Annotated in this window: 62 protein-coding genes and 1 pseudogene (1 of these 63 only partly in view); 36 read left to right on the top strand and 27 right to left on the bottom strand. The window is 42.6% G+C overall.

Features of this window, described 5'->3' with window-relative positions; all coding sequences use genetic code 11:
* Both UH38_RS15285 and UH38_RS15280 read left to right on the top strand, forming a co-directional pair.
* Positions 1-763, top strand: partial view of a serine/threonine-protein kinase gene (locus UH38_RS15285; protein ID WP_045055538.1) — the 3' portion only. 119 nt of this gene lie to the left of the window's left edge; only the last 763 of its 882 coding nucleotides appear in the window; its start codon lies off the left edge, out of view; the stop codon is at positions 761-763.
* A 40-nt stretch (positions 764-803) separates the two neighbouring features.
* Positions 804-1,535: a hypothetical protein gene (locus UH38_RS15280; RefSeq protein ID WP_045055537.1), complete on the top strand. Its 732-nt coding sequence runs from the start codon at positions 804-806 to the stop codon at positions 1,533-1,535.
* A gap of 64 nt (positions 1,536-1,599) precedes the next feature.
* Here UH38_RS15280 and UH38_RS15275 read toward each other — a convergent pair whose 3' ends face one another.
* The gene (locus UH38_RS15275) at positions 1,600-2,583 is read right to left on the bottom strand and encodes a YegS/Rv2252/BmrU family lipid kinase (protein WP_045055536.1); all 984 of its coding nucleotides are present in this window, start codon (positions 2,581-2,583) and stop codon (positions 1,600-1,602) included.
* Between the two features lie 195 nt (positions 2,584-2,778).
* Here UH38_RS15275 and UH38_RS15270 point away from each other — a divergent pair, with 195 nt between their 5' ends.
* Positions 2,779-3,036 carry a chlororespiratory reduction protein 7 gene (locus tag UH38_RS15270; RefSeq protein ID WP_045055535.1) on the top strand — a complete coding sequence of 86 codons (258 nt, stop codon included), beginning with the start codon at positions 2,779-2,781 and terminating at the stop codon, positions 3,034-3,036.
* A gap of 9 nt (positions 3,037-3,045) precedes the next feature.
* Here UH38_RS15270 and UH38_RS15265 read toward each other — a convergent pair whose 3' ends face one another.
* Positions 3,046-3,603, bottom strand: coding sequence for a DUF2854 domain-containing protein (locus UH38_RS15265; RefSeq protein WP_045055534.1), 558 nt, complete (start codon positions 3,601-3,603; stop codon positions 3,046-3,048).
* Positions 3,604-3,818: 215 nt separating this feature from the next.
* On the opposite strand from UH38_RS15265, the gene UH38_RS28210 reads away from it, so the two are divergent.
* The 8 genes and pseudogenes from UH38_RS28210 (at position 3,819) to psaI (ending at position 10,412) form a co-directional block, all read left to right on the top strand.
* Positions 3,819-4,013 (top strand): PEP-CTERM sorting domain-containing protein, encoded by a 195-nt coding sequence (locus UH38_RS28210; RefSeq protein ID WP_082065400.1) that lies wholly within the window; start codon positions 3,819-3,821, stop codon positions 4,011-4,013.
* An 84-nt stretch (positions 4,014-4,097) separates the two neighbouring features.
* A complete protein-coding gene (locus UH38_RS15260; protein WP_045055533.1) occupies positions 4,098-5,105 on the top strand; it encodes a YihY/virulence factor BrkB family protein in 1,008 nt (335 codons plus the stop codon).
* 197 nt (positions 5,106-5,302) lie between these two features.
* Positions 5,303-6,187 carry an ion channel gene (locus UH38_RS15255; protein WP_045055532.1) on the top strand — a complete coding sequence of 295 codons (885 nt, stop codon included), beginning with the start codon at positions 5,303-5,305 and terminating at the stop codon, positions 6,185-6,187.
* Positions 6,184-7,122: a putative 2-dehydropantoate 2-reductase gene (locus UH38_RS15250; protein ID WP_045055531.1), complete on the top strand. Its 939-nt coding sequence runs from the start codon at positions 6,184-6,186 to the stop codon at positions 7,120-7,122. Before UH38_RS15255 ends, UH38_RS15250 begins: the two co-directional genes overlap by 4 nt.
* Before the next feature lie 9 nt (positions 7,123-7,131).
* Positions 7,132-8,418, top strand: coding sequence for a histidine--tRNA ligase (hisS, locus tag UH38_RS15245; RefSeq protein WP_045055530.1), 1,287 nt, complete (start codon positions 7,132-7,134; stop codon positions 8,416-8,418).
* Between the two features lie 257 nt (positions 8,419-8,675).
* The gene (locus tag UH38_RS15240) at positions 8,676-9,809 is read left to right on the top strand and encodes a vWA domain-containing protein (RefSeq protein ID WP_045055529.1); all 1,134 of its coding nucleotides are present in this window, start codon (positions 8,676-8,678) and stop codon (positions 9,807-9,809) included.
* An 81-nt stretch (positions 9,810-9,890) separates the two neighbouring features.
* Positions 9,891-10,091 (top strand): annotated as a pseudogene (locus tag UH38_RS15235) (flagellar motor protein); the annotation flags it as partial.
* Positions 10,092-10,289: 198 nt separating this feature from the next.
* Positions 10,290-10,412, top strand: a complete 123-nt coding sequence (gene psaI, locus UH38_RS15230; protein WP_045055527.1) for a photosystem I reaction center subunit VIII — start codon at positions 10,290-10,292, stop codon at positions 10,410-10,412.
* A gap of 84 nt (positions 10,413-10,496) precedes the next feature.
* On the opposite strand, the gene UH38_RS25450 is transcribed toward psaI, so the two are convergent.
* The 6 genes from UH38_RS25450 to UH38_RS15205 form a co-directional block, all read right to left on the bottom strand.
* A complete protein-coding gene (locus UH38_RS25450; protein ID WP_072044930.1) occupies positions 10,497-10,616 on the bottom strand; it encodes a photosystem II reaction center protein J in 120 nt (39 codons plus the stop codon).
* A gap of 56 nt (positions 10,617-10,672) precedes the next feature.
* Complete coding sequence (locus UH38_RS15225) at positions 10,673-10,795, bottom strand: photosystem II reaction center protein L (protein WP_045055526.1); 123 nt, start codon at positions 10,793-10,795, stop codon at positions 10,673-10,675.
* A gap of 9 nt (positions 10,796-10,804) precedes the next feature.
* The gene (gene psbF / locus UH38_RS15220) at positions 10,805-10,939 is read right to left on the bottom strand and encodes a cytochrome b559 subunit beta (protein ID WP_045055525.1); all 135 of its coding nucleotides are present in this window, start codon (positions 10,937-10,939) and stop codon (positions 10,805-10,807) included.
* 9 nt (positions 10,940-10,948) lie between these two features.
* Positions 10,949-11,197, bottom strand: a complete 249-nt coding sequence (psbE, locus tag UH38_RS15215) for a cytochrome b559 subunit alpha (protein WP_045055524.1) — start codon at positions 11,195-11,197, stop codon at positions 10,949-10,951.
* Positions 11,198-11,391: 194 nt separating this feature from the next.
* Positions 11,392-12,396: a photosynthesis system II assembly factor Ycf48 gene (locus tag UH38_RS15210; protein WP_045055523.1), complete on the bottom strand. Its 1,005-nt coding sequence runs from the start codon at positions 12,394-12,396 to the stop codon at positions 11,392-11,394.
* Positions 12,397-12,514: 118 nt separating this feature from the next.
* On the bottom strand, positions 12,515-12,850 hold the full coding sequence (locus UH38_RS15205; RefSeq protein WP_045055522.1) for a rubredoxin: 336 nt from the start codon (positions 12,848-12,850) through the stop codon (positions 12,515-12,517).
* A 291-nt stretch (positions 12,851-13,141) separates the two neighbouring features.
* Between UH38_RS15205 and ndhC the strand changes: the two genes are divergently transcribed.
* The 3 genes from ndhC to UH38_RS15190 are packed head-to-tail and all read left to right on the top strand — an operon-like array spanning position 13,142 to position 14,755.
* Positions 13,142-13,504, top strand: coding sequence for a photosynthetic/respiratory NAD(P)H-quinone oxidoreductase subunit C (gene ndhC, locus UH38_RS15200; protein ID WP_045055521.1), 363 nt, complete (start codon positions 13,142-13,144; stop codon positions 13,502-13,504).
* A complete protein-coding gene (locus UH38_RS15195) occupies positions 13,495-14,220 on the top strand; it encodes an NADH dehydrogenase subunit K (RefSeq protein WP_045055520.1) in 726 nt (241 codons plus the stop codon). Before ndhC ends, UH38_RS15195 begins: the two co-directional genes overlap by 10 nt.
* A gap of 52 nt (positions 14,221-14,272) precedes the next feature.
* Positions 14,273-14,755 carry an NAD(P)H-quinone oxidoreductase subunit J gene (locus UH38_RS15190; RefSeq protein WP_407640455.1) on the top strand — a complete coding sequence of 161 codons (483 nt, stop codon included), beginning with the start codon at positions 14,273-14,275 and terminating at the stop codon, positions 14,753-14,755.
* On the opposite strand, the gene UH38_RS15185 is transcribed toward UH38_RS15190, so the two are convergent.
* Positions 14,738-15,232, bottom strand: a complete 495-nt coding sequence (locus UH38_RS15185) for a GNAT family N-acetyltransferase (RefSeq protein WP_235355282.1) — start codon at positions 15,230-15,232, stop codon at positions 14,738-14,740. The two genes, UH38_RS15190 and UH38_RS15185, sit on opposite strands and share 18 nt — an antisense overlap.
* Positions 15,233-15,353: 121 nt before the next feature.
* Positions 15,354-15,953 (bottom strand): tRNA-(ms[2]io[6]A)-hydroxylase, encoded by a 600-nt coding sequence (gene miaE / locus UH38_RS15180; RefSeq protein ID WP_045055518.1) that lies wholly within the window; start codon positions 15,951-15,953, stop codon positions 15,354-15,356.
* 157 nt (positions 15,954-16,110) lie between these two features.
* Between miaE and UH38_RS15175 the strand changes: the two genes are divergently transcribed.
* On the top strand, positions 16,111-16,851 hold the full coding sequence (locus UH38_RS15175; RefSeq protein ID WP_045055517.1) for a metallophosphoesterase family protein: 741 nt from the start codon (positions 16,111-16,113) through the stop codon (positions 16,849-16,851).
* A 102-nt stretch (positions 16,852-16,953) separates the two neighbouring features.
* Here the strand turns inward: UH38_RS15175 and UH38_RS15170 are convergent, their stop codons facing one another.
* Positions 16,954-17,796 (bottom strand): M48 family metallopeptidase, encoded by an 843-nt coding sequence (locus UH38_RS15170; RefSeq protein ID WP_045055516.1) that lies wholly within the window; start codon positions 17,794-17,796, stop codon positions 16,954-16,956.
* Between the two features lie 265 nt (positions 17,797-18,061).
* On the opposite strand from UH38_RS15170, the gene UH38_RS15165 reads away from it, so the two are divergent.
* Positions 18,062-18,604, top strand: coding sequence for a DUF4330 domain-containing protein (locus tag UH38_RS15165; RefSeq protein WP_045055515.1), 543 nt, complete (start codon positions 18,062-18,064; stop codon positions 18,602-18,604).
* 89 nt (positions 18,605-18,693) lie between these two features.
* Here UH38_RS15165 and UH38_RS15160 read toward each other — a convergent pair whose 3' ends face one another.
* Complete coding sequence (locus UH38_RS15160; protein WP_045055514.1) at positions 18,694-19,587, bottom strand: alpha/beta fold hydrolase; 894 nt, start codon at positions 19,585-19,587, stop codon at positions 18,694-18,696.
* A 150-nt stretch (positions 19,588-19,737) separates the two neighbouring features.
* On the opposite strand from UH38_RS15160, the gene UH38_RS15155 reads away from it, so the two are divergent.
* Entirely contained in the window at positions 19,738-20,508 is a 771-nt protein-coding gene (locus UH38_RS15155; RefSeq protein WP_144405697.1) for a hypothetical protein, read from the top strand.
* Here UH38_RS15155 and UH38_RS15150 read toward each other — a convergent pair.
* The gene (locus tag UH38_RS15150; RefSeq protein ID WP_045055512.1) at positions 20,505-21,029 is read right to left on the bottom strand and encodes a hypothetical protein; all 525 of its coding nucleotides are present in this window, start codon (positions 21,027-21,029) and stop codon (positions 20,505-20,507) included. The two genes, UH38_RS15155 and UH38_RS15150, sit on opposite strands and share 4 nt — an antisense overlap.
* A 55-nt stretch (positions 21,030-21,084) precedes the next feature.
* On the opposite strand from UH38_RS15150, the gene UH38_RS15145 reads away from it, so the two are divergent.
* The 3 genes from UH38_RS15145 to UH38_RS26810 all read left to right on the top strand — a co-directional run bounded on the left by UH38_RS15145 (position 21,085) and on the right by UH38_RS26810 (position 23,965).
* Positions 21,085-21,774: a polysaccharide deacetylase family protein gene (locus UH38_RS15145; protein ID WP_045055580.1), complete on the top strand. Its 690-nt coding sequence runs from the start codon at positions 21,085-21,087 to the stop codon at positions 21,772-21,774.
* An 818-nt stretch (positions 21,775-22,592) separates the two neighbouring features.
* A complete protein-coding gene (rpoD, locus tag UH38_RS15135; RefSeq protein ID WP_045055510.1) occupies positions 22,593-23,756 on the top strand; it encodes an RNA polymerase sigma factor RpoD in 1,164 nt (387 codons plus the stop codon).
* Positions 23,757-23,800: 44 nt separating this feature from the next.
* Positions 23,801-23,965, top strand: a complete 165-nt coding sequence (locus tag UH38_RS26810; protein WP_160295973.1) for a hypothetical protein — start codon at positions 23,801-23,803, stop codon at positions 23,963-23,965.
* Here UH38_RS26810 and UH38_RS15130 read toward each other — a convergent pair.
* Positions 23,958-24,137, bottom strand: coding sequence for a chlorophyll a/b-binding protein (locus UH38_RS15130; protein WP_045055509.1), 180 nt, complete (start codon positions 24,135-24,137; stop codon positions 23,958-23,960). The genes UH38_RS26810 and UH38_RS15130 overlap by 8 nt on opposite strands.
* 560 nt (positions 24,138-24,697) lie before the next feature.
* Here UH38_RS15130 and UH38_RS15125 point away from each other — a divergent pair.
* Positions 24,698-26,230 (top strand): UbiD family decarboxylase, encoded by a 1,533-nt coding sequence (locus tag UH38_RS15125; protein ID WP_045055508.1) that lies wholly within the window; start codon positions 24,698-24,700, stop codon positions 26,228-26,230.
* A gap of 122 nt (positions 26,231-26,352) precedes the next feature.
* Complete coding sequence (locus UH38_RS15120; RefSeq protein ID WP_045055507.1) at positions 26,353-26,853, top strand: PNPOx family protein; 501 nt, start codon at positions 26,353-26,355, stop codon at positions 26,851-26,853.
* A gap of 275 nt (positions 26,854-27,128) precedes the next feature.
* Here the strand turns inward: UH38_RS15120 and UH38_RS25445 are convergent, their stop codons facing one another.
* The 6 genes from UH38_RS25445 to UH38_RS15095 form a co-directional block, all read right to left on the bottom strand.
* Positions 27,129-27,413: a peptidase gene (locus UH38_RS25445; protein ID WP_072044929.1), complete on the bottom strand. Its 285-nt coding sequence runs from the start codon at positions 27,411-27,413 to the stop codon at positions 27,129-27,131.
* Between the two features lie 83 nt (positions 27,414-27,496).
* Positions 27,497-27,694, bottom strand: coding sequence for a hypothetical protein (locus UH38_RS15115; RefSeq protein WP_045055506.1), 198 nt, complete (start codon positions 27,692-27,694; stop codon positions 27,497-27,499).
* A 50-nt stretch (positions 27,695-27,744) separates the two neighbouring features.
* On the bottom strand, positions 27,745-28,317 hold the full coding sequence (locus UH38_RS15110) for a PadR family transcriptional regulator (protein WP_045055505.1): 573 nt from the start codon (positions 28,315-28,317) through the stop codon (positions 27,745-27,747).
* A gap of 334 nt (positions 28,318-28,651) precedes the next feature.
* A complete protein-coding gene (locus UH38_RS15105; protein ID WP_144405696.1) occupies positions 28,652-30,241 on the bottom strand; it encodes a tannase/feruloyl esterase family alpha/beta hydrolase in 1,590 nt (529 codons plus the stop codon).
* A gap of 300 nt (positions 30,242-30,541) precedes the next feature.
* Positions 30,542-31,828, bottom strand: a complete 1,287-nt coding sequence (locus UH38_RS15100; protein WP_045055504.1) for an ABC transporter ATP-binding protein — start codon at positions 31,826-31,828, stop codon at positions 30,542-30,544.
* A 162-nt stretch (positions 31,829-31,990) separates the two neighbouring features.
* On the bottom strand, positions 31,991-34,462 hold the full coding sequence (locus tag UH38_RS15095) for a DNA gyrase/topoisomerase IV subunit A (protein WP_045055503.1): 2,472 nt from the start codon (positions 34,460-34,462) through the stop codon (positions 31,991-31,993).
* A gap of 208 nt (positions 34,463-34,670) precedes the next feature.
* Here UH38_RS15095 and UH38_RS15090 point away from each other — a divergent pair, with 208 nt between their 5' ends.
* On the top strand, positions 34,671-35,069 hold the full coding sequence (locus UH38_RS15090; RefSeq protein ID WP_045055502.1) for a response regulator: 399 nt from the start codon (positions 34,671-34,673) through the stop codon (positions 35,067-35,069).
* Positions 35,070-35,167: 98 nt separating this feature from the next.
* Here UH38_RS15090 and hemL read toward each other — a convergent pair whose 3' ends face one another.
* The gene (gene hemL, locus UH38_RS15085) at positions 35,168-36,466 is read right to left on the bottom strand and encodes a glutamate-1-semialdehyde 2,1-aminomutase (RefSeq protein ID WP_045055501.1); all 1,299 of its coding nucleotides are present in this window, start codon (positions 36,464-36,466) and stop codon (positions 35,168-35,170) included.
* A 73-nt stretch (positions 36,467-36,539) separates the two neighbouring features.
* Here hemL and UH38_RS26340 point away from each other — a divergent pair, with 73 nt between their 5' ends.
* Together UH38_RS26340 and hisIE are read left to right on the top strand one after the other, a co-directional pair.
* Positions 36,540-36,686 carry a hypothetical protein gene (locus UH38_RS26340; protein ID WP_200892452.1) on the top strand — a complete coding sequence of 49 codons (147 nt, stop codon included), beginning with the start codon at positions 36,540-36,542 and terminating at the stop codon, positions 36,684-36,686.
* A gap of 149 nt (positions 36,687-36,835) precedes the next feature.
* Entirely contained in the window at positions 36,836-37,483 is a 648-nt protein-coding gene (gene hisIE / locus UH38_RS15080; RefSeq protein ID WP_045055578.1) for a bifunctional phosphoribosyl-AMP cyclohydrolase/phosphoribosyl-ATP diphosphatase HisIE, read from the top strand.
* Between the two features lie 149 nt (positions 37,484-37,632).
* On the opposite strand, the gene UH38_RS15075 is transcribed toward hisIE, so the two are convergent.
* Together UH38_RS15075 and UH38_RS15070 are read right to left on the bottom strand one after the other, a co-directional pair.
* Positions 37,633-39,399 (bottom strand): iron uptake porin, encoded by a 1,767-nt coding sequence (locus UH38_RS15075; RefSeq protein WP_045055500.1) that lies wholly within the window; start codon positions 39,397-39,399, stop codon positions 37,633-37,635.
* Between the two features lie 340 nt (positions 39,400-39,739).
* On the bottom strand, positions 39,740-41,002 hold the full coding sequence (locus UH38_RS15070) for an MFS transporter (RefSeq protein WP_045055499.1): 1,263 nt from the start codon (positions 41,000-41,002) through the stop codon (positions 39,740-39,742).
* A gap of 218 nt (positions 41,003-41,220) precedes the next feature.
* Here UH38_RS15070 and UH38_RS24885 point away from each other — a divergent pair, with 218 nt between their 5' ends.
* Positions 41,221-41,568 (top strand): hypothetical protein, encoded by a 348-nt coding sequence (locus UH38_RS24885; RefSeq protein ID WP_052672399.1) that lies wholly within the window; start codon positions 41,221-41,223, stop codon positions 41,566-41,568.
* Here UH38_RS24885 and UH38_RS15060 read toward each other — a convergent pair.
* Complete coding sequence (locus tag UH38_RS15060) at positions 41,565-42,395, bottom strand: DUF4351 domain-containing protein (RefSeq protein WP_045055498.1); 831 nt, start codon at positions 42,393-42,395, stop codon at positions 41,565-41,567. The two genes, UH38_RS24885 and UH38_RS15060, sit on opposite strands and share 4 nt — an antisense overlap.
* A gap of 55 nt (positions 42,396-42,450) precedes the next feature.
* On the opposite strand from UH38_RS15060, the gene UH38_RS15055 reads away from it, so the two are divergent.
* The 3 genes from UH38_RS15055 to UH38_RS15045 all read left to right on the top strand — a co-directional run bounded on the left by UH38_RS15055 (position 42,451) and on the right by UH38_RS15045 (position 45,663).
* The gene (locus tag UH38_RS15055) at positions 42,451-43,200 is read left to right on the top strand and encodes a sucrose-phosphate phosphatase (RefSeq protein ID WP_045055497.1); all 750 of its coding nucleotides are present in this window, start codon (positions 42,451-42,453) and stop codon (positions 43,198-43,200) included.
* Complete coding sequence (gene ruvA, locus UH38_RS15050; protein WP_045055496.1) at positions 43,197-43,823, top strand: Holliday junction branch migration protein RuvA; 627 nt, start codon at positions 43,197-43,199, stop codon at positions 43,821-43,823. Before UH38_RS15055 ends, ruvA begins: the two co-directional genes overlap by 4 nt.
* 187 nt (positions 43,824-44,010) lie before the next feature.
* Positions 44,011-45,663 (top strand): alpha-amylase family glycosyl hydrolase, encoded by a 1,653-nt coding sequence (locus UH38_RS15045; protein ID WP_045055495.1) that lies wholly within the window; start codon positions 44,011-44,013, stop codon positions 45,661-45,663.
* Positions 45,664-45,825: 162 nt separating this feature from the next.
* Here UH38_RS15045 and UH38_RS15040 read toward each other — a convergent pair whose 3' ends face one another.
* Positions 45,826-47,103: a cation:proton antiporter gene (locus UH38_RS15040; protein WP_045055494.1), complete on the bottom strand. Its 1,278-nt coding sequence runs from the start codon at positions 47,101-47,103 to the stop codon at positions 45,826-45,828.
* A 76-nt stretch (positions 47,104-47,179) separates the two neighbouring features.
* Between UH38_RS15040 and UH38_RS15035 the strand changes: the two genes are divergently transcribed.
* The 7 genes from UH38_RS15035 (at position 47,180) to UH38_RS15010 (ending at position 55,923) form a co-directional block, all read left to right on the top strand.
* Positions 47,180-47,437, top strand: coding sequence for a hypothetical protein (locus tag UH38_RS15035; RefSeq protein ID WP_045055493.1), 258 nt, complete (start codon positions 47,180-47,182; stop codon positions 47,435-47,437).
* Complete coding sequence (locus UH38_RS27915) at positions 47,424-47,552, top strand: hypothetical protein (RefSeq protein ID WP_268748893.1); 129 nt, start codon at positions 47,424-47,426, stop codon at positions 47,550-47,552. Before UH38_RS15035 ends, UH38_RS27915 begins: the two co-directional genes overlap by 14 nt.
* A 256-nt stretch (positions 47,553-47,808) precedes the next feature.
* A complete protein-coding gene (locus tag UH38_RS15030; RefSeq protein ID WP_045055492.1) occupies positions 47,809-50,616 on the top strand; it encodes a sensor histidine kinase in 2,808 nt (935 codons plus the stop codon).
* 142 nt (positions 50,617-50,758) lie between these two features.
* A complete protein-coding gene (locus tag UH38_RS15025) occupies positions 50,759-52,507 on the top strand; it encodes a DUF3352 domain-containing protein (RefSeq protein WP_045055491.1) in 1,749 nt (582 codons plus the stop codon).
* Between the two features lie 88 nt (positions 52,508-52,595).
* Positions 52,596-54,044: an ATPase domain-containing protein gene (locus UH38_RS15020; RefSeq protein ID WP_045055490.1), complete on the top strand. Its 1,449-nt coding sequence runs from the start codon at positions 52,596-52,598 to the stop codon at positions 54,042-54,044.
* A complete protein-coding gene (locus UH38_RS15015; protein WP_045055489.1) occupies positions 54,044-54,409 on the top strand; it encodes a response regulator transcription factor in 366 nt (121 codons plus the stop codon). Before UH38_RS15020 ends, UH38_RS15015 begins: the two co-directional genes overlap by 1 nt.
* A complete protein-coding gene (locus tag UH38_RS15010; protein ID WP_045055488.1) occupies positions 54,406-55,923 on the top strand; it encodes a hybrid sensor histidine kinase/response regulator in 1,518 nt (505 codons plus the stop codon). The genes UH38_RS15015 and UH38_RS15010 overlap by 4 nt, the downstream gene beginning before the upstream one ends.
* A gap of 38 nt (positions 55,924-55,961) precedes the next feature.
* Here the strand turns inward: UH38_RS15010 and UH38_RS26335 are convergent, their stop codons facing one another.
* Entirely contained in the window at positions 55,962-56,141 is a 180-nt protein-coding gene (locus UH38_RS26335) for a hypothetical protein (RefSeq protein ID WP_144405694.1), read from the bottom strand.
* A partial coding sequence (gene miaA, locus UH38_RS15005) for a tRNA (adenosine(37)-N6)-dimethylallyltransferase MiaA (protein ID WP_045055487.1) occupies positions 56,108-56,775 on the bottom strand: 668 nt, incomplete at its 5' end. The genes UH38_RS26335 and miaA, both read right to left, overlap by 34 nt.

Here is a 56,775-nt window from a genome sequence, read left to right as displayed (position 1 = left end):
AGTTTTTGCTTTAAAAGAGCTTGACAAAAAACGTTTTCCTACTCACAAATTCTTGCGAGAAATGGTGTTTTTGACTAGCTTGCAGCATCCCAATGTTGTAACTTTTCAAGGATTAGAACATACGCCAACTGGTAGATACATAGTGATGGATTATTGCGAAGGAGGAGACTTACGTAGTTTGATGAAGTCTGAGGGGCAATTAAGTTTAGCTCAAAGTTTGAGGTTAGTTGCTGACGTGCTAGCAGGTTTGGATCATGTTCACAGCCGCAAAATTATTCATCGCGATATTAAGCCAGAAAATATTTTGCTCAGTCACACAGAAGGAGGTTTAATCGCTCGGATTTCTGATTTTGGCTTGTCTCGCCTCTGTAACGAGCTTTGTGCTGATAAACAAGATGATTGTAATGGATCGCCTGCTTACATGGCTCCAGAGCGCTTCTACGGGCAGTATTCTCATGCTTCTGACCTTTATGCTGTAGGAGTTATGCTGTTTGAATTGGTGACTGGCGATCGCCCTTTTTCTGGTTTACCGCAAGAGCTAATGTCAGCGCATCTCAATCAAGCTGTGACAATTCCCGATACGGTTCCCTTTTTGCTGCGCTCGACTATTACGACAGCTTTGCAGAAGTTACCACTGCGTCGGTTTCGCTCTACTAGCGAAATGTTGAAATCAATACAAATAGCGATGGAAGTAGTGAATTTAGCTGAGGGTGATAAATTTCAGCCTCAAAGTGTAGATGAATTGGGCGCTTTATTTCATTAATTGTTTAACAGTTGAAAATTAAATATATTAATTTAAAAATATGAATTTAAGTACAAAATTAACATTTTCAACTTGTTACTATATTCGTAAAATTTTGCTACAACAAGCAGAAGATATTAAATGGATAATAGCTCAAAAAGCAGGCTTTTGTGTTAGTTCTTTAGACTTTTTAAAAGACTTATTAGAAAGCGTATATTTGGAGGATGTTTTAGAACAGCTTTTAGAAACATTGTACATAGGTAGTGAAAAATCTGCTCAAGTAGAGCGAATAGAGAAATTGTGTTTATCTCATCAAAAATTACTTGCTAAGAACTTATCTGGTGCTGAGGAGTTGCTGGAAATCCAAAGACAAATATATTGGGTGTTAGGTTTTAAGCGGATAACAGTAAAAATTGAAGACTTAGTAACTGCGCTAAATCAACTCAGTAAATATAGTAGCAACTATATGGGAGGGACACTGACGACTAATAATTGGCAATCGAATCGTCCTAATTTTGAGTGGTTGAATCATTTTCAAGTCAATCGCGGAGCTAAAATTACATTTTCTGGTAGTACAGCAGAAGTAGAAGACTTTTCCCAACTACGATCGCTGCACGAGTGGGTGAATGCTTTTATCGCTCAAAATAGCAAAGTTATTCGAGATTTTGCCACCACAATTGAGCAAAATAAAATAGGTGCAGTCCAAGAAGGATTGCTAATTAGTCAAATTGGCTCTTATCCATCTTGGTTGACTGTTGATGTTAAGCCACTACATAGTTGGTTGAATCAGTAGCAAGGGTAAATGGAATTGGCGATCGCAATGGCGAAACCTGCGATCAAGCGGGTTGACAATACATTTACTCATCAAAACCATTTACAGGTTTAGATTCAATTGTTAAATCTGGCAATCCTTCTAGCTTTTCCACCACATCAGAAGAAGCAACTTCCTTGGGGACAAATATAGTTAAGCCTCTAGGCACGCACTCAACATCAATCGGTGTAAACCCGATAATTTCGCCATCAAGTACGACCTTTTGGGGTGGATCGGTTCTGATAATAACTCTTTTTGCTCGTAAGTAACCGACATCCTCACGCTCGGTAGCGCTTTCATTTAAGGCAGTTTGCAGTAAATGATAGGAAGCGGCGATCGCACCAGCACGAGTTGAGGGCGCAACTACTGTCACATCCAACAATCCATCATCAAATACTACACCCGCCGGACCTTGGGCTAACACGGATGTTGGCGGCGCGGCATTAGCAACTGTCACCGCTGCGGCTGTGGTTTTAATAACTTTATCTTCAGTTTCAATTTCAGCTTCAAAAGATTCTAATTCTCGCAGTTGTTGAATTCCTGCCATTACATACGCCAACACCCCAAAGCGATTCTTGGCGCGGCGATCTGCTCTATCTACCGTCTCTGCCTCAAAACCAATTCCAGCTAACAATACCATTGGGCGATCGTTGCATCTAGCGGCATCAACTACCCGCGTTACACCACCTAAAATTGTCTCGCAAGCAGCTTCAATCGTATCGGGAAGTTCTAATGCAGCCGCAAAAGCATTTGCCGTACCGCGCGAAATTATCCCCAAAGGAATATCTGTACCCACCAGAGCGCCAGCCGCCGCCGATAAAGTCCCATCTCCACCAGAAGCAATAATGCTAGTCGCTCCTTGGGCGATCGCTTCTTTGGCAATAACATCAGCATCTAATTCTTCTGTTGTAAACCGGATATCCAAGTCCATACTCGGTTCTAACAGCGCTCGAATCGTTGCTAAATCCTGCTTTGGGTCGCTTTGACCAGCCGATGGATTAAATATGAGGCAGGTTCCAGTTCTTTTCATGGCAGTAAACTTGCGTTGTCAATCTCCAAGGATGGTTATTGTCAGTCAGTATAATCGAATTAATTCTTCGCTGGGCATTTACACAGGTTTGGCAGCTATAAGTCGGCTCTTATAGCAAGAAGCATTTCATTTTCTCATCAGATTAGCAAAAGCAAAATTAGCTCTTACCCTATCTATAGTTACAAACATCGCCTTATGCCCGATCCAATGATGTATCAACAGGACGATTTTGTTGTCCTAGAACCGAACCACGATGAACAATTTCTAACTGCTGCCGAACTATTGGCAAAACTAAAATTGGTTTTATCCCAAAATCAACAGCAGTTACCCCAGGAATTACATCAATTTGACTCAATTGACGCTCAAGCTAAGTATCTGATGGATACCAGTTGCGAGTTAGTTCTTGAACCTGGGCAGTATTTACAGTGGTATGCAGTGCGCTTGGAAAAGTGAATTTAAAGGCTAAGTTTGGCGATCGCTAGTTGCGATCAACTTTAATTCCACCTCTTCGGCTTGAGGTTGGTCGATTTCTACTTGGACTCCAGGACCAAAAAAGTTGGTCATTTTCTCCTGTTTTTGCTGCCATACTTCTAGGGGAATTAGCGGCGAATAAAATTCCAAAATTAACGAATAAGCGCCGTTATGGGAAGTTTCTCTAATTCCTTGGATTACAGGACGTTCTTCATCAGTAGGGCTTAAACCTAGATGCGATAAAGTTGTATCGAGATGTGCTTCTTGCCCGTAACGATAGCGGGTGATATCTTTGCGGACTTGATTTTGAGTTGCGGTAGCTTGCTCATCTCGCAGTTTAACTATATCTGGTGTAGTTGGTTGAGTATAAGGTACTGGCTTTAGTTCAGCAGCTTTGAGGGCTAATCCGCCTAGCAGCAACGGAATCCCATAAAAAAAGCCGATTAAATTTAGTGTTGGGTTCCCAGAAAAATAAGCAACGAAGCCAACAATTGTTAAGACACCACCAACGGTTAAACCGAGCGATCCTAAAGAAGTTTTACGTAGCATGAGCTTGCGGTGGTATTTGTGTAGATATATTCATAAAATTAACCTTCTATCTCCATCAAGACAAGATGTTGGGAATTTTATAGGTATTGGAGATGAGGGGAACAAGGAGGTAAGGTATAGAGGCATTACCTGTCCATTTCTGTTAAATCTATGCCTTTTGGGCGATCGCTAAAGCATAAGTTTCGTTAGCTCTAAAATAAAATTTGCTCGATTAATTGGGCAATATTAAAGTTGCCAAGTGGTGTTGTAGGAGAGACGAGGACGACTACACGTTGGTTCTAGATACATTTATCGATTGCGTCGATACTAAACCGATTCCCGAACCAAATAGTATTGCTGGTACAGCGCTTGTGGGGATTGGGTTGCTGGTAGTGCGACGACATGGCAAACGCAAACGAAGTAGAGTGTAATTCTGTCTGTAGAAGGCTCCCAGAGCGCGATCGCCATCTATATACTTCATTTAAAGTGCAGCATATATTAAGGAAATTGGTGACGTGAAAATCAAAACAATCTTTGCTCTGCTCAAAGAGACATTTTCCGAATGGAACAAAGATAAAGCCTCGGTTCTAGCAGCAGCACTGGCTTATTACACGGTTTTCTCCTTGTCACCGTTATTGGTTATTACGATTGCCATTGCTGGGGCGGTATTGGGCGAAGAAGCAGTTAGAGGCGAAATTGTTGGGCAAATTCAAGGCTTGGTAGGCAAAGAAGGAGCCGAATTTATCCAAGCGGCAATTGAAAATGCGAGTAGACCTCAAGCAGGAGGAGGTTTTGCTTCGCTTGTTAGTATTGGTGTATTGCTATTTGGGGCATCAGGGTTATTTGCTCAATTGCAAGATGCTTTAAATACAATATGGGAAGTGCAGCCAGATCCCAAACAAGGAGTAGCAAGTTTTATTCGCACTCGCTTTTTATCCTTTTCGATGGTGTTGGGGATTGGGTTTTTGCTCTTGGTGTCTTTGGTAATTAGCGCTGGTTTAGCCGCAGTAGTAAATTACCTCGCTAATGTGCTACCAGCGATCGCCTCTCTATTACAAATAGCCAATTTTATCTTGGGCTTTGTAATTACGACGGTACTTTTTGGACTGATTTACAAGTTCTTGCCCGATGTCAAAATTGCTTGGAGCGATGTATTAATTGGTGCGGCAATTACTTCCTTACTATTTTCGCTGGGTAGATATTTATTAGGACTGTATCTGGGTAATAGTAGTTTTGGCTCTACTTATGGCGCAGCAGGTTCGCTCGTGGTAATTTTAGCTTGGGTTTATTATGCTGCCCAAATTTTGTTTTTTGGAGCGGAATTTACTCAAGTTTACGCCAGAAGATACGGCTCCCAAATCGTGCCAGATAAAAATGCTATCCCGATTACAGCCGAAGCGCGTGCCGAACAAGGAATGAAAAGCAATAGCGAGCGATCGCCAGCACGTCAAAAGTCATCTTCGCCTAACTTTGTCAGTAAATTACTCCGCCGCTTTACTAGAAACAAGCGCAGACCGAAATAATTCGTAATTCGTAATTCGCGCATTACGAACAAATTAATAATTAATGCATTTAGGTACGGAGTCCCTTAATTTATTGATAGAGAAACAAAATGCATAGCAATATTATTTCAGTCCCCTGACTTTAGCGCCTGGGGTTATAAATGCATGAATTATGGATTGCCGCAAGGCGGATTTGACCTTAAAAGGAGCTAGAGAAGATGAAAAAAAAGCGTCGTTCCCCCCTAAAGGTGTCTTTGATTAGACGCGACGGACGGTTAATGATAGAGGGGTTAGGCGCGTGGTACAACTATTTAAGCGATCCTTACCATTTGCTGCTAACAATTCCTTGGTCGGGCTTTTTAGCGCTAATTTGTTTGGGTTACATCCTGGCTAATGCTTTATTTGCCCTAGCTTATATCTTAGGAGGCGACGGGATTGAAAATGCTCGTCCTGGCAACTTCTTAGATGCCTTTTTTTTCAGCGTTCAGACTATGGCATCTATCGGTTATGGAGCAATGTATCCGAGTTCGACTTATGCCCATATTTTAGTCACGCTTGAATCTTTGGTAGGCTTGTTTGGCGTGACAATGGCAACAGGTTTGATGTTTGCCCGTTTCTCTCGCCCTACAGCTAAGGTAATTTTTAGCCGCGTGGCGATCGTTACTACCTTTCAAGGCGTACCGACTTTAATGTTTCGTACAGCTAATAAGCGGCGCAATTTAATTTTGGAAGCATCTTTAAGAGTCAGTTTGGCTAGAGATGAAATTACTACTGAAGGGGACTTTCTCCGCCGCATATACGACCTCAAACTGATTCGCAGCCAAAATCCAAGTTTTTCCCTTACGTGGACGGCAATGCACCCTATAGACTCAAGTAGCCCTCTCTACGGCGTTAGCAAAGAGGCGTTAGCAGAGGATGAAACTACCATCATCATTACTCTGACTGGATTGGACGAAACTGTAGGACAAAATATTTACGCTCATCACACTTTTGCCGCTCAAGATATTCTCTGGGATATGCGTTTTGTTGATATCTTAGCTTGGACACCAAATGGCGATCGCTATGTCGATTACAGTCACTTCCACGAAGTCAAACCTTTATGAGTTATGCCATTTTAGGGACTGGCGCTTTGGGTGGTTACTACGGTGCTTGTCTGCAACGTTCTGGTTTAGATGTGCATTTTTTGCTGCGTAGCGATTGCGATCGCGTGAGAACACATGGTTTAGTTATTGAGTCTCCCGATGATGACTTTACTTTGCCTCAAGTCAATGCCTACAACGATACTGCGAAAATGCCTCAGTGCGATGTGGTTGTTGTGGCGCTGAAGACGACGCAAAATCATTTACTACCTAAGCTTTTACCGCCTGTAGTTAAAGATGATGGCGTTGTCTTAGTTTTGCAAAATGGGTTAGGGATTGAGGCAGAAGTTGCTCGAATTGTCGGCAACAATAGGGTAATGGGTGGATTGTGCTTTCTTTGTGCTAATAAGGTAGGCGCGGGGCATATTCTGCATTTAGACTACAAGGAAATTACGCTAGGAGAATATACACCGAATTATCTTGCTGGTGGGATTTCAGCGCGGATGCGACAAATTGCTGCTGACTTTGAAGGCGCAGGGATTCCCATTAAGTTAGCTGAAGATTTGCTATTAGCGCGGTGGAAGAAGTTAGTCTGGAATATCCCTTACAACGGGCTTTCAGTAATTTTAGATGCAACAACTAACGAGTTGATGGCAGATAATAGCGCCTGCAATTTAGTAGAAGATTTGATGCGGGAGGTAGTGTTGGGGGCGCAAAGTCAAGAGCGTCACATTGCCGATAAATTCCTCGTGCAAATGCTCGACCATACTGTTAAAATGAAGCCCTACCGCACCAGTATGAAGCTTGACTACGACCAAAAGCGCCCGCTTGAACTAGAGGCAATTTTTGGCAATCCATTGCAAGTAGCTCGCAATGCAGGTGTAGATTTACCCAAAATTGCTACACTTTACCAACAGCTAAAGTTCCTTGACGCTAAAAATCGTCAAGCCAACTTCTAAATCAAGAATATGGAATCAATACAAGCATTACGCGGTACGCGAGATATTTTGCCAGGGGAAATAGAATATTGGCAGAAAGTAGAAGCAATTGGGCGAGATATTCTCAGTAAAGCTAATTATCAAGAAATTCGCACGCCCATTTTCGAGCAGACGGAGTTATTTAAACGTGGAATTGGCGAAGCGACAGATGTTGTAGGCAAGGAGATGTATTCTTTTGATAGCCGCAGCAAAGATTATTCGATTACTTTACGCCCAGAAGGTACAGCCGGAGTAGTAAGAGCTTTTATTCAAAATAATCTATATGCTCAAGGGGGAGTACAGCGCCTTTGGTACACTGGGGGAATGTTTCGCTACGAACGTCCCCAAGCAGGAAGACAAAGGCAATTTCATCAGATTGGGGTAGAGGTGTTAGGTAGTGCCGATCCTAGAGCAGATGTTGAGGTAATTGCGATCGCAACAGACATTTTGCAAATATTGGGACTAAAAAACCTCAACTTAGATATCAATTCTGTAGGTAATGTTGAAGATCGCCAGCACTACCGTCAAGCTCTGGTAGATTACTTTACACCATACAAAGATGAGTTAGATCCTGATTCTCAAGATCGTTTGACTCGCAATCCTTTACGTATTCTCGATAGTAAGGTTGAACGTACCCAAAAAATTGCTCTAGATGCGCCTAGTATTTTGAAATATTTGGGTGCGTACTCTCAACAGCACTTTGACAAAGTACAGCAGTTATTAACGGATTTAGGTATTAGCTATCGAGTAAATCCGCGTCTGGTAAGAGGTTTAGACTACTACACGCACACAGCTTTTGAGATTGTATCTGATGACTTGGGGGCGCAAGCAACTGTTTGCGGTGGCGGTCGGTATGATGGATTAGTAGCGCAGTTGGGTGGTGCTGAGACTCCCGCTGTCGGATGGGCGATTGGGTTAGAAAGATTAATTATTTTGCTGCAACAATTGCAAGTATCTACGCCGCCAATATTAGATTTTTATCTAGTTTCTAAAGGGGATGAGGCGGAAGCCCAAGCGCTGATACTCGCGCAAAAGCTACGTCAGTCTGGGTTTAGCGTGGAATTGGATTTAAGTGGTAGTGGGTTTAAAAAGCAATTTGCTAGGGCGGATCGTAGTGGTGCGATCGCTTGTCTAATTATCGGCGATGAGGAAGCTGCAAGTCAAAGCGTTAAGCTCAAGTGGATGGCATCAAAAGAACAAAGCGCCATAATTCAAGCAGAATTACTGACTAACACCGACGACTTACGCCGCCAAATCAATGCTGTGAAAACAGCTTGATACCATAAAAATTTTACTATTACCACAGTAATGAAGATTTCATTTGTGAATTTTTAATTATTAATTAAGTGATATTACTGATGACCTTAGTTAGCACAACTAGGCTAATTTAGTACAAACAAATCCAGTTTTATAGTTTGAGATTTTAAGTTAAAACTACACTTTTTTAGCTTACAAGCCCTTGATTACATTTAAGGGTACTTACTGTTAATGGATTTAGTAATCGGTAATAAACTTAAAACTATTTAAAATTCCTTGTGAAGTTTCAAACAGTTACTCCAGGACAATCGCTTACTTCTCAGCAAAAAGCTGGCTTAGAACTAATTACTCGTTTGCATAGCGGACGCGATGTTGTATTAGCAATTGATTTGACAGAAAGTGTAGGAATTAACAACGAAGGGCGCATACGCTTACGTCAGATTGTTGAAGATAGTATCAAGCCAGGAGATTCAGTTTATGTTGTTCCTTTTGCTTCTAAAGTAGTTTCACTAGAAGGAGTATCAAATTCAAATCCATTAGGAAATCCAATCGAATTTACTAATAGTAGCAAAGATAATATTGATAAAGTATTACAAAAAATTCCTCCAACTGCCGATTTAAAACTACAAAACACCGACATTCAGCAAGCAGAGTTAACTATTTATCAAGGTATTGCTCAACTCAACCAAAACCGCTTTCAGCAAAACCAACCAATAAAGCCACAATCAGTTGTTTGGATTACTGATGCTCCGCTCTTAGCTAATTCAGGGGAGCAGTGGATTGAAACACCAGCAAATAGTCCTTTTCGACTCCAAAATTCTCCTGAAAGTAAAGAGCGTCAAAGTTGGCTTAAGTCTTTACCGATAAATAAAAGGGAATTAACAATTGAAAATGCTCAATTAAAAAGCTACAAGCTTGCTGTTGTTGACATAGCTCCTAATGTCCAAGAATTTTGCACAATAGCGCCTAATAGTAAGGAGTTATGTCAAGTAAATTCTTATTTATCTGGACAATTGTGGCTACCTACTGCAATCTTCACTTTAGGTTTGGCAATCTTACCATTTTTACTATTGTATTTGATGAATCTGTGTAAAAAGTGGCGGGTTATAGTTTCTTCTGATGTTAATGACGAAGAAAAAGAATGTCGTCCTTTATTGCATGGAAAATGTTTTGCAATTGGCGACTCAGATGCCAAATGTATTGATGAAATTAATTGTCCTGGGTCAGAAGTTAGAGCTTATTTGGAACGCCAAGGTAATCAACTATATTTAGTGCCTACTAATTTAGCAACAATTCACTGGAAGGGTAAAGAGATTAATAAGCGGACTCGCTTGATTGGCAATCCAATTCAACTCAATTGTCCTGACGAGAAAAATAATGACTTTTATATAAAAATCAAAATAAAAAAATAAGATTAACACAAGGGTAAATTATGTACAGTCAATCATCAACAGAACGACAGTATCAAGGTATTAATCGCACTATTTGTATAGGCATTAGCAGTTGTAAGATTGCTACGCGAAATCCAAACTAAAAAAGGGCAGATGAAAGGGCTAAAATTTCGTTCTTATTCTGCTGCACAATTAATATTACCCAATGGGGATTTTGCATCAGTTAATCGCGATCCAGATGCAACGAGGAGAAGAATTGAAATTCGCTTTACTCGTCCTGGGAAGCCAATAACGGTAAAATAAGTTTTAAAAATTCTCATGTAGCCCTAAATTACTTTTACAATATTAAATTTACTGCTTCTACTTTTAGATAGATTAATATTTGAGAATAGGAAGATTAGTTGCTGCTTTGTTAAAAATCTTGATAAATTGCTCAATTGATGGCAATTTGCAGTAAAGTCAATGTCAACAATTGCTTTGTTAGCAAAGGAAACTTAACTCATGTTATTTTCAGCTTCCTACTTACCATCGTTGCTAGTTCCCTTGACTGGCTTAGTTTTTCCTGCTGTAGCTGTAGTGTTTTTCTTCCTATATATTGAACGCGAAGATCCATCAGGAATTTAACTCAATTTAGACGCGAAACCGCTTGTCTTTTTAAGACAAGCGGTTTTTTAGTTCAAGTTATTGCACAATGGCAAGAAAATCTACTTACAAAGACGAACCTAAATGAGTGTAAGAACCGTAGAAAAATGTACCTACTACAACAATTACACCTAAGCCAGCAACGGTGGCTATTACCCACAACGGAATTCTTCCACTTGCGTTCACAGTTATTAATCCTCCCTTCACAACAGCAAATTTAAATTAACAAATTCTTGTCTTGGTTAGTTAAAGAAATAACTAGAAAACAAGATTCCTAGCACGAAAACAAGCAACAAACCTAAAAACAGCGAAGTGCGGTTCAACTCAACAGGTTGATTATTAGGATTGCGTAATCTCTCTGGCATGAATTTCTCCTATCGTTGAATAAATTGCATCGCCGCGATCGCACCCAAGAAAAATACTGTTGGTACAGCAAGAGTGTGAACTGCAAGCCAGCGGACTGTAAAAATTGGATATTGAATTGGCTGATTGACGTTATTACTGGTCATGATTTCAAATTATTTTCCGATAAATTGGTCAATTTGTTTCTTAGCTGCGTAGCGATCGCTCACAATTGGCAATTCTTGACGATCTTGCGGATAATACTCATTTGGTCTGGGCGTACCAAAAGCATCATAAGCTAGACCAGTTTGCACGAATAACCATCCGGCAATAAACAATGCGGGAATAGTGATACTGTGAATTACCCAGTAACGTACGCTAGTAATAATGTCCGAAAACGGACGCTCTCCGGTGGTTCCTGACATTTAGATTCCTCTTTTTCAACAAATATTTACCAGCTTCTAATTAAATGATAAAGCAAACCAACTCAATTAAAAGCTAATGGCTCTCAAGCTTGACATAAGGTTATTATCCTATGAAACTTACATCAAAATTTACAATTCTTGCCATCCTGCTAATTATTAGGGATCGATACCTGTAGCTAAGATGGCAGTAAATTTTAAGCTGCTTGGGTGTTAGGTTGATATTTCAGCAATACTCCCCGCTGACCGATAATAAATCCGCGATCGGGATTGGCAAACACAATTTTGTATAAATTCGACGGTACGTTTTCTATTTCTCGGTCTTTTTGCCAAGTTTTACCGCCATCAAAACTACAAAGTAGATTACCGCTACCGCCAGCTACCCAGATTTCCTCTGGCGTGCGGTAAGCCATGTCAATTAGTCCCCAGCTAGTAGAAAGTTCGGGATACTGCGCTTCATCCCATTCCTCTAAACTATTTGGCTGTGTAAATTGGACTTGACCGCCGCGTGCAAGCATCCACAAGCGCCCATCTTTACCAAAACCCATGTTCTGCACGCGCCGAGAACTATTGCGGTTGTGACCTTGCCAAGCTTCCTGTCCAGGTTCCCAAGTAGAGTAGAAATTACCCTTAGCCGAAACTGCCAAATATTTACCATCTGGAGAACGCGCAATATTTCGCAATACTCCTACAGCTTCTTGCACCATTGCTTTCCAATTTTTGCCGCCGTCTTGGGTGCGATAGATAGCGCCTACATCAGTAGTCATCTCGGCTGAATTGGGACCTAAAGCCGTAATTGTGTTAGGCTTTCCAGGTAACTTAGCACTGAGAGGAATTTGCTCCCAAGACTTACCACCATCGTCAGTATGCAGCAAAATTGAAGGTTCGCCAGTAATCCAGCCTTCTTGTCCGTTAAAACTTACAGACGAAAACAGATACTTTTGGTCGTCCAACTCTAAAGCTAAAGGCTGCCAAGAACTACCGCCATCCTTAGTTTCTAAGATCGTTGATTTGCTCCCTACTAGCCAACCGTGTTGTCCGTCATCGGTAAAATTGATGTCTTGGAAATTAGCTTCAGAAGGCAGATTAATAACTTGCCAAGGATTTTTATCCAAGGAAGCTACGGTACTACAACCAAAACAAAGTACGACAACCGCGAAGAGAACGACAACTCGTTGCCAAAGTTTGAAAAGTGAATGCATTATTGTGTGTCAAATTTACTGAAGAAAAAGCGATCGCCATTTACGGTAACTAATAATTCCAGCCCAACATTACCGCAGGTATAAAGAGTTCTAGCTCTACTTACCACGTAAAAGATAGCTATTGCAACCCGTACAAGCTGAGGAAAAATATAAAGCCGATTGCTAACCCACCAAAGATCAATAAATTCTTTTGCGTCGGCGTTAATTTATTGACTCCTAAGCCATAGCCAAGATTTTCTTGAAAGCCCGATGCTTTGCCTTGCGGACCAATATTCTCAAATTGAGAAGTTCTGACCCCACAAACTGGACACCGCCAAGAAGACGGTAATTGGGCAAACGGCGTTCCTGGGGCAACAGGGTGCTTGCTATCGCCCCGTTCTGGTTCGTAAATGTAGCCACAGGCACGACATTCATAGCGGTCTAGCTCTTCGGTTTCAACGGCTGGTTCGCTCATGACAGTAAAGTAGGTTGGATGGCAATCTTAAAATATCTGTTACAAATTATGACACACGCGATCGCTTTCCCCAATATCTATTAAGTGAAAGAAACCAAGTAGACAAGGAGGACAAGTAAGCTAATTTTCCCATCTCTCCCCCTCTCCTTATCTCCAATCTCTCCTATCGAAACTATCTATAGATACCAAAGTCTAATCAAATCAAGCTAAATAAAACTGTGGTGACAAGCAAATCGATATACTGTAAAAGTAAGTAACAAAAGTATTTACAAGTAAGAGCGGTAGTTATAAGTGTTTGTCCTCAGTGGTTATGAATATTTACTAGGCTTCATCATAGTTTGTAGCCTAGTCCCTGCCTTAGCGCTTTCAGCTTCTAAACTTCTCCGCCCTAGTGGTCGTAGCCCAGAACGACGCACTACCTATGAATCTGGGATGGAACCCATTGGCGGCGCTTGGATTCAGTTCAACATCCGTTACTATATGTTTGCACTGGTTTTCGTCATCTTCGACGTGGAAACAGTGTTCCTTTATCCTTGGGCTGTCGCCTTCCATCGCCTCGGACTACTGGCATTTGTTGAAGCCCTGATTTTTATTGCAATTCTTGTTATTGCCCTAGTCTACGCATGGCGTAAAGGAGCTTTGGAATGGTCGTAAATTCTAACCTAAACTCACAAGAGCGAATTATCAACCCCATTGAGCGACCTACAGTTACTCAAGATCTCTCAGAAAACGTCATCCTTACAACTGTTGATGACCTCTACAACTGGTCTAAACTTTCTAGTTTGTGGCCCTTGCTATTTGGTACGGCTTGTTGCTTTATCGAATTTGCGGCTTTAATCGGTTCTAGGTTTGATTTTGACCGATTTGGGCTAATTCCTCGTTCTAGCCCCCGCCAAGCCGATCTAATCATTACTGCTGGCACAATTACGATGAAGATGGCTCCCCAATTGGTGCGTCTTTACGAACAAATGCCAGATCCCAAATATGTAATTGCGATGGGAGCTTGCACGATTACTGGGGGGATGTTTAGCGTCGATTCGCCTACGGCTGTTAGAGGCGTAGACAAGCTAATTCCTGTAGACGTATATTTGCCTGGTTGCCCGCCTCGTCCTGAAGCAATTATTGACGCGATTATCAAATTGCGGAAAAAAATTAGCAATGATTCAATTCAAGAGCGCGGTCAAATTGCTCAAACTCATCGCTACTACAGCACTACGCACAACATGAAAGCAGCAGAGTCAGTTTTGACTGGAAAATACTTGCAGTCAGAAACTCGTACCTCTGCCCCCAAAGAGTTGAGCGAAGCAATGGGAATGCCTATCGCCCCAGCATTGCAAGCAACCGAAAAGGAGCCGATTAAGCGTGACTGAAGCATCTTCACCCGAACAAAAACCAGAGTCAACACCGACCGCAGAATCGCAGATAGTTGAAGCTGGTAAGGTTTCTAAGTGGTTGACAGACAATGGCTTTGCAAACGAAGCGATCGCCCCAGATCGCAGGGGTACAGAAATCATCAAAGTCGATCGCCAAGTTTTGTTACCTATAGCTACAGCTTTGTATGCTTATGGCTTTAACTACCTTCAATTCCAATGTGGTTACGATTTAGGACCAGGGCAAGATTTGGTCAGCGTCTATCACTTAATTAAAGTCAGCGATAACGCCGATCGCCCAGAAGAAGTAAGAGTAAAAGTATTCTTACCGCGAGAAGATCCTAGAGTGCCATCGGTGTATTGGATTTGGAAAACTGCCGACTTTCAAGAGCGAGAATCGTTTGATATGTACGGCATCATCTATGAAGGACACCCAAATTTGAAGCGAATCTTGATGCCTGAAGATTGGGTAGGTTGGCCCTTGAGAAAAGATTATATCTCGCCTGACTTCTACGAATTACAAGATGCTTTTTAGATAAACGCGATCGCATCTTGCCGTTTCTACTCCTGTTGCTGGTTGATAACCGCTAGTTTCATAGAGTTTGACTGCCTCAGCCAAAACGCTAGCGGTTTCAATCCAAATTTGCTGATATCCTTGCAGGGCGATCGCGCTTTCAAGTTGTTGCAGTAAATACTTGCCCAATCCCATGCCTCTTACTGCTGGCAAAAGGTACATTTTCCGAATCTCTACAGCATTCCTGCCGCGTTTAATTGGGTAATAAGCGCCCGTACCAACAATGCGATTTTGCTGCTCAATGACCCAAAATTCACCCCCAGCAGTCAAATAATATTTTTCTACTTCTAATACATCTTCATCTGCACCAGTAGGTTCCCAAGCCAAACCGTATTCTGCAAGTACAGTAGAAATTACGCTGGCGGATTCAGTGCGATCGCGCTTTTGCCAATCCCGAATTACAAAATCTTGATATTTAGCCTTAATTGCGGGTAACATTTCGGCAATAATTCTCTTGTTCTATTGATTGGCGGTTTTTAGACGTGGCGGTGGTGGCGATTTTTAGATGTAGCACTGCTACGTCTCTACATTATTTTCCTGAATGGGGTGGCGTTTGCTGCTAACTATGTATCCTTGGTTCGGGATGTAATGCTGACAATAAATCGCTTTCGACAATTGCTAATTCTTCTCGACGTTGACTGACAACTTTACTGTCAAAATAGGTTTCGGCTAGCAGCCAATATATACCGTAGTGACGTGCCTCAGATACCATTAAGCCGCGATAAAATTGGGCTAATTCTGGCAGAGAACAATATTCGGCTAATAATCCTAACCGCTCGTGACTGCGTGCTTCAATTAAACCAGAAACTAGCAAAGAATCTAATAAGCGATTTGGCTCTTGGTGGCGAATTTGAGCTTTTAAGCCTGCGCCGTAGGGAGGTGAAGAGAGAAACCCTAGAGGAATACCCAGGCGTTCGAGCCATTGATTTACCTGCTCGAAGTGTTCGAGTTCTTCACGGGCGATCGCTGTTAGTTTGCGGACTAATGCAGTGTTAGAGGGGTAACGAAACATTAAATTTAAGGCAACACCTGCGGCTTTGCGCTCGCAATGGGAATGATCTAGCAAGATAACGTCCATATTTGCGATCGCCTGCTCTACCCAATCTTGTCTTGTCGGTTGTTTTAATACATCAATTCTTGCTGTGGAGGAACTAAGCATATTTATGGGTTTTTGGCAATTAAAAATTTTGTATCAAATTATTAAGTCAGAACTACAATTGAAAGTAGAGATGCTTGAGCTATTTAAAGACAAAGCCTAAATAGGCTGTAGTAGAAGAGGTATTTCAGTAATTTTAAACAATAAGGATTTATTGGTAATGAGGGATAGGAGCCATCGTCGCATTGTGATTGGGGATGTTCACGGTCACTATAACGGCTTAATGGGATTATTAGAAGCGATCGCCCCTGGCGGCGATGATGAAGTTTATTTTATCGGCGATCTGATCGACCGAGGACCGCAAAGCTGTCAAGTGGTAGATTTTGTCCAAAAAAATGCGTACCCCTGTATTTTAGGCAATCACGAGCAGATGCTACTAGATGTAATTGGTGGCGGCGCAATGGCAGCCCACGTTCAGCAATCTTGGTTGTATAGCGGTGGCTACGCTACAATTTCTAGTTATCCAGATTCCACCATTCCTCAAGAACATTTGGAATGGATGCAAAATTTACCTACTTACTTAGATTTAGGAGACTATTGGCTAGTCCATGCAGGCATAGATCCGCGCATACCTTTTGCAGAGCAAACTTCCGATCAACTTTGCTGGGTGCGCGATGAATTTCACAGCATGGAAAAGCCTTATTTCAGCGATAAAGTGATAATTATCGGTCATACCATCACTTTTACCTTACCAGGCGTAACCCCTGGCAAGCTTGCTCAAGGACAAGGGTGGATTGATATAGATACAGGAGCGTATCATCCTAAAAGCGGCTGGTTGACAGGCTTGGATCTGACAAATAACCAAGTGTATCAATTCAACATTCAGCAGCAAAAGGCGCGAATTGTAAATCTAGAATCAGCAGTTACAGCTATTGAACCTACTAAAATTAAACGTCGTTAATTATTTATTCAGTTAAGCTCAAAAGCATATAAAAAACGATACGTCAGCCCATGAAAAAGGTTAAAGGGCGATCGCCCTTTAACCTACTGCCATACCAAAAATTTAGCTAAGAGGGCGAATTTGTGCCTGATAAGCATTGCGATCTAGACCCATACCTACATTTGCCCGTTTCGGGTCAATCTGGCTTTGCAGCGCCGCAATCCGATTGCTAGTTGCTGGGTGAGTGCTTAATATCTCAGGCGGCGAACCAGAGCCTAAAAGCTTTTTCATAAACGAAATCATTGCCGATTGGGCGTAACCAGCACGTCCCAAATTTCTCAGTCCGCTGCGGTCTGCTTGTAACTCTGCCTGACGGCTGCGCGGGCGGCGCAGTGCCAACTCTACACCAATTTGCACAGCAGCATTGCGATCTAAACCAGCAACTTGAGAAACTCCTTGAGCGATCGCTGTGCGGCGCATCTGTTCTACCAAATGCTTGCCAGTAATATGACCGATTTCGTGAGCCATAACGCTAGCGAGTTCAGCTTCGTTGTCTGCTTCTTCAATCAAGCCTGTGTTGACGTAAACGTAACCGCCTGCTGTCGCAAAAGCATTAACAGCCTTATCGTCTACCACTTGGAAAGTAAAAGGCAGATTAGGGCGATCGCTAGTTCTGGCTAGACGCTGACCAATTTCATTGACATAGTTATTTACATCCCGATTGCGGTAAAGTTTGACTTCACTGCTAACTAGCTGTTGATTAATTTGTTTGCCAAGTTCAACTTCTTGTTTATCGGAAACATTCGATAGTTGAAATATCTGTACCCCTTGACGGAACAAATCCAATACAGGAAGTGCTTGTACTGGCAACAGCGAATTTGCCGTAATCCCCAGCGCTACTACTACCGAGATTAAAGGATAAAACAAACGGCGCGAACGGCGCAAACGAACGGAAAATTTTGCCATAACAACAAGATTTTAATTGAAATCGTCAGAGTAAAAATAGTCGCCACTGAAATCGTGACGAATTTTGGACGTTAGATGTTGCATCTTTACCTTGATTTTCCCTTACCTGCTCCTACACCCGCAGATTTAGCTAAAGTAAGCAAACGTGAGGCGATCGCCTTTTGGCACAGATACAGACTACCAAAGGTAGTACACAGAGAATTTTGCCTCTTGCCAAAATGCCCCTTACCCCCTACCTTTTAATTGCTGCTATTTCAAAATTCTCATGGCTATTTTGGATTCTCAAGGTCGTTTGTTCGGGAAAATAAACTTACTCGATTTGGGCGCTGCTTTAGTAATATTACTTGTCTTGATTGGCATTTTCTTCTATCCTGGGACTTCTGGTTCTGTTGCTCAGGTCAATAATGTTGTCAAACCTGTAGAGGTTGATTTAATCGTGCGCGGTTTAAATGTCCGCGACCCCGAACAGTTATTTGACAACGGCTTTAAAAAAGGTGGCAAAACCAACGTTATTATCCGCAATCAACCTCACGGTAGCTTAGACATCAAATCAGTCCAGCAGTTACCTAGAACTATGCTAGTACCTCAACCAGATGGAACTCTTAAAGAATTTACAGATCCAAGACCAAACCAATTTAGTACAGATATTCTGTTAACTTTAGGTGGCAAAGCAACGATTAGACCAGATGGACCTGTTGTGGGTAATAGCAAACTCAAAATTGGCAACCCAATTGAATTAGAAGGGTTTAACTACAATTTCAATGCCACAGTGATTGATGTCCGCGTCGAAAACGATAAACGAGCTTAAGGCGCGAAGAAAGCGCCTTGTTACCCCATGACTAAAGTCAGGGCGCGAGCTTGGCTTGAAACCATAAATTACGAATTACGAATTACGAATTATCTAGTCAGTAACGGCAAAAATTGCCTAATTAAGCCAATAGTTACGGCTGGAAGTTCTAATTGGGGTGTTAGTCCTACATCCTCTAGCTGTTGAAATACTTTAATAGCTTGGGGATTCATGCTAGCAAAGCGCCGACCAATTTCTGGACCTGTAAACTGAGACTTTTGCCCCCAAATAATTGCTGTGGGAGTAGTTAGCTTGGGAATGTAAGCAGCTAAATCGAAACACAAATCGCCGCGCACAAAAGCTAAAGCGGCGTATTCAGCATTTGGTTGTTTTGCCGATTCTAAGTAAGCTTCGACAATTTCTGGATAAATACGGTTGGGCTGGGCAAATTGGCGCTGTTCTAGAAAGCTGCGAATGCCGTTACTGGTAGCAACACCAGCACTGTAAAGCAAGCGGTCGAGAATTGGCGTACTAATTATTTGAGCAAAGAAGCTTCGCGAGTAATCTTCGCCAAAATCTGAGAGTCCTGCGGGTGTGGTGACAATTAGCGACTTAAATAACTCAGGGCGATCGCCTGCTAACCTAATTGTAAAAGCCGCAGTTAGAGATGAAGCGATAACTGTAACTGCACCATTGCAAGTTTGTGTCAAAAATTCGCCAATAGTTGTCAAATAATCTTCAATTTGGTAATTGCGTTCGGGATGGGCGGAACGACCCCAGCCAATTAAATCGGGTGCGATAATTCGATATTCGCTAGCAAAAGCTGGATAAACCTTCGACCACTCATAAGCAGACGAACCGCCGCCAAAGCCGTGTAAAAATACTAAGGTTTCTAAATCTGCAGGGCGATCGCTTATCCAAGGCTGACTCGCCGCAGTATAATATACCATTCTGCCTAACGAGGTGGTGACAGAATTTTGCTCAAATCCGAGCGGCTGAAACATTAATACACCTCACAGATTATTGACTCTTGGTTCTATAATTAGCGATTTTAGTAGCGGCAGGATTCAACTAAAAGAAATATATGCCGATGATTGGGTAAAATTTAAAAAAATTTAGTAATAGTGTAGTTTCGCATTCAGTAGGTAATTATCGTGGCATCAAGGTCTTGGTGGCAGCAGTATATCAACACTACAATTATTGAGAGCTTGCCGCAGCAAAAAGGGCAGAATATTAAGCTTAAGTCCCAGGTTTTGCAACGCTTTCAAGGACCAGGCGGATGGCTTGGGATCGCAGCTTTGACTATAGCAATGCTGATTTGGAATTGGAAGTTGTTACTAGCTACAGCAATAGGTGCGATCGTGATGTCTGTAGTGTACGTGATGCACGAATGGGACTGGAACGCGCTAGTAGCAGATATGCGTAATTCGCTTAATACTCCCCATCGCCAATTTACTTTAGCAGCTATTAGCGGCGGCGTGGCGACAGTTAGCACTTATATGTCAGCTTCAATCTGGCTAGATGCAGATAGTCACTGGATAGCTGCGGGAGCAATTTTACAAGGCTTAGGCACTTTAACAGTGCTAATTTTGTTGGTGTGGCAAATCCTTGGTTGGCAAGCTAACCATCAAGAAAGCCAGTTAGAGCAATTATTAAAAGACCTTAGCAGTACAGACTCATTGAAGCGTTTAATTGCCGTGAGACGACTACCGCGCGCGATTAAGCGTACCCGCCAAGAAGTTTATAGCCCTAGTGCAGTTGCCGAATACTTGCAATTACTTCTGATTAGAGAACAAGAATCAGTAATTAGAGAAGCAGCTTTTGATAGTCTCCAAGTTTTAGCACCAGCAGAACAGCAGCCTTTAGATAAATTGCCTGCTCTAAAGCGTCCTAAAGTTGCTACCAAGCAAAAAGTTGAAGCTTAATTAATTTTAACTTCAGCTTTTTCTACAGTATTGTCATTTACTCCTAAAGTTAGCTGCAGGGGTAATTTTTGCGAATAGGCTTTGACAACTTGGCGATAGGCTTGATAGTTGGTTGGCAAAGTTCTTTTCCCGTCGCCTGCTTGATAACTTATTTGGTAGTCTACAGATTTAATTAACTGTGGAGTGCTAGGTTTTTCGACAAATTTTTGGCGTTGTTCGATTTCATCTACACTTGGTCTTGGCGGTAAAGCCCCCCACCACAAACCTCGTTCGTCAGGACCTTTAACAGCGTTTGCAGGCTTGATACCGTTACGGTTGAGTAAAGATGCAGACGCGAAAGTTTCAAATCTAGTTAAGCCATCTTTACTAGGATTAGTTGCATATTCAACTTGCCATGTATAAGTAGTTCGGGCTGTTGCTTCATACTCAGTAGTAGTTACGGTAGAACAACTAGCAAGAGCGATCGCGCATAATCCACTAACCACTATTGACCCTACTTTAAATTTGGCAGTCTCACTCATTGAAAAATTGCTAAAGTTAGATGCGATCGCACTGAATATTTATAAACATATCAAAATGCAGTTGGCTCCGTTTTTTCCTCTCCTTTACCGGATTTTACAACCAACATTCCCCAATTGCCTGTGGTCTGGTAATCCCCATACTAAAGCAGTTGCCCTAACTTTTGATGATGGTCCCCATCCAGTTTATACTCCCCAACTGCTCAAAGTTTTAGATTATTACTCTATACCAGCTAGTTTTTTTTGGTTGGGTGCTTGTGTCAATCGCGCCCCAGCTACCGCTAAAACAGTAAGCGATCGCGGACACTGGATCGGGCTTCACGGCTACGATCATCGCTCCTTTCCTCTTCTATCCCCACCAGAACTAAAGTTAAGTCTAGAATCTACCCAGCAAGCTATCTCTCAAGCTTGTGGCGTGCATCCTACGTCTGTACGCGACGTACGACCGCCTAATGGCTTATTTACACCCCAAACCCTAGATTTGCTAAATCAGTGGCAATATCGGTCTGTAATGTGGAGTGTTGTCCCCGAAGATTGGGTAAGACCAGGAATTAAACTTGTAGTTCAGCGCGTGTTAGAACAAGTACAAAATGGTTCGACAATAGTTTTGCATGATGGAGCTTGCGGCGGTCAAGATGTAGCCCAAACGGCAAAAATCCTCATTCCCCTGTTGCTGCAACGCGGTTATGAATTCGTGACTATTGATGCTTTATGGTACGGACACGGTCAGAAAATTTCCCCTATTTAGAAAATTTTAGTTATCTTAGCTGTAGCTTTAGAAAAAATTGTTATTTGTCAAGTGCAATAGGGTTGAAATTTTTACAACTCTTCGGTTAACTTAGACTAAGACTACAAGTTGCAACTTAAGTTAATCTACCTAAAGGTGCTTAAATCTCCTGTCTAGTTACTAGCTATTTTTAGGCAAGAAAAGTTGAACTAGCTTATTTTACAGGTTGTAGTCAAGAATCTATGGCTTTTAAGTCTAATTGTTGGCAAACCAGTAAAATCTGAATTAATCTAGGAAAGATCGAAATTAGTGCATGAAGCCCCTTTTTTTAGTCACCAATGCTTGCTGTTTATTTTCCAAAGAAAAACCGGAAAGTTAGTAGCAAGGTTAGCGATCGCATTTAGAATAAAAACAACAATGCCTAGAGAGCAAAAACTTTTGGACTATTTAGGTTTTCCTCCTGCAAATCTGCCTTCGATCCCGAAGAGATCGGATTTAACATATCAAACTTAGGGATTTTGAGATTAGAACATTAAATGCAGGCAATTTCTGTGAAACAGGCTACAATCGGAGGGGTCTATGGAACTCCATTTATTAACAGCAAGACACAGTGCTGCTGTTAAGTGCTAGCTTTTATCTAGGGATAAAGTTTTATTTTAGGCAAGAAAATTAATAGGCGCGTAGCAATTAAACATATCTATTGCCTTATTTGTTTGTCTTGTCATTGACCGTCCAAACAATCAAAACTCTTTTATAGTTTGCTCTTGGCTTACTTAATAAGAGTGCGAAATAAATGTCGATCGATTGATAGTTGAATCAAGGAGCATGAGGAACGCGGCATGAACCAGGCTAACAACGTACTCGAAACCACTCATCAGCCTGAACTCGAAATTCATCAGCCTGAAAGTAATTTTGAACTTTTAATTGAAGAAGAATACTCAATTGGTTTAGATGGTGACGAACAAGATGAATATTTAGAATCTCAACCTGATGGGGACGAGGCTAAATCTGGTAAAGTCGTCAAATCTCGTCGTCGGGCGCAAACCAAAAAGAAGCACTACACAGAAGACTCAATTCGGCTGTATTTGCAGGAAATAGGAAGAATTCGTCTACTACGGGCAGACGAAGAAATTGAACTAGCTCGGAAAATTGCTGAATTATTAGAAATGGAGCGCGTGCGCGAGAAATTGTGCGATCAATTAGATCGCGATCCTCATGACAGCGAATGGGCTGAAGCTGTCAAGCTACCGCTATCATCGTTCCGCTATCGTTTGCATATCGGGCGACGGGCGAAAGACAAAATGGTGCAATCGAACCTACGATTAGTAGTTTCTATTGCCAAAAAGTACATGAATCGGGGTTTATCGTTTCAAGACTTGATTCAGGAAGGCAGTTTAGGCTTAATTCGGGCAGCAGAAAAGTTCGATCACGAAAAAGGTTACAAGTTCTCTACCTACGCTACATGGTGGATTCGTCAAGCAATTACCAGAGCGATCGCCGATCAGTCAAGGACAATTCGTTTACCCGTCCACCTTTACGAAACAATTTCTCGCATTAAAAAGACAACTAAGCTGCTTTCTCAAGAAATGGGACGCAAGCCTACAGAAGAAGAAATTGCTACCCGCATGGAGATGACGATCGAGAAGCTGCGATTTATTGCTAAATCTGCTCAATTACCTATATCCCTAGAAACGCCCATTGGTAAAGAAGAAGATTCTCGCCTGGGCGATTTTATTGAGTCTGATGGCGAGACACCAGAAGACCAAGTTTCTAAAAATCTCTTGCGCGAAGACCTAGAAAAAGTTTTAGATAGTCTTAGCCCCCGCGAACGCGATGTACTGAGGCTGCGCTACGGCTTAGATGACGGTCGCATGAAGACTCTAGAAGAAATTGGGCAAATATTTAACGTCACCCGCGAACGCATCCGCCAAATTGAAGCTAAGGCTTTACGCAAACTGCGCCATCCTAACCGCAATAGCGTTTTAAAAGAATACATCCGCTAAATTGGTAGCGAATAAATATCTGCTTAAAGCCGATAGGAATACCTATGGGCTTTTTTCGCGCAAAAAAAGACCTGGAAGATTTTGATGGTTTCCAGGTCTATATCCCTTGTCTGTTAATGGTGTTAACAACTCGTTCGAGCAGCGATCGCATCCAGCTACCAAGAGAAAGCAATCTTGCAATCGGCTTTAACTGGTCACTGGTTACATAATTCCCCAGAAGTGCAAAAATCCTTGACCGGAGAACAATTCAATCAATGCAGCAGCTAAAAAACCAATCATTGCCAAACGACCGTTCCAAATTTCTGCTTGGGGAGTAAACCCATAACGCCAAGCATTGCGATCGTCCATTACTGGGGTTGTGACTTTAGTTGTGTCTTGCATGGTTAATTTGTTAAGTTATATAGCTTTATATATTAAATAATGTAACGCACCTGGGTAAAAATTGCTATATCTTAGGGTTGAATATGGGTTTGGCTGGAAACCCAGAGTAAAGTTTTTGTGACACAGCTAACCATTTTTGCAAAAACGGCTCATTTGTGCTGTTTAAAGATCCAGTCCCAGATGCCTTCGAGCGTATAGGCAATCCACCAGCTATTGATGTGGTTGCTCTTACTATCATCTGTCCAATTTGTGCAATATGACGGCTGATGAAGCGCTTGTTTGGAAGTCACAGAAAATATTCTATAATCAAGGGATTCTAGACTTAATCAACCATTAGCTCTAACTAAGAGTAGACTGAGAATTTGAAGACAACTATGCCTAAGGTTAGAGCTTTAAATGGAGAAAGTATCACTTCAGTTAGAAGCAGCGAACGGGCGATGGCGATTTAGTGAAGATGACAACTTGAGTAAAACCTGCTTTATTTCCTTGTTGGTTAGATTCAGTAAATATAAGAGAATCTGCCCAAGTTTTGATTTCAATTCGCAATAAAGAGAGTTTTCATGTCGAGCGATATTGAGCAAGCCAAAGCGGAGCATCCGCTTGGATGGAATGTTCCGAACATCAACGATTTGCGCTCTGCGATCGAACACCTCAAGAACTTCAAAGGGCAATACATTGAAACGGATCGCCCAGTCGATCCGATTGCTGAACTTGCTGGAGTGTATCGATATATTGGGGCTGGTGGAACCGTGATGCGACCCACTCGAATCGGTCCAGCGATGACATTCAATAAGGTGAAGGGCTACCCAAACTCTCGCGTGCTAGTTGGGATGATGGCGAGCCGCGAACGAGTGAGCTTACTATTAGGTGCGCCCACCCGCGAACTGGGAATGCAGATGGGCAAAGCCGTCAAGACAATCATTCCTCCCGTCACCATCGATGAGAAAGATGCGCCCTGTCAGGAAGAGGTCCATCGGGCAGACGATCCAAATTTTGATTTGCGTAAACTCCTTCCAGCACCGACGAACACCGAAGAGGATGCCAGACCTTACTTCTGCATGGGTCTTGTTCTCGGAAGCGATCCAGATGAGGAGTCCAATACTGATGTCACCATTCATCGGCTTTGCGTGCAGAGTCGAGATGAACTTTCGATCTTCTTCGCACCGGGACGACACATTGATGCTTATCGACAAAAAGCGGAAGCGGCTGGCAAACCTTTGCCGATCTCGATCGACATGGGACTTGACCCAGCCATTCATATTGGCGCGTGTTTTGAAGCACCAACCACGCCTTTCGGCTTCGATGAACTTTGTGTCGCAGGGGGTCTACGTGGTAAGCCTGTTGAGCTTGTGGATTGCGTGACGGTCAAGCAGAAAGCGATCGCTCGTGCCGAGATTGTCATCGAAGGCGAAGTTCTACCCAATGTGCGGGTAGCTGAGGATCAGAACACACACACGGGTTACGCGATGCCGGAGTTTCCTGGTTACACCGGACCCGCCAATCCATCCCTACCAGTAATCAAAGTGACTGCCGTGACGATGCGGCACAACGCTATCCTACAAACCCTGGTTGGACCTGGTGAGGAGCACGTCAACTTAGCGGGAATTCCGACCGAGGCGAGTATCTACAACGCAGTAGAACTTGCATTACCAGGTTTGCTACAGAACGTCTACTCTCACAGTTCGGGCGGTGGGAAGTTCCTGGCAATCTTGCAGATCGAAAAGCGAGTCGCAGGCGATGACGGGACAGCACGGCAGGCGGCACTGATTGCGCTCGCGGTCTATCGCGAAGTAAAAAACATCATCCTCGTTGATGAGGATGTCGATCTGTTTGATAGCGATGATGTTCTGTGGGCAATGCAAACCCGCTATCAAGGGGATACAGGCACGATCGTCGTACCGGGCATCACCGGACACGTTCTCGATCCATCGCAGATTCCAGAATACAGCCCAGCAATTCATGCAAAGGGAAGTACGTGCAAGACGATCTTCGACTGCACCGTCCCGTTCGCGCTAAAAGAGCATTTCAAACGCGCCCAATTCCGAGAATTAGACCCGCGACCTTTTGCCCCAGAACTATTCGACGAGCAGTGATTCTCTGAGAATTTCAAAAAGATGCCCCAAAGCATCACAGGTATTACTGGCGCGATCGGCGCGTGACGCGCATCTCGAAGGAATCGCCACGATCCACAAATCAACGAAAAACGAAACTGAAGATGAACGAAGCGAACCAAGTTTATATTCCCCCTAAGCCGATCGACCCGAAGGAGCTTCCCAAGGCGATCGCCTCCTTTTTAGATGGCAACAACCTTCCATCTAAACCGATGAATGCAATTCGCCTCTCGACGGTGAACGAAGAGGGTTGGGCGCACGCATCGCTCTTGAGTGTAGGTGAAGTTCTGGCTCTGCCCAATGCTAAAATTCGATTCGCGATCTCTCCAAGATCTAGCACTACTGCAAACTTGCTGCGAGATGGAAGAGTAACAATGGTTATTCCCTTTGACAAGGGTGTATGCGAGATGCGCCTGCGATCGCAACCCATTCATAAAGAGGTCGAAGGCGTTCCCCTCACCTTCTTCGAGGCTCAGATTAAAAGTATTCGCCATCTCGTCTCTGCTTATGCGGATGTCGAGTCTGGAGAAACCTTCTCGCTGCACGAACCGCAAGCTGTATTTGAACGGTGGAACAAGCAAATTGCTGCATTACGCTCGCTCTGAATTTCTGCGGATTAATTCGCTCCGAGTGGGGAATGAACCTAGTTAACAGAAGGATAGAAACTGGTATCATTTAGGCTGAAAGAAGTCATTTTCGCTCCAATCAATGCGCTCGTTTGGGGTTTAATTGGGCATCGTCAATGCTACCCTGACTGCTATACTGTGCTTGCATCGGGTAAGGAAATATCGGTCTTGTTCTAACTACGATCGCATTTTGGCAGACGATGCGATCGTATTCTAGTAGGCAGTTCTAAAACTTTCCCCTCTATAGGCGTTCCTTAAAGATCGTGTGGATTTGAGGGAAATCGTCGTTCTCGAAAGAGACTGGTCATGTAAATGCCAGTAACGAGCAACCCTAACAGCCCAATACCATTAATAATGGGAAAGAAACTGTCTAATCCAATAGTTTTTAGTGTATGGAGATGGATGAGAAAGCCTGCAAGTTGACGCTGATGAAATCCTTTAGCTATGGGAAAAAGCATTCCGGTGATGACAGTCAGAAGTAGTGGCAACGCACAGACGATTGCTAGCTGTCGGTGGTATTTACGAAACAAACGGTTCACATTCATTTCCTCAGAACTTCGAGTTACCAATGCCTTTGTTATCAGGTTTTTTTAGAGTTAAGCCAACTATATTTCAACTTGCCTCAATCCACGCCAATAGATTTTTGCAAATTTGAGAGTTGGGCTTTTAGATCGAGCATCTTGGCTTTTGCAGTCGCCCGTTCGGTGCGAAGAGTTTCCTGAAGATGGTGCAAAGAATTCTTCAATTGTTCGATCTTCTTCTGTGCGTCAGTATTTTGAAAGGCTTGCAGCTTGGGTAAACCTTCAGCATCTTTACCCACAATCCGGCAGACAGCACCACAAGTTAAGCAATTTATTACATCTGACCCGCTTACTCTTCTGCAAGCAGCTTGTAAATCTCACGCTTTACCTGAGCAAGCAGATCGCGAACTCGATTGGCTCGCTCTGGATTGCCACTTCGAGCAACTTGTGTGACTGCATCATTCACGTCAGTTAGAGTCCGCCGCAATTCGATTAATTCAGAAGGCTTACTTTCTGTAAAACTGTCGTAAGCTTTTCTTGAACCAGATTGCCGATCGCTCAAGAATTGTCTGCCACTGTCTGTAATCGTGTAAACGCGCTTTCCCTCAACTTCCTCACTGGTCAAATAACCGCCTTCTTCTAGCATTTGCAGCGTTGGATAGACGGAGCCTGGACTGAGACGGCGAAAGCCACCCCGACGGGCTTCTAGCTCTTTGATCGATTCATAACCATGCTGAGGGCGCTCAGATAGAAGCCCAAGCAAAATGAATTTGATGTCACCGCGACGGGTGCGAGGCTCATCTCCCCAATCACCACCAAACGAATCTCTGCGTCCATGTCGCCCACTCATGAAGAATTTATTGTCAGGTCCTTCTCCTGCCCACGCTGGTTGGGGAATACCTGAATGAAATCGTCTGAACATACTTAGCTCCTTGTAATTTTCTTTGACGTATCGCGATATATCGCTTATTTTTTATATATCGCGATATATCGGATTTGACAACAACAAATTCTAAATCCTTACTCAGTTGTCGATCGCCTATATAACAACAGGCATACAGTAGAAGTAGATTACAAAGCGGTGCGAACTTGCGATCGAGGTCGTTTTGAGCTAGGAAATGCTACCAATCGCAGAATTAGTTAGAAATTCGCTGCTCGAATTGAGATTCTTTCCCACTTTGGGGGAGCGAGTATGGATGTATGTTCCACCGGAGAGGTTGCGATCGCTCTCACCATAAAGTTGAAACTTTCTCAAATTACTGCGGCTGGAACAAATCGTTGCCAATCCAATTGATGCGATCGCTTGGGATTCGGGAAGGCATTACCCCGACAAAGTTTGCGGCATCGTCCATGCTTCCCTTGCCGTTGTACTTTGCTTGCATTGGGTAAGGAAATATCGGTCTTGTTCTGACAATTTTTGCATTGCTTCCGGTCGATCCCTCAGTTGGATTGCTAAACCCACCACTGGCTGAATCGGCAGTTGTTTGCGAGGCAATAATTTTAGTTGGGGGAGTGCCTTGTTCTACCCAAGCAACAATCGGAGCAAGCCAATCTACGCGGCTTGGACCCGTCCCGCCTTGACAGTGATATACTCCCGGCAGCATAAACAACCTGGCAAACGATTGCACGTTGGCAAGACCGCCCATTGTATCTTGAACTGCCTGATAGTAAGCGAGCGTGCCTTGCGGGGGAATCGCTGGATCTGCCCAACCGTGATAGAGGATAAGTTTGCCGCCGCGATCGCGGAAATCTTTGAGGTCAGGATTAGTAGCATTGTACACTTTGCCTAAAGGACGCAGGCGATCGAAGCCCTCTGTTGTAAATTGCCAGTCTTTGTAGGAAAAAGATGCAGGGGGACTCTTGGGAAAAGCAAGATATTTCAGATAGCCGTCGGCGATATTCGCTGCCATTGGTGGCATTCCAGAACTGCCGATGCTTGCACCTGCCCACCCCAGTTCTGAGCCAATCGTTTGACTGCCTGGGTAGAGTCGCTTACCCTGACTATCCACTGGACCGCTATACAATTTATTAACAACTGCAATTTGAGCTATTGTTAAACAATTTGCGCGATCGCCATTGCTAGAACAACGCAGCGATTGGGGCTTAAAGGTACAAACTCTAGGATCGGTAATTTGTCCGTCAACTAATCCATCTTTACCGTCACAATCTGCCAGTGCAGCCTGATGAATTAGTGGTAGTTTATCGGCGGGTAGAATGGCATTTCCTTGTGAGTCGAGATTGGCGATCGCATTCCACGTTTCGTATTCCCCATTTAATGGGGCTTGAATTGCCGCAGGTGCGCCCGCAATAATGCCGTCAAAATCATTTGGATATCTTTGTGCTGCCATTAGAGCTTGTCGCCCCCCGTTGGAACAGCCCTGAAAGTAAGAGTATTTAGGGCTTTCTCCATAAAAGGCAGAAGCGATCGCTTTTGCGGCAATTAACATTACGTGTTCCGAGCGGTAGCCGAAGTCCGTTCGTAGTTGGGGCTGATCTAGTCCCCAGAGTGCGCCCCCCGCGCCTAAGCCGCCGCCAACGTGTCCTGAATTGTCAAAAGCCACTGCAAAGTTTTGATTGAGTGCAGCGATATATTCTGGCGAAGCTCTCAAACTGCCGCAATATCCACCACAGCCAACTTGAAGATAGCGACGATTCCAGTTTTGAGTGGGCAACCGTATTTCAAACTGAATTTGCGGTGTAACGTATCCTTTCACCTCGCAGTATTGGGGAGTCCCAGCCATAGCAGCAACAATTTGAGCCGAAAAAAGTGCGGTGGGCGCATCGGGAATGGCTGCAAAGTCTCTTTGCGTCAAAGCGCTACAGGCATTAGTCTGCATAGATTGCATCGGGGCTTGTGCAATCGCAGAAGTCTGGAATAATCTTGCCTTAGAACTCAGCAGGACTGAAAATACCAGGGCGACGATTAAGAAGCGCAGAACGATTGAACCATTTTGGCACAAGAATTGCAGTCTTCGAGTCACGACAAATCTCCTCTAGTTGTTTGCCGCCTAGATTTCCAGCATTATGCAAAGCGCAAAAATTTGATGCAACAAAATTGGCGGACAATTCTATCCTCTTGTAGTCAACAATTTTAAAACTTTCTTCTCTCTACAGGGCTAAGTTAAACCACAAAATTGCGATCGCACTTAGCTCTTATCCATTATGCGAATTGCTAAACCAGTGTCGGGATCGAAGAAATGTAGTTTGTCTATAGCCAGAGATAGCCATATTTGTTCGCCGATTGATACAGCGCGATCTGGTGGTATTCTCACTTGAATAGCAGCAGCAGATGAATTGGGAGTGCTAACAGAAAGGTAAGTTTCGTTGCCTAAAGCTTCTATTAGGTCTACTTGGACTGGAAGATTGGTAGGTGCAGCTTCACCCAAACTTAGATGTTCTGGGCGAATACCTAAAATTAGCGGCTGGCGCTCGTATTTTTTGAGAGCCATTTCCCAAACTTCAGGGAGGGTAAAACGAAATAAAGGATGGAAAATAAATAATGGCGCGTGGAATTCTACCTGTAAAAAATTCATTGGCGGCGAACCAATAAATTCAGCAACAAACTTAGTAGCCGGACGATTGTAGAGTTCTAGGGGATGAGCTACTTGTTGCAATTGACCTTTATCCATTACCGCAATGCGATCGCCCATTGTCATTGCTTCAGTTTGGTCGTGAGTTACGTATATAGTCGTCGTTCCTAATTGGCGCTGTAATTTAACTATTTGGGCGCGAGTTTCGGCGCGGAGTTTGGCATCTAAATTAGAAAGCGGTTCATCCATCAAAAAAACTTGCGGATTGCGGGAAATTGCCCTACCTAATGCCACGCGCTGTTTTTGTCCGCCAGATAATTGTTTGGGCAATCGATTTAATAAGTGTTCGATTTGCAGCAGCGAAGCAACAGTTTTTACTCGCTTATCTACATTTCGTTCGCGATCGGTAGTATAACGTAAGGGTTTGGGAAGATTGCGCGTCATTCCTACAACCAAATTTTCTGCCCAGATCCCCCTGTGTCCCCCTTGTCCTCCTCTCCCCGTACGCCTTAGCCCGAAAGCAATATTGTCATAAACGCTCATGTGGGGATAGAGAGCGTAATTTTGGAACACCATCGCAATATCCCGCGCCTTGGGAGGTAAATCGTTAACCAAAGCATCGCCTACCCAAATATTGCCCCCAGTCATTTCTTCTAGACCAGCAATTAAGCGCAGTAGAGTGCTTTTGCCACAACCTGAAGGTCCGACAAGCACCATAAACTCGCCATCATTCACCGTCAAATTGATGCGCCTTAGAACATTAACTTGATGAGGAGATTCTACTTGCTTATCTTGAATATCCACAGCAGCAAGAGGAGATGGAGCTACTACAGAGGCGACAGCTTCAGCCTTAGCAGCAGCGGGAAAGCTTTTATAAACGTTTTCTAAAACAACCTGCGCCACAATCTTTTTTTAGCTGGTGTGCAAAATAACCTATTCGCTGAATTTAGGCAGATAAAAATGCCATTGACTGACTTTACCGCAATTTAAGCCAAACAGAAAATCGTGCCGCAAGCGATCGCCTAAATAAAGCACAGTCATAACAAGAAAATTTACATCTGCAAACTAACTTGACCCCAACGGCAAAACAGTAACAGAGACAATCTTCTCATCGCGATTAAGCAGAGATAGGCGATCGCCCGTACCATCCTTACCCGTAGCACTAACAGCATCTATTGGGACTTGCAACAGCCGTCGGTCAGTAGTCACAGCCAACACAGCCCCATTAGGAACCAAAACCATACTAGCCAAAGCATCAGCTTTACTACTAAAAGATAAAGCCTGAGTACCAATCCCACCACGATCCGCTCTACGCAAAGATCGCAGAGGCATTTGTTTGGCATAACCAAGCTGAGAAAACAGCACCAAATTTTCCTCAGCATCCGCCCCAGTCACGCAACCAACCAACCGTTCGTTCTTCCGCAACCGCAAAGCCTGCAACCCGACAGCAGTACGCCCCATCACTGGCAATTGCTCGTCATCAATCCTAAAACGCAGCAACCGCCCCCCACCAGTAGCCAAAATCGCCTCATCACCAGGACTGACAACCCGACCAGCCAACAAGCGATCGTCATCCTTAAACTTGATCGCCGTCAAACCCCGACCGCTCAAACCAGCCAACTCAGCCAAAGCCAACCGCTTGATCCGTCCCAACCGAGTCACCAAAACCAGTCCAGCAGCATCAATATCATCTGGCAACAAAAACTGAGAAATAATTCCCTCACTAGCAGCAGACAACAAACTCACCAAAGGAACACCCCGTCCCGAAGCGCGAGAAACCAAAGGCACATCACCAACCCCAACTGGATACACCTTTCCCCCACCAGTCAAAACCAGCAAATCTTGCCCAGTATTTGTCACCTCCACCTGCACAACACAATCATTTTCCCCTAACCCATTAACCTTTTTGCCCTTTTGCCCATTCCCCAACCGCCGCACATACCCCCGCAAACTAAACTCCAAAACAGCCTCTTCCTTTTCCTCCACCTTGGCGTTTTTCGCATCTTCGCGGTTTATTCTCTCCGCCCGCAAAACCTCCTCACTCACCAACCGAGTCCGCCGCGCATCCCCATATTTGCGCTTCAAGCCCCGTAAATCCTTCTTTAGAGCCTTCAGCAACTCCCGACGATCTCCCAAAAGCCGCCGCAAAACCTCAATTTCCCCACTCAAGCGCTCAAACTCCGCCTGCAAATTCTGCTGCTCCAGCCCAGTCAACCGCCGCAAAGGCATAGCCAACACAGCATCAGCTTGCACCTCACTTAACCCCAGACGCTCCTGCAAAGCGATCTTCGCCGAACTACCATCAGCCGCCCCCCTCAAAATTGCGATCGCCTCATCCAGCCCAGCCAAAGCCTTTAACAACCCTGCGACAATATGCACGCGCCCTTCCGCTTGCGCCAACTGGTACGAATAAAGGCGACTCAAAGTTCGTTCGCGGAAGCGCAAAAACTCCTCCAAAAGATGCCGCAAACTCAACTGTCTAGGTTGCCCATCCACAATCGCCAACAGAATCGCCCCAAAATTGGTTTGCAAAGCACTTTGCTGGTATAAATTATGCAACACAGCTTGAGGATTAGTATCGCGCCGCAGTTCCACCACTACGCGCATCCCCTCGCGATCGCTTTCATCGCGAATATCGGAAATTCCCTCTAACTTACCCTGATTGACCAACTCCGCCATTTTTTCAATCCAGCCAGCCTTATTTACTTGATAAGGCAACTCAGTCACCACAATTGCTGTCCGCCGCTTGTTGCCGCGACTAGCGGGAATTTCCTCAACTTTAGCTACCCCACGCAGCACAATACTTCCCCGCCCTGTAGCGTAGGCTTCCTTGATGCCGCTGTTGCCAACAATTTCGCCCCCAGTGGGAAAATCGGGACCTGGAATTAACTCCCACAACTTTTCATCAGGCAAATCGGGGCGATCGATCAAAGCAATCAAACCATCTACTATTTCACCCAAATTATGCGGCGGAATATTAGTTGCCATTCCTACAGCAATTCCCGCACAACCATTGAGCAGCAGCAACGGCAATTGAGCGGGTAAAACTACAGGTTCTTGCTGAGAATTATCAAAATTACCGATAAATTCAACAGTTTCTTCGCCAATATCAGCCAACATCGCCTCATGGCTAATTGAAGCTAGGCGAGTTTCTGTATAACGCATCGCCGCTGGCGGATCGTTATCTACCGAGCCAAAATTACCGTGTCCAGCCAGCAGCGGGTAACGGCTAGAAAAGTCCTGTACTAGCCGCACCAAAGCCTCGTAGACAGATTGATCGCCGTGAGGGTGGTATTTGCCCAAAACATCGCCTACTACCCGCGCACACTTACGATAAGGGCGATCGGGAGTCAAACCCAATTCGTGCATGGCGTACAAAATTCGCCGATGTACTGGCTTCAAACCATCGCGCACGTCTGGTAATGCTCGCCCAACGATTACACTCATGGCATATTCTAGGTAGGAGCGCTGCATTTCTGTATGCAAGGCTGTGGTGATGACCTGTCCCGTAGAGAGAAGGTTTAACTGTTTTGCCATGAGTTGTTCCTGTCTAGAGATACAAAGATAAGTTTGGTGAATTATTTTGCTAATATTCAAGCGCAAGTTTTTTAGGTAAGTAGCAGTAAAACTTGTGCTTAACTAGAGGCAGTAATACAATCTGTCTCTATTTTTAAAGATGCGCTAATTTTAGCCATAGCTGCAATATTTGCCACTAATAATATTTAATAGCTTGCAACCAGTAGATATGAAAACTGTTTTGATTGTGGAAGACGATCCAATTAACGCCCGCGTGTTTTCCAAAATTTTGACCAAACGTGGCGGCTTAGAGGTTAAGCACACGGAAAATGTGGAAGAAGTGCTCCAAATTGCGACAAGTAAGCAGGCAGACATTATTTTAATGGATGTTTCTCTTCAGCGCAGTGTTTATCAGGGTAAGTCTGTAGACGGCATCAAAATCACCCAGATGTTAAAAGCAGACCCCAAAACAGCAAATCTGCCGATTATTTTAGTCACAGCCCATGCTATGGAAGGCGATCGCGACAATTTTCTCAAAAAAAGCGGCGCTGACGGTTATATTTCTAAGCCAGTCGTCGATCATCAAGAGTTTGTCGAGCAAATTCTCGCCCTGCTGCCTAAAGATTGAACGTAACTGGATTTTATTGTAGTGCAATTGTACTAACAAATTACTATAAAAAACCCCCTGCCAAATTGGCAAGGGGTAAATATTTCCCGCAAAAATCGTTAGAGGCTAGACATAACCTCGCGTGCGGCTGCTAAAGTTTGATCGATATCAACTTCAGTATGAGCTACAGAACTAAATCCCGCCTCAAACTGCGATGGTGCTAAGTAGATACCTCGCTCCAACATCCCGCGATGGAAACGACTGAACTTATTGAGGTCGGATTTTTTAGCATCTTCGTAATTGTGGACAGGTCCTTCAGTAAAGAACAAGCCAAACATCCCGCTAATTTGACCGCCACAAGCTGCATGACCAGTTTCTCTAGCGATTTGCAACAGTCCATCAGCTAGTTTTTCGGTAATTCGGTCTAGATACTCATAAGTACCAGGCTTTTGGAGCAATTCTAAAGTTTTAATTCCCGCAGTCATCGCCAGAGGATTGCCAGAAAGTGTCCCAGCTTGATACATCGGTCCTGCGGGTGCAACCATCGACATAATATCGCGCCGACCGCCGTAAGCGCCTACAGGTAAACCGCCACCGATAACCTTACCCAAGGTAGTCAAGTCGGGAGTAATGCCAAACTTTTCTTGAGCGCCGCCGTAAGCAATTCGGAAGCCTGTCATGACTTCATCAAATACTAATAAGGCTCCATTTTCGCGAGTTAGCAAGCGCAATCCTTCTAGAAAACCAGCATCGGGGGCAATAAATCCGGCATTTCCTACTACTGGTTCTAAAATTACCCCAGCAATTTGGTCGGGGTTTTCGGCAAATAAAGCTTTAACTGCCTCTAAATCGTTATAAGGTGCTGTCAAAGTATTGGCGGTAGTAGATTTAGGCACTCCTGGCGAATCTGGTAAACCCAAAGTAGCAACGCCCGAACCTGCTTTCACCAGGAACATATCAGCATGACCGTGATAGCAGCCTTCAAACTTGATAATTTTGTCGCGTCCGGTAAAAGCCCGCATCAAGCGCAGTACCGCCATACAAGCTTCAGTGCCAGAATTGACAAAACGTACCATTTCAATGCTGGGAACGGCAGCAATTACCATTTCTGCTAGCACGTTTTCTAAGACGCAAGGCGCACCGAAGCTAGTGCCTTTTTCCAAGGCTTCATGCAGCGCCCCAATTACTTCAGGATGGGCGTGACCGCAAATTGCTGGTCCCCACGTACCTACATAGTCGATATACTGGTTGCCATCTACATCCCAAACATACGCACCCTTAACGCGGTCAAAGACAATTGGTTGCCCGCCTACTGACTTAAATGCCCGTACTGGCGAACTTACGCCTCCAGGCATCAAATTCTGTGCAGCAGCAAAAATTTCTTGTGATTTGGTAGTTTTAATGCTGGTATTAACCAAAGTTTTCTCCTAAAAATGGCAAGAGCGAAAAGTTTGTCTGTAAAAGTGTTGTTTCCTTGGTTGCAGAATTTCTATGTCAATGAATTATCAAGTCTACAAAAATAAGATTTTGTTAAATCAAAATCCAGACTTACCATTAGAAATTCAAGCACGTCGATTGGAAGCTTTGCAAGATTTGTATCGGGTTGTTTATAACTCGGCGATTAGTAAGGCTATCTAAAGCAAACTCGCTGTGTTGCTGCTAGTGCCGGAAGAATGTAATCTGCTAGAGATATAAGCTTATTGGGATAAACACATTTAGCACGTTTTAGCTGGTCAACTCCAATGGTATCGTGGACAAATGAGTTATTGCCTGGAATGCCAGCAGCTATGTCTTTTAATCAAAATTTATCCGCTCAAGCTATCCCAGTTGATAAGATTCGCTACGACGATCGCGGTTTAGTCCCTGCGATCGTTCAAGATTATTTAGATGGCACTGTGCTGATGATGGCATGGATGAATCAAGAGTCATTGCAAAAAACTCTAGATTCTGGAGAAACTTGGTTTTGGAGTCGTTCGCGCGGTGAATTATGGCACAAAGGCGCAACTTCTGGGCATATTCAAAAAGTCCGCAGTCTGCGCTATGACTGCGATAGCGATGCTTTATTAATTGGTGTCGAGCAAATAGGCGATATTGCTTGTCATACTGGAGAGCGCAGTTGTTTTCATCAAGTCGATAGCAGCATTACAGTACCGCCAGCAGATACACTGTCGGAATTATATAAAGTAATATGCGATCGCCGCGATAACCCTACGCAAAGCTCTTATACTTGTCAGCTATTTGCTGCTGGCGATAACAAAATATTGAAAAAACTAGGCGAAGAGACAGTTGAGGTCGTGATGGCTTGCAAAGATGACGAGGCAGATGCGATCGCAGGTGAAGTAGCCGATTTGCTCTATCATACGCTTGTAGCCTTAGCGCACCATCAAGTAGACATCAAAGACGTTTACCGCGAACTGCAACAAAGGCGGCGCTAGGGAGACAGTGACCAGTAACCAGTGACCAGTGACCAGATGAATACTATAAAAGTATGTGAGTTTCTGGCTTAAGAGCGATTTTGATATTTCAGTTGAGGTTGAATACCACGCTTATAAGTTTTACTGGTCAAAGGTAACTCTATTAACTATTAGAAAGTAAAGGTGGTACGGAGTAAACCTACTACGGCAGTATCATTGTTGCTGTTACCTTCGGGATTGAACAAAACAAATGCTCCAGGAGTAATACTGACATTGTCACTGACTCTGAAGCGGTAGTAAGCTTCCAAATGATAAGGAGTTGCTCTATCTTCCCCAGGTAGTTGAGTCACAGCATCGCCACTAGCATCAGACCGATATAAAGGTTGTCCAAACAGCAAACCTGCATTATTGCCTTCAGCGAACAAATCGCTAAAATGTAAGCCTACCATCCAACTTGTAAACGTAGTTTCAGCATCAACAGCTTCAGGCGCAGCATCAACGAAAATTGCCGCTCCATACCCAGAAAGAGCCACCTTGGGCGCAAATCGCCAAGTTAAAGTACCGCCTACAGAATTGAGCTTAACAGGAGTCCCTGCTGGCAATCCGCCTAAAGCTCCAATATCCGCGTTTACTAACCCCGTTCCTAAAATGTTGATTTCGTGGTAGCTATTGGCATAATTCAGCCCAATATCTAGACTTCTGCTCGGTTTAATTGTCAATTGAGCCGCAACTACGCTACTACCGCTAAATAATCCTGCTCCCAACGGCGTACCAGAGACACCTGGAAGAACTTCAGGGGCTTCGGTTGGAATTGCCGCATTAACACTACCATACAACGCCGTCAAGTTGATGGCATCAGAGACATTCCAGATGAAGCCAGCAGCAGATGCTAAACCCGAACCTGAAGTACCTCCTGATACACGCACTACAGGGTTATAACCTGCAAATCGTGAAACTGCTTCTTGTCCTTCATTCGCAAAAGGTGTAATTGCTGGAAAAGCATCAGTTGTCTCTGCTGCTGTTCCTGCAAACAAGGTTACTTTACTAGCAACTGGAAAGACGTAAAGCAGCTTGTACAAAGAAAAACTATTGCTACCAATAGCAGACAAGTTTTGCGGATTAACGCCAGGAAATTGCGGTTCAAAGCTTAGTTTTGCACTACTACTACTCAATCCCAACCCGTCGGCTAAACCTAACGAACCGCCAATACTGCTGTCGCCGCCTTGGAAGTTATAAGCTTGTAAGCCTGTAATTAAGGCATCTCTACCAGTAAAGCTGCTAGTTAGATTCAAGCGTGCGCGGTTAACCAAAATGATATTAGGGTCATCATCAGCAGCCCCACCTGTAGCCGCGATTGGCGCTAAGATTACTTCCCCACTTAGTTTAGTAGTAGTAGAAAACTGATTAGCTTCTAGTTCAGCATTCCGTACTTCTAATGTATCTACGCGCCCGCGCAGGGTAGCTAATTCAGCCGCAAATTCTTCTTGCAAGCGCTGCAATGTAGCTAAATCTTCTTTACTTACTAAGTCGCTTGTCGCAGTAGCGATTAATTCGTTAACTCTGTCTAAACAAGCATTTAAGCCAGCAGCAAATTCATAACGCGTTAGCGCCCGATTACCTCTATAAGTACCATCAGGATAGCCCGCAATACATCCGTAGCGCTCGACTAAAGATTGCAGTGCTTGAAATGCCCAATCTGTAGGCTGGACATCTGATAATTGCGATACAGATGTCACTTGTGCCATTGATTGAGATACTAATACTGGAGCGTCACTAAAAAGCGATCGCTCGTTTTGAGGACTTACTTGTTTTGATTCTGCAATATCTAACTTCTTAGCTGTTTTAGCACTAGCTGGTATTGTTACTAATGGTAATAATCCAGACAGTAAGCACAGCAAAGCTAATTGCTTAGAATAAACCAGCAAATACCTATTCATAAATTACTCCTCACACACCTAATATCCTAGTTGTTAGATTCAGGTCCCAACAACTATTGGTTTCTAAAACATTACTTCTAGAAAAGTGTACCAGAATTACAAAATAAAACTTTGTAATTTTAAATCTTTTACAAAATTAAATTAATTTAAATAGTTTTTAACTGCTATTAGCTAAAGGTATCAGGTATATTACATAGATAAATAATATACATCTTGTAAGATTTATCTATAGATAGACTGATTATTTGTCATAGAATAGCTTGGACTTGCTAGGTATCATATATATGGGCAGTACTTTTAACTACGGTTAATAGCCATACTCTTAGGCGACAAATCCAGTCTAAGTATTTTTATTATTTATTAAAAGCCGATCTAAATAATACAAAATTAGCAACAATATACCTACGCTAAAAGCCAATCCTAACCAAAAACTATCGGCAAACATAGGCGTTTTATCTAATGCCCAACCACCCAAAGGGGGACCAATAAAATACCCCGCCGCCCAGCACAAAGAACTCATGGAAAAATATACACCTAACTGCGAAGGCGGGGCTAAATTAGTAACCAAAGCTGAAGCAAAAGGCGTATAAGAAACGATCGCCAAGGAAAACAATCCCAATGCTAAAACTGCCCACATCAGTTGATTGCTAGCAGCAACACCTGTAACCCAAACTAAAACAAATCCTAATGCCCACATTAAAGCCGAAAAGCTGAGGGCTTGAGTATGACTAAAGCGCCGTAAACTACGCGCTATAGGTAGTTGAGTAATAATTGCTAAAGCTAGATGCCAGCCGAAAATAGCACTAATATTAGCTTCAGTAAAACCTGTCTTTGCTCCTAAAGATACAAAGTTTTTTAGATAAAGCGGTAATGTACTTTGCAGTTGGGAAACATAAGTAGTAAAAATTACATTAATTAGTACGTAAACAAGCAAGCGGCGATCGTGCAGGGCAATTAACCAGCTAGATTTGAGCGATACAGCCGATCTAGCATCCACTTGTCTGTAAGTCTCTTTAATGGCGAAATATACCACGCCAAAAAAGACGGCAAACGAAATTGCATCAATAATAAACAGCACTCGATAAGCTCCAGTAGTGCTAATTAACAATCCTCCCAATACTACCCCCATACCCATACCCAGATTGTCTGCAAGTCTAGTAATGGCATAAGCTTCATGACGTTGTTCTGTGGCTGTCAAATCTGCTACCACTGACTCGTTGGCGGGCCAATACAACCCTTGTCCCATACCACTAAGCAAATTACCAATAACTAAAATTAAAAAATCATTAGCACTAGCCAAAACTAGAGAAGCGATCGCGCTAATTGCCGCCGAAAGTAACAATGTCTTGCGCCGACCCCAAAACTGCGAATCTGAGAACGAACCGCCCAAAATCCGCCCGACGACTCCAGATATTGAAGCACTACCTAAGGCAAAACCGACCGCCGTTGCTGATAAGCCAACATGATTGACAAAAAATATTGGCGCGTAGAACAGAGTAAAACCAGTACCAACTTCAGATAAAAAACGACCGAAAGCCAAAATCCAGACTTGAGGATCTAGCTGAGGTAGCCACGAGGAACGATCTTTTGCGGGAAACTTCATTCAATCTTTAAGTACAAACACGTTTTACAAAGTTACAAAAGTAACTGTTTTGGGAATTATAAATACAGAGAAAGTACATTTGTGCCTAGGGCTATTGCTCAAGAGGTTTGCAGCAATTGAATTTACTTGTAGATGCACAGAAATTTAAGTTCTTTGGCTAAAAACCCCCGCTTTCCATCATGTACTCCTGCCCCTTTGACCTTTTTCCCTCTATATAAATGACTATTGGAATCTTAAAAATACTTGCTACAAGTGCGCTGCTTGTCGGCGTAGGTTATATATTGTGGCGCAGTCAATCGCCTTACACCAGAGTAAAATGTCGTTCAAAATTTAAACGCTACTTTAATACAGGAACAACTCAAACATATTATGGGCAGGAAGAACGCGTCAGTATAGAACGAGCTTCAGGGAAATTGCAAAAAAAGCTACTATTGCTATTGAACGGCGACGCTCTGGCGGCGACGCGACTGATGGAGCTAGCCAAAGCCCGCAATCCGCATAAATCGGTTAATTGGTGTGCAGAGAAAGTAATTTTTGACTTGCAACGCGATCGCGGTAGATATTAGTTTTCGTTTTGCAGCCAGGTAGTTACTTCCGTAAGCGCTGCAAAATCGAGCAAAGCTACAGCTAGTTCTTCTAAGCGATCGCTGGGTAGATTGCGAATCTGCTCTTGAGTTGTAGTATCAATACTACCAAAGCGGCGTTCTAGTAAACGTACAATCAAAGTTGCTTCTCCTAACTGCTGCCCTTTTCTGACTCCTTCTTGGAGAATTTGCTGATAAATAACTGATTCTTTCATGATGTCTTCTCTAAATAGTTGATTGATTAAGTTTTGCTCGAATCTCAAACCTGCTAAGATTTCTACACTTGCAGCTAAATTTTGCCGTTGCTCGACTGATTCAATAGTAGCGACTTGCGTGGCTACTCGCTCTAGTAAGTTTCTCGGTGAATTTGTCCTTGCAAGCGCGGCTAAGGGTAGTAAAGCATTATCGGCTAGTAGAGGGGCTGGATCTTGCTCCCACAGGCGGATTACTCTATAGCGATGCCATGTATTGGCGGCTGTAAATTCATTGACAAAAACTGCCTCAGAGGTTGTAGGTTTAAGAAAAATAATAATTTGTTCGATTGGACAGCGATATTGCCGATACAGTCGCAGCCAATAATCCAGCATCCGTAAGGGTAATGGCGGTTCTGATGCAGGTAGAGTTTGAAATTCTAGATGCAAGATTTGGTTAGAAGTTTGTAGTAATGTAACCGAGTCGGCGCGGATTGGTTCTAGGCTTAACTCAGTTTTTAGTACCCCAACTTCTGTTGTTGGCGTTGAAGATAGCCAACGGGTAAAACTTTGTGGGTACTCTTCAGCTAGATATTTGCAGATATTGTCGTAAGTCATAGCGAAGTCTACTTCATTTGCTAACCTTATGAATTGTTAGCTATAACGAGTCGCCGTGAAATCATTTTTGTTTGTAACCGATTTAGACAATACCCTTGTGGGAGACGATCGCGCTTTAGCCCAACTAAATGAGAAACTAGAGGAGCATCGCCAAGATCGCGGCACAAAGATAGTTTATGCAACTGGGCGATCGCCTGTACTATTTCGAGAACTCCAAAGCGAAAAGCAACTTCTAGAACCTGATGCTCTAATTGCTTCAGTTGGTACAGAAATTTACTTCAATGGTAGCGATACTCCTAATAGCGGCTGGTGGGATAAACTTTCGCCAGGATGGGATCGAGATAAAATCCTCGCTACTACGGCTCATTTTGCTGACTTGACAATGCAGCCAGACTCCGAACAGCGCCCGTATAAGGTTAGCTTTTTGCTGACAGAAGAAACTGCACAAGAAGTCATCCCGCAGCTAAAATCTGCATTGCAACAGCAAGGCTTAGATACTAAATTAATCTACAGTGCAGGTATAGACTTAGATATTTTGCCTCGTCATGGCGATAAAGGCTTGGCAGTACAATATCTGCGCCAGGAGTGGGGGATAGCAGCAAACAATACTGTCGTTTGCGGTGATTCTGGCAACGATATTGCTTTATTTGCTCAAGGAGAAGAACGGGGCATTATTGTTGGTAATGCTAAGTCAGAACTTTTGCAATGGCATAAAGATAACCCTGCTGACTACCATTATTTAGCGCAAGCTTTTTGTGCTGGTGGTATTCTAGAGGGCTTAAATCACTTCGGTTTTTTGGCATGATTAGCTATCTTAAAGGCATAGTTGCAGGGGTTAGTAAAAGTAGTAACAATCGCGTTATTCTCACTTTAGAAGTCAATTCCTGCGGCTACGATTTGCAAATTACCACGCGGTTGATGCAACAATTACCACCTGTGGGTGAAACGGCGCAGGTTTTTACTCATTTGCAGATTAGGGAAGAACAACCGCTACTATATGGATTTGGGACTTTAGCCGAACGGGATTTATTTCGGCAATTGACTAGCGTTAGCGGGATTGGTACGGCAAGCGCGATCGCATTATTAGATACTTTACCTTTACCCGACTTAGTGCAGGCGATCGTTACTAGCAATACTCAATTACTGATTCAAACTCCTGGTGTAGGTGGGAAAACTGCCGAACGCCTGTGTTTGGAGTTAAAGAAAAAACTAGCAGACTGGACTAATATACCTGGCTTAGTTGCGCCTACAGATGGTCCTGCGCCAGCTATTTTAGAAGACGTGCAGATGACTTTATTGGCACTAGGATACACGGCTAGCGAAGTTTCGGGAGCTTTGCAAGCTGTAAGTCAACAAGTAGGTTTGACGAAAAATTCTAATGCTGAAGATTGGATCAGGCAAGCGATCGCCCACCTTAGCGGTTCTTAAAATGCGATAATTTCTTTTTTTTAGCCATTTTTAAGCAAATTTTAGGTTTAGCAACTTTTATCCTCAAATAAAGATTATTACCTAACCATACTTGCCAATCACCCGATATATCTCTCAAGAACGATCCGCAAACAGAGCAAGGACAGTGAAAATACGAGCAGGTAGTTTTTATACTCATAATACTTATATGGCAAGCCCTATTGAGTTCAACCTGTTTGCACCGTATATTAAGGGAGCAGCATTGATTGGCAATTTTTCCGATTGGCAAGATATACCAATGGAAAAAGGTAAAGACGGTTACTTCCGCACCAAAGTAGATTTGGAAGATGGCGTTTATCAATACAAATTCCGCGTTCAGTCCAAATCGTGGTTTTTTGAACCGGATCAGTGGGTAGAAGTCGTCGATCCTTATGCAGTAGATATAGATAACCCGACTCAGAATGGTGTAGTACGCATCAAAGATGGGGAGAGAATTGTCGATACCTATGTATGGAAGCACGACGACAAACCTTTGCCAGCAGATAACGAGTTAGTTATCTACGAACTGCACGTAGGCGACTTTTCCGGCGGTGAAGATGACCCTTACGCACGCGGTAAATACAAGCACGTCATCGAAAAATTAGATTATCTGTGCGATTTAGGCGTAAATGCGATCGAACTTATGCCTGTTAAAGAATATCCAGGCGATCATAGCTGGGGATATAACCCGCGCCACTTCTTTGCGACTGAATCGAGTTACGGACCTACAGAAGGTTTAAAGCAGCTAATTGATGAGTGTCATGGCAAAGGCATTCGCGTAATTATGGATGGGATCTACAACCACTCCGAAGCTGAAGCCCCCCTAACTCAAATCGATCACGATTATTGGTATCACCACGAACCCCGCGATCCTGATAATAACTGGGGTCCAGAATTTAATTACGAACACTACGACGAAAACTTAGAAACTTATCCAGCACGTAAGTTTATCGGCGATAACGTGCGTTTCTGGGTGAGCGAATTTCATACTGATGGCATCCGCTTTGATGCAGCGCGGCAAATTGCCAACTACGAGTTTATGCACTGGATCGTCCAGGAAGCCAAAGATACAGCTAGCATGAAGCCATTTTATACTGTAGCCGAACACATTCCCGAAACAGCCAGCATTACTAACGTTGATGGTCCGATGGATGGCTGTTGGCATGACAGTTTTTATCATTGCATATTAGAGCATATCTGCGGCGATACCTTCGATCTAGAGCGCCTCAAGGATGTAATTGATTGCAAACGTCAAGGGTTTATGGGTGCAACTAATGTTGTCAACTACCTGACAAATCACGATCACAATCACGTCATGGTAGAATTGGGCGATCGCCAAATCTTTGATGAAGCTGCTTTCAAACGGGTCAAACTAGGCGCAGCAATTTTAATGACTGCGATTGGCGTACCTTTGATTTGGATGGGTGAGGAATTTGGGGAATATAAGCCTAAAACACCTGATTCTGCCAAAATTGATTGGACGCTGTTAGGTCACGATCTAAATCGCGGCTTGTTTGACTACTACAAAGGCTTGACTAATCTCAGAAAGAGCAATCATGCTCTATATACGGAAAATATTGAATTTTTCCACGAAAACCCAGAAGCAAAAGTTCTTGCTTATACTCGTTGGAACGATGAAGGTTCCCGCGTTGTTGTCGTTGCTAATTTCTCAGATAACTTCTTAGGTGGTTATCAACTACCTGGGTGTCCTGCTGGTAAATGGCACGAATGGACAAATGACTACGATGTAGAGTCTGGCGAGGAAGGCTTGGTTACAGATTTAGGCGAGTACGAAGCCAAAGTCTTTGTTTGGCAGGCGTAACAGTGACCAGTGACCAGTAACCAGTGACCAGGTTTTAGATATAGCAAACCTCCTTCTATGGCAATAGAAGGAGGTTTTTTTACCCTCACCAATGCTGTAGGAGTTAGATTGCTATCTGCGTTTATCTGCGTTCATCTGCGTTCGTTCAATTCTATATAAGCCCTAAGATGGCTCTGCATTTGCATTAGCGTTACCAAACTTGCGCCGATTGCGATCGATTGCTTTTTGATATCGATTCATCAGCGGAGTTGTAGTTATACCATGCAAGATTACAGAGAACACAATCGTACTATAAGTAATCCAAGCGATTTGTTCGCCTAGTTGGTCTTTTAAACCATGTCCTAACGCATAGCAGAGATAGTATATAGAGCCAACGCCGCGCACGCCAAACCAGCCAAATAACCAACGTGTAAATCCTGTATAGCGAGCGCCTATAGTGCTAATCCACGCACCTATAGGACGAATGACAAACAGTAGTAAGCCGCCAATTAGCAAAGAATCGCCCAAATATTGCCAAATAGGTTGCGCTCGTAGCATCGAGCCTACAATCAAAATTGTGCCTACTTCCATTAACTTCTCAATTTGCTCGGTGAATTCAAGTTGAGAAAAGCGTTTTTCTGGATCGTGATACTGCCTTTGTGCTGCTATACCTGCAACAAATACAGCCAAAAATCCATAGCCGTAAACCATTTCTGTCAAGGCGTATGTAATCAAAATTACACTGATCGCAACGAAGTCTGCCATCAGTTCATCTATGGGAGTGTATTTTTCTAACTTTTGCTCCAACCAAACCAAAACTTTAGCGACAATTATTCCCATCACAAGCCCAGCAAATACTGCCCAGAGCAAATCTACTGCAACCCAAGTTTTAAACCAGTCTTGCCAATTATTGCCTTTTTCTAACCAATGAATGCCAAAATAAACAAAAGGAAAGGCTAAAGCATCGTTTAAGCCACCTTCTGAAGTCAAACCAAAGCGCAACTCATCTTTATCATCTGTATCGGCAAGTTGGACTTCTGAAGCTAATACGGGGTCTGTAGGTGCAAGTATTGCTCCTAATAAAATAGCTGGTCCCCATTCTAATTGTAAAAACCAGTGGGCAACAGCAGCGATCGCAAAAATCGATATGGGCATTAATAGACCAATTAGCCGGATTGTCGAACGCCAAGCAAGCAAGTTTAGCCGCCGATTCATTTTTAAGCCGCAGCTATATAGAGAAACGATGACAACAAATTCTGTTAATCGTTCGAGAAATTTGCCATCAGGGCGTATTTGCACGATATTGAATACATAAGGTCCCAGAACAATGCCTACAAATAAATAAATTAAGGCAAACGACAGTGGTAACTTGCTAATCCAGCCCGAACCCAAAGTCACAAAAAACAGCAACAGACCAATTACAAATAGGTCAATAATATATATATTGAGATCCAAACTCATGAGATTTTGCCTACTCTAAAACAAGCTGCCTTCGTGAGTTTAAGCAAATTTTCTGGGCTTTAAATCCACCTAAGATATGATTGAGGAGAGTATTTCTTGCTCTTGTTCCTCTACTTGCAACCTTTATAGCGATCGCCTCCAGCACTTAGCTCCATCCAGAATAGATGTCCTCAGCCTAACGATCTCGGCGACGGATGAAAATAGTCGATCGATGAGCGATGTTGAGTTGCGCGACGAATTACTCATTTTGCTGACGGTAAGTCACAAAACTATATTTGATAATGACATTGGTGCTGGCGACTATCGTATCTTAGGACGATTTGACACTAAATAGCGATCGCCTTGTCCAACCCGTTTGTCGTGGCATTACTCTAGCACCTGCTGAGGGCAAATGGTTAGTTGCTACAGGCAAGAAGCAAAAAACAATGCAACTTGTTAATCAACTTTAGTACATAAAGTATTTGCTTTTTCTGTTTGCTTAACGTAACAATTTTTACATTTTATAAATTAGGTTTAGCGATACCTCACTTGTTGATTTTTGTTTAACAAACTCTTGATTTTCCTAGCCATATTCAAATTATATGCAGACAATAGTTTAATAGATGCAGGAGCGCGATCGCTTCATGTATTTATTGACGCTCTACTTTACCTGACATAAATACCTTTACAAGTCAACTAATTTTATTATCATAGGACTACCAGCATTTGAAGCAACTGACGATCTTTCCTTCTATTTCAAAACAATCTTTGCTAACGCTGCTCGTTTTGCTAACAACAGTATTAGTAGGCAATTATTTCAAACTACCTTTATTGTTTGGAATAGATTTTTTATTTGGCAGTATTGCTGTACTAATAGTAATTTACTTGTTTGGCACTACTTGGGGTGTACTAGCAGCTACTATAACAGGAATCCAAACTATAATTGCTCTCAACCATCCTTATGCTGCGATTGTTTATATTTTTGAGGCTTTATTTGTTGGTTTGTTACTAAAAAGGCAGCGAGAAAATATCCTGTGGTTGGATATGCTTTACTGGCTGTTTGTAGGGATGCCTTTAATTTGGGTATTATCTTATTTATTCTTATCTCTAGATGTTACAGAGATTTTATTAATTATGTTTAAACAGGCTGTTAATGGCATTTACAATGCTTTAATAGCAACTTTATTAATTAGTTATACACCTATACAAAAATTATTACCTCGTCCGCATGGCAAACAAATAGCTTTGGAGAAAAACTTATTAAATGTTTTAACCTCACTTATATTTTTCCCATCTTTAATTTTATTGGTATTAGATAGTAATAGAGTTACTCATCATATTACAGATGATATTCAAACTGAACTGCAATCGACTTCGATAACAGTAGTATCGCAATTAGAAAATTGGCATAAGCAGCGGATAAATGCTCTGGAAGAATTAGCCCAAATTGCTAGAGAAAATAACTTAAATTCTTCTTTAACACTGCAACGTAGTACAGAAGTAGTACGGCGGTTGTTCTTAGACTTAGATGAGATAGTAATTAAAGACGCTGGAGGACAGACTGTTGTTTCCTCTCCAGCCAACCAATTAAGACAAGATGATGCATTTTCTCTATCAACTAACGAGCAAGCGATCGCTAACTTAAAGCCTGCTATTAGCAATGTTCATAGTGATATTAATACAACTAACAGTCATCTACATTTAACTGTCCCAATAGTTAATAGCAGCAAAATTGTTGGTGTAGTAAACAGTATTATTAACCTGAAAAATTTAATTAACATAATAAATTTAAACACCGAACAAGGAGAACAACAAATTGCTATCTTTGATGAGCGAGAACGAATTATTATCAGCACCAAACTAAAATCTGATTCCAGTTCGAGTTTTAGCGATCGCCCTGAAGGAATGATTAGGCAAATAAACCCAAATTTATACAACTGGTTGCCAAATAGTAAGCCAAATCAGCCTCCTATTTCTAGATGGAAACAATCCTTATACGGGCAAGAAATTCGTCTGAGCAATCTTCCTTTAAGCCTAGCTGTTGAAATACCTGCTGAAGCCCAAGTTCAATATATACAAAGTGTTTATACTAGCGATCTAGGAATTATTTTATTAATTGTGGCGAGTGCTATAAGTTTTGCTGTAATTATTAGTCGCAGAATAGCTAAACCTTTAGCGAAATTAGCTGTAGTAACTAACAACTTACCTTACAAACTTACTAAAGGAGAAGAAATTGAGTGGTTTAATAGCTCAATTATCGAAATAGAATCGCTAATTAGTAATTTTAAATCAATGGCGATCGCTTTAAGCGATAAGTTTGCGGAAATTCAAGGTGTTAATATCTCTTTAGAACAGCAAGTACAAGAGCGTACGAGTGCAATTGTGCAAACAAAACAAAGTTTAGTAAAAGAGATAGATCGACACCAACAAACAGAATCAGCACTACTAGAAACGGAAGCAAGGTACTGGGATCTGTTTGAGAATGCTAACGATTTAATTCAAAGCGTGACTCCAGAAGGATATTTTTTGTATGTCAATCGTGCTTGGAGAGAAACTTTAGGATACAGTGCAGCAGAAGTTAATAGTCTGACTATTTTTGACATTATCGATTGCGATAGTCGAGAACATTGTTTAGAAATTTTTGAGCAGGTGATGTCAGGAGAAGAAGTTGATAAAGTAGAAGCTGAGTTTGTTACCAAATATGGAGAGAAAATTATTGTTGAAGGTAGTGTAAATTGTAAGTTTTTAGATGGAGAACCAGTCTCAACTCGCAGTATTTTTCGCAATATTACTGAGCGCAAACGAGCAGAAGTAGAAATTCAGTATGCACTAGCAAAAGAGAGGGAGTTAGGAGAACTTAAGTCTCGCTTTATTAGTATTGCTTCTCATGAATTTCGGACTCCTTTAACGATTATTTTTATGTCAATTAAATTGCTAGAGCAATTTAGCGAGCAAGCAACCGCAGAACAAAAAGCTTTGTACTTTGAGCGTATCAAAGCAGCTACTAAGCGCATGACTGATTTATTGGATGATATTTTAGTTATTAGTAAATCGGAGTCAGGAAAATTAAGTTTCAGTTCAACTCACTTGGCTTTACATAAGTTTTGTTGTGAATTAATTGAAGAAATGCGCCTAAGTGCAAGTAGCGATCGCATTATTACTTTTGTTAGCCAAGGAGATGATAGTCATGCTTATGTAGATGAAAAGTTATTACGTCATATTTTAACTAATTTAGTTTCCAATGCTATCAAATATTCTCCTCAAGGTGGCGATGTATCTTTACACTTAACTTGCACGCCTAAAAAAGCAATCTTTGAAATTAAAGACAGTGGTATTGGTATTCCACCAGCAGATGTAGAAAAGTTATTTGGCTCTTTTCATCGCGGTAGCAATGTGAAGAATATTCCAGGTACAGGATTGGGATTGTCTATTGTCAAACAATGTGTAGACTTGCATGGCGGTACAATTACAGTCAAAAGTGAAGTAGGATTAGGTACTACATTTATCGTTACTATACCTTTTATTAAAAACTAATAATAATTGGTAATCTGTATATAAATAAGGCAATAATTACAAATTATGTTAAGTCAAAGTTATAGCTGTAGGGTGCGTTGCAAACAACGCACCCTACTAATCTATATCTAAGTTAGGCTGAAAAAGAAGGTAGGAAAAGCATTTGTTATCAGTCGTTACACCTCTAATCTTGTCAACCGTAGCTGTTCCTAGTAATACAAGTAATAGCCAGCAGATACCAACTCCTATTACACGAGTATTACCTGCTGATACGCCCTTAGTAGGGTTTATTAATACTAGCTCCAAAGATTGGCAAAGTCTGGGGCAGTTTGAACTATTTAAAAAAGCTTTCAATGCAGCAGGAAAGTTTTTCCCTGCTGAGATGGGGTTTAACTACGAAAGAGACATCAAATCTTGGTTGGGCGATCGCGTAACAGTAGCATTCCTACCCGCAACTAGCACGAAATCAGCCAGTGTAGATACTAATTTCTTAATTTTAGCACCTGTTGAGGACGAAAAGCAGTTACAGATGTTTGTAGATAAATTGAGAAGCGACAAACGCCGCAAATCGACAGAGCGAGATTATAAAGGCATCAAAATATTGGAGTGGAAACCACCTCAATCAACTCCTACTCCACAGAAGCAACCTACATCCTCCAACTTGCAGCTAAAAGCAGTTGATTCAAAGCCAAAGCTACCGGAAGCACTACCCAACCCGCCCAAAATTCCTAATCCGCCAAAACCTAGCGACATCAAACGTCAGCAGGGACTTGCGATCGCATTTTTACCAGGATATATTGCTACAGCTAATACAGCTAAACCACTAGAGCAGTTAATTAACATTCCGCGCGGGACTAAGACATTAGCCCAAAATCCGCACTTCCAAAAGACAAGCCAACATCCGCAATTTAACCAGGCTTTATTTGCACTGTACGAAGATCCAAATACATTTTTACCATTAGCTTTAGCGATCGCCAAAGAGCAAAAATCGCTATTTCCCTTACCTAATACTGCATTCGACTTAGAACAAGTAAAACAATACAGTGCGCTTAATGGTTTAGTATGGATGCAACCAAAAGGATTGCGCCTGCAAATTAACGCCTATCGGCGCACGCCTCAACCAAAAACAAATATTCTTACTCCCGATAGCGGACAATTGCTTACCCGCATTCCCGCACCAGCTTACTCGACACTGAGCGGGCGCAACATCTATCAACAATGGCAAATGCTAGTTACAGCATTCAATAGCAACCCGCAGTTTAAAGATGGCTTAGCAAAATTTAATACCTACGTCCGCAGCATTACAGGGCTAGATGTAGACAAAGATATTTTAAGCTGGATGAATGGCGAATATGCATTTTTTACCTATCCCACCAAACAAGGCTTATTAACTAGCGAATTAAAAATCGGTATAGGTTTATACGTACAAACAAGCGATCGCCCAAGTGCTGAAACTATGCTAAATAAGCTCAATGACTCGATTAAATCTATCTTCAGTGGCGCATTAGCAATTACCAATCGCGATATTGATAATATTTCCACTACTAGCTGGGAATTTGGCACGCAAAGCGTATTTGCCTATAGTTGGGTAGACGATAAAACTCTGCTAGTTTCAACTGGTTTAGGCGCAATGAGAGAATTATTACCTCAGCCTCAACGCCAACTACCCAAAGACTATAACTTTGTTACTGCGACAAATTCATTTTCCCGCCCCAATCAAGGATACTTTTATATCAATATGGGGTCGTCACTATCGTGGATATATAGCTTTTTACCGCATACATCCGATCCCAGCATTCAAACCTTCAAAAAAGTTATTGGCACTGTCTACAGCTTTAGTAGCACCAGTAATATTAGTAGCAAACAAGAACAATACGACGGTTTAATTGTACTTGCACCCGTCAGAAAATAAGCGTTACAATTTCGCCTCCAACTACATAACGGTTAAAAAGCAGACTTAAACTATAGTAGATTAGTCTTTGATTGCAAAAATACAAACAATGCTCCAAGAGCGTCTACCTACAGGTATTTCTGGTTTAGACAAAATTATGTATGGAGGCTTGATCCCTGGACGAGCCTACCTAGTACGAGGTGGTCCTGGTAGTGGTAAAACTACTTTAGGACTGCACTTTTTGGCAGCAGGCATAGCTAATAACGAAAAAACTTTATATATTACCTTGGGCGAACCAGCCGAGCAAATTTTGAAAAATGCTGCCCAGCTTGGGTTCAATTCTAATGCGATCGCTGTACTAGACCTTAGCCCAAATTCCGAATTTTTTACCGAAATTCAAACTTACGATATTTTCTCGCCAGCGGAAGTAGAACGAGAACCAACTACACAAAAAATTATTGATGCTGTAAATAACATTCAACCTCAACGCGTAGTTTTAGATGCTATTACTCAGTTCCGCTATCTAGCTACAGATGCATTTCAGTTTCGCAAGCAAGTCCTTTCATTCATGCGCTTTTTGCTCGAACAAGGGATAACAGTAATTTTTACCTCCGAAGGGAGCGAAGCTGCGCCAGACGACGATTTGCAATTTATCAGCGATGGCGTAATTCACCTTACTCAAGTTGACGACGAACGGACAATTAGCGTTACAAAATTTCGCGGTTCCGATTTTCGTTCGGGATTGCACTCGATGCGATTAACCGATAAAGGAATGGAAGTCTATCCACGCCTACAACCTGAAGCCTACAAACGAGACTTTGCTGGGCAAACAATTCCTTCAGGAATACCGGAACTAGATGAATTGCTACACGGTGGTTTAGAACGAGGTAGCGTTACATTATTTACTGGTCCTACAGGTGTAGGTAAAACTACTATTGGCATCCAGTTTATGAAAGAAGCTGCTGGAAGAGGCGAACGTTCAGTTATCTACTGTTTTGAAGAAGCGCAAGACATCTTGTTGCATCGTTGTGAATCTGTTAACATCCCTGTACGCTCTATGCTAGAGCGCAGCACCCTTTCTGTTGTCACAGTAGAGCCTTTGTCTTTTAGCCCTGATGAATTTGCTAGTTTAGTGCGTCAGGAAGTAGAACAAAACAAAGCGCAGATAGTGATGATTGACAGCATTTCTGGATATCGACTGTCTGTAAGAGGGCAAGATTTAGTCGGTCATTTACACGCCTTATGTAAATATTTGCAAAATATGGGTGTAACTGTAATTTTGATCAACGAAGTAGAATCAATTACAGGTGACTTTAAGGCGACAGAAGTTGGCATTAGTTACATGACAGATAACATTATTTTCCTGCGTTATCTAGAATTGCATGGAGAAATGCGTAAAGCTATAGGTGTACTGAAAAAACGGATGTCTAACTTTGAGAAAACTTTAAGAGAAATTGAAATTACACGTTATGGAATTAAGGTAGGTAAACCACTACTTGGGCTGCGCGGTATTCTCAGCGGTACGCCGGAATGGGTAGATGGTAATGAGGCTAAATAATGACACCAAAACCGTTAATTGTGACGGTAGGTTGCCATCGTCGCAACCAGGAAGTATTAGCTCAATATCTCAATAAAGCAGGATATAACAGTATTGGGGCAAATAGCTTAGAAGAGTTAGACCAAGTATTGACTCAATATACCGATGATATCAAACTGGTTATAGTCGATATTTCTGGGTTTGATAGTAGTATTTGGCAGCTATGCCAGCATTTGAGAACTGTAAACATTGCTTTTTTAATTATTTCACCTCGTCAATCTGCCTCCGTCGCTCAAACAAGCTTAAGTTATGGCGCTCGAAGTATGTTAGTAAAGCCGCTGGTAATTAAAGAATTACTTGGGTTAATTCGGAGCTTGGTAGGATGACTCAGATCTTATTACTGTTAGAAAATCAACAAAATCTCCGGCTACTAGCAGAGTTGTTGTCGACAAGCTACCAAGTATTAGTTACCAATAAAAAGCCGCAAGCAGAACAATTTGACTTATGTATTTTGGATGGTAAAGCTTTAGATCGGCATTGGGAATGGGTGCAAGCTAGAAAAGCAGATGAAGAACCTGTATATCTGCCGTTTTTACTGATTACTTCTCGTCAAGATGTAAGCATAGTAACTCGCCATTTGTGGCGTAGTATGGACGAGCTAATTACCAAACCAATCGAGAAAATAGAATTGCAGGCGCGGGTAGAAATTTTGCTACGATCGCGCAAATATTCTCAGCAACTTTTGGCTGCAAATCATCAACTGCAAGTCGTAGCGGCAAACTTGAGCGCCAGCGAAGCGAAGTTTCGTTCGCTGGTAAATAATTCGTCTGATGCGATCGCTGTTGTTAAGGAGGATGGTGTAGTTGTTTATGCTAGTCCTTCGAGTCGAACCATTTTTGGCTTTTCTCCTCAAGAATTAGAGGGCAAAAATGTGTTTGATTTTATTCATCCTGACGATTTGTCAAGTGCGATCGCTCCTTTTCGCGCTAGCTTAATTAATCCTGACAAGACTCAAGTATCGGAATATCGATTTCGTCACAAAGATGGTTCTTGGCGCTACCTAGAATCGAAAAGCAATTTTTCACACACTGCTTTGCAGTCGCGGGGAATTGTTGTTACTTCCAGAGATATAACTCAGCGCAAGCAAGCAGAAGCAGATATCATCAATGCGCTGCAAACAGCACAAGAACTTAGCGAACTCAAAACTCGTTTTGTCTCAATGGTGTCTCATGAAATTCGCAATCCACTAAATAGTATTTCTACTGCTGCTCAACTGCTCGAACGCTATGGAGAAAAATGGGATCGAGATAAAAAGCAAGACTTTTTTCAGCGGATTAAAGTTAATGTTAAACTATTAACCGAGCTATTAGAAGATGTTTTATTGATTGGCAAAGTAGAAGCAGGTAAATTAGAAATTCAGCCAACATTAGTCGAAATAGAAAGTTTTTGTAACGATTTATTAGAGGAAGTCAAGCTAAATGTAGATGGCAGCCATCAATTAATATTTACTAGCGAAGGTAGATGCACAAATGCTTATATTGACAAAAAAATCCTCAGACATATTCTCTACAATTTAATAGCAAACGCTATTAAATACTCTCCACCAGGTAGTAAGGTCTGCCTAGAAGTATTTTGTTGCGAAGAAGGTTTTGTTTTTAAGGTCAAAGATAACGGTATTGGCATTCCTTTAGAGAACCAAAAACATCTATTTGAATCATTTTATCGTGCTGACAATGCTAGAAATATTTCTGGAACTGGGTTAGGACTATTTATTGTTAAAAAATACGTAGATATATCTGGAGGAAATATCTCAGTAGAAAGTGAAATAGGTGTTGGTAGTACGTTTACTGTTACGTTACCGTTAAATACTGAGGCGAATATAACTCGCAACTACACATAACTAAGTCCTCCTGCATGGACTAGAATAGGCTTGAGTTTTTAATATTTTTGCACGAGGAAGTGCGATCGCACTTCCTCCATATTGTATAAATCTTCCTTGTCTGCATTAATATGGCAGCGATCGCCACTATCAACAAACACTCCTCCAGTCTCATTTGGCGATCGCTCTACAGTTATTTTCCCTACTAAATGCCGATAAATTCCTGTATTCTCTGCCATACTTGCTCTAGAAGCGACGAAGAATTAGCATCAAACCAGGCAATTTCGGGATAAGCGCGAAACCAAGTCCGCTGTCTTTTGGCGAATTGGCGAGTATGCAAAACAATTAAGTCTTTAGCTTGTGGCAAACTAATATCGCCTGCAAGATATTGTTTAATTTCTTGATAGCCTAAAGTATTGAGTAATGGTAAGTCAGCACCGTATTTTTGACATAGCAACTCTACTTCAGCAACTAAACCAGCTTCTAGCATTTGTGCTGTACGCCGTTCGATGCGCTGCTTTAAGTCATCTGTATGAGGACAATCTAAGCCAATTTGCAAAATAGGATAAGTAGGCGGATTTTCACCTTGTTGTTCGGAGATAGGTTTGCCTGTGACGTAAAATACTTCTAACGCTCTAAGCGATCGTACTGGATCGTTGGCATGAATTTTTTTTGCAGCTACAGGGTCTACTTGCTGTAACATTGCATAAACTTGATTTTGACCTAGTTTTTGCAGTTGACTTCGCAATTCATAATTAGGTGCAACCCTCGGAATTATCATCCCCCGCACAATCGAACGAATATATAACCCCGTACCACCAACTAAGAGAGCAGGGGAAGCAGGGGGAGCAGGGGAAGCAGGGGGAGGTAGGA

Origin of the sequence: Aliterella atlantica CENA595 (assembly GCF_000952155.1) — a bacterium.
GTDB lineage: Bacteria > Cyanobacteriota > Cyanobacteriia > Cyanobacteriales > Chroococcidiopsidaceae > Aliterella > Aliterella atlantica.
This window is presented reverse-complemented; position numbering and strand designations above follow the sequence as displayed.

Coding starts and splice junctions, on each gene's coding strand:
- UH38_RS15280 (WP_045055537.1), top strand. CDS start 804: ATGAATTTAAGTACAAAATTAACATTTTCAACTTGTTACTATATTCGT.
- UH38_RS15275 (WP_045055536.1), bottom strand. CDS start 2,583: ATGAAAAGAACTGGAACCTGCCTCATATTTAATCCATCGGCTGGTCAA.
- UH38_RS15270 (WP_045055535.1), top strand. CDS start 2,779: ATGCCCGATCCAATGATGTATCAACAGGACGATTTTGTTGTCCTAGAA.
- UH38_RS15265 (WP_045055534.1), bottom strand. CDS start 3,603: ATGCTACGTAAAACTTCTTTAGGATCGCTCGGTTTAACCGTTGGTGGT.
- UH38_RS15255 (WP_045055532.1), top strand. CDS start 5,303: ATGAAAAAAAAGCGTCGTTCCCCCCTAAAGGTGTCTTTGATTAGACGC.
- UH38_RS15250 (WP_045055531.1), top strand. CDS start 6,184: ATGAGTTATGCCATTTTAGGGACTGGCGCTTTGGGTGGTTACTACGGT.
- hisS (WP_045055530.1), top strand. CDS start 7,132: ATGGAATCAATACAAGCATTACGCGGTACGCGAGATATTTTGCCAGGG.
- psaI (WP_045055527.1), top strand. CDS start 10,290: ATGTTATTTTCAGCTTCCTACTTACCATCGTTGCTAGTTCCCTTGACT.
- UH38_RS15225 (WP_045055526.1), bottom strand. CDS start 10,795: ATGCCAGAGAGATTACGCAATCCTAATAATCAACCTGTTGAGTTGAAC.
- psbF (WP_045055525.1), bottom strand. CDS start 10,939: ATGACCAGTAATAACGTCAATCAGCCAATTCAATATCCAATTTTTACA.
- psbE (WP_045055524.1), bottom strand. CDS start 11,197: ATGTCAGGAACCACCGGAGAGCGTCCGTTTTCGGACATTATTACTAGC.
- UH38_RS15210 (WP_045055523.1), bottom strand. CDS start 12,396: ATGCATTCACTTTTCAAACTTTGGCAACGAGTTGTCGTTCTCTTCGCG.
- UH38_RS15205 (WP_045055522.1), bottom strand. CDS start 12,850: ATGAGCGAACCAGCCGTTGAAACCGAAGAGCTAGACCGCTATGAATGT.
- UH38_RS15195 (WP_045055520.1), top strand. CDS start 13,495: ATGGTCGTAAATTCTAACCTAAACTCACAAGAGCGAATTATCAACCCC.
- UH38_RS15185 (WP_235355282.1), bottom strand. CDS start 15,232: ATGTTACCCGCAATTAAGGCTAAATATCAAGATTTTGTAATTCGGGAT.
- miaE (WP_045055518.1), bottom strand. CDS start 15,953: ATGCTTAGTTCCTCCACAGCAAGAATTGATGTATTAAAACAACCGACA.
- UH38_RS15175 (WP_045055517.1), top strand. CDS start 16,111: ATGAGGGATAGGAGCCATCGTCGCATTGTGATTGGGGATGTTCACGGT.
- UH38_RS15170 (WP_045055516.1), bottom strand. CDS start 17,796: ATGGCAAAATTTTCCGTTCGTTTGCGCCGTTCGCGCCGTTTGTTTTAT.
- UH38_RS15165 (WP_045055515.1), top strand. CDS start 18,062: ATGGCTATTTTGGATTCTCAAGGTCGTTTGTTCGGGAAAATAAACTTA.
- UH38_RS15160 (WP_045055514.1), bottom strand. CDS start 19,587: ATGTTTCAGCCGCTCGGATTTGAGCAAAATTCTGTCACCACCTCGTTA.
- UH38_RS15150 (WP_045055512.1), bottom strand. CDS start 21,029: ATGAGTGAGACTGCCAAATTTAAAGTAGGGTCAATAGTGGTTAGTGGA.
- UH38_RS15145 (WP_045055580.1), top strand. CDS start 21,085: ATGCAGTTGGCTCCGTTTTTTCCTCTCCTTTACCGGATTTTACAACCA.
- rpoD (WP_045055510.1), top strand. CDS start 22,593: ATGAACCAGGCTAACAACGTACTCGAAACCACTCATCAGCCTGAACTC.
- UH38_RS26810 (WP_160295973.1), top strand. CDS start 23,801: ATGGGCTTTTTTCGCGCAAAAAAAGACCTGGAAGATTTTGATGGTTTC.
- UH38_RS15130 (WP_045055509.1), bottom strand. CDS start 24,137: ATGCAAGACACAACTAAAGTCACAACCCCAGTAATGGACGATCGCAAT.
- UH38_RS15125 (WP_045055508.1), top strand. CDS start 24,698: ATGTCGAGCGATATTGAGCAAGCCAAAGCGGAGCATCCGCTTGGATGG.
- UH38_RS15120 (WP_045055507.1), top strand. CDS start 26,353: ATGAACGAAGCGAACCAAGTTTATATTCCCCCTAAGCCGATCGACCCG.
- UH38_RS15110 (WP_045055505.1), bottom strand. CDS start 28,317: ATGTTCAGACGATTTCATTCAGGTATTCCCCAACCAGCGTGGGCAGGA.
- UH38_RS15105 (WP_144405696.1), bottom strand. CDS start 30,241: ATGCAATCTATGCAGACTAATGCCTGTAGCGCTTTGACGCAAAGAGAC.
- UH38_RS15095 (WP_045055503.1), bottom strand. CDS start 34,462: ATGGCAAAACAGTTAAACCTTCTCTCTACGGGACAGGTCATCACCACA.
- UH38_RS15090 (WP_045055502.1), top strand. CDS start 34,671: ATGAAAACTGTTTTGATTGTGGAAGACGATCCAATTAACGCCCGCGTG.
- UH38_RS26340 (WP_200892452.1), top strand. CDS start 36,540: ATGTCAATGAATTATCAAGTCTACAAAAATAAGATTTTGTTAAATCAA.
- hisIE (WP_045055578.1), top strand. CDS start 36,836: ATGTCTTTTAATCAAAATTTATCCGCTCAAGCTATCCCAGTTGATAAG.
- UH38_RS15075 (WP_045055500.1), bottom strand. CDS start 39,399: ATGAATAGGTATTTGCTGGTTTATTCTAAGCAATTAGCTTTGCTGTGC.
- UH38_RS15070 (WP_045055499.1), bottom strand. CDS start 41,002: ATGAAGTTTCCCGCAAAAGATCGTTCCTCGTGGCTACCTCAGCTAGAT.
- UH38_RS24885 (WP_052672399.1), top strand. CDS start 41,221: ATGACTATTGGAATCTTAAAAATACTTGCTACAAGTGCGCTGCTTGTC.
- UH38_RS15060 (WP_045055498.1), bottom strand. CDS start 42,395: ATGACTTACGACAATATCTGCAAATATCTAGCTGAAGAGTACCCACAA.
- ruvA (WP_045055496.1), top strand. CDS start 43,197: ATGATTAGCTATCTTAAAGGCATAGTTGCAGGGGTTAGTAAAAGTAGT.
- UH38_RS15045 (WP_045055495.1), top strand. CDS start 44,011: ATGGCAAGCCCTATTGAGTTCAACCTGTTTGCACCGTATATTAAGGGA.
- UH38_RS15040 (WP_045055494.1), bottom strand. CDS start 47,103: ATGAGTTTGGATCTCAATATATATATTATTGACCTATTTGTAATTGGT.
- UH38_RS15035 (WP_045055493.1), top strand. CDS start 47,180: ATGATTGAGGAGAGTATTTCTTGCTCTTGTTCCTCTACTTGCAACCTT.
- UH38_RS15020 (WP_045055490.1), top strand. CDS start 52,596: ATGCTCCAAGAGCGTCTACCTACAGGTATTTCTGGTTTAGACAAAATT.
- UH38_RS15015 (WP_045055489.1), top strand. CDS start 54,044: ATGACACCAAAACCGTTAATTGTGACGGTAGGTTGCCATCGTCGCAAC.
- UH38_RS15010 (WP_045055488.1), top strand. CDS start 54,406: ATGACTCAGATCTTATTACTGTTAGAAAATCAACAAAATCTCCGGCTA.
- UH38_RS26335 (WP_144405694.1), bottom strand. CDS start 56,141: ATGGCAGAGAATACAGGAATTTATCGGCATTTAGTAGGGAAAATAACT.